The sequence below is a fragment of the Kribbella deserti genome (genome assembly GCF_042434725.1).
GTDB lineage: Bacteria > Actinomycetota > Actinomycetes > Propionibacteriales > Kribbellaceae > Kribbella > Kribbella deserti.
This window is the reverse complement of the sequence record NZ_JBHLTC010000005.1, coordinates 172,428-230,098: the sequence shown is the minus strand read 5'-3', so window position 1 is coordinate 230,098 and position 57,671 is coordinate 172,428. Positions and strand designations below refer to the sequence as shown.

44 protein-coding genes (2 of these 44 cut by a window edge) are annotated in these 57,671 nt (G+C 67.6%); 30 read left to right on the top strand and 14 right to left on the bottom strand.

Features of this window, described 5'->3' with window-relative positions; genetic code table 11:
* From ACFFGN_RS05080 to ACFFGN_RS05020, 13 genes are all read left to right on the top strand, one after another.
* Positions 1 to 1,357, top strand: the 3' end of a protein-coding gene (locus ACFFGN_RS05080; protein ID WP_380044123.1) for a non-ribosomal peptide synthetase. 4,004 nt of this gene lie to the left of the window's left edge; the window shows 1,357 of its 5,361 coding nt (coding positions 4,005-5,361); its start codon lies off the left edge, out of view; it ends in the stop codon at positions 1,355 to 1,357.
* Positions 1,354 to 2,664 (top strand): salicylate synthase, encoded by a 1,311-nt coding sequence (locus ACFFGN_RS05075; protein WP_380044122.1) that lies wholly within the window; start codon positions 1,354 to 1,356, stop codon positions 2,662 to 2,664. The genes ACFFGN_RS05080 and ACFFGN_RS05075 overlap by 4 nt, the downstream gene beginning before the upstream one ends.
* Positions 2,661 to 4,448 carry an ABC transporter ATP-binding protein gene (locus ACFFGN_RS05070; RefSeq protein ID WP_380044121.1) on the top strand — a complete coding sequence of 596 codons (1,788 nt, stop codon included), beginning with the start codon at positions 2,661 to 2,663 and terminating at the stop codon, positions 4,446 to 4,448. Before ACFFGN_RS05075 ends, ACFFGN_RS05070 begins: the two co-directional genes overlap by 4 nt.
* Positions 4,445 to 6,190, top strand: a complete 1,746-nt coding sequence (locus ACFFGN_RS05065; RefSeq protein ID WP_380044120.1) for an ABC transporter ATP-binding protein — start codon at positions 4,445 to 4,447, stop codon at positions 6,188 to 6,190. Before ACFFGN_RS05070 ends, ACFFGN_RS05065 begins: the two co-directional genes overlap by 4 nt.
* Positions 6,187 to 7,740 carry a (2,3-dihydroxybenzoyl)adenylate synthase gene (locus ACFFGN_RS05060; RefSeq protein ID WP_380044119.1) on the top strand — a complete coding sequence of 518 codons (1,554 nt, stop codon included), beginning with the start codon at positions 6,187 to 6,189 and terminating at the stop codon, positions 7,738 to 7,740. The genes ACFFGN_RS05065 and ACFFGN_RS05060 overlap by 4 nt, the downstream gene beginning before the upstream one ends.
* A gap of 126 nt (positions 7,741 to 7,866) precedes the next feature.
* Entirely contained in the window at positions 7,867 to 8,766 is a 900-nt protein-coding gene (locus tag ACFFGN_RS05055) for an aminoglycoside phosphotransferase family protein (protein WP_380044118.1), read from the top strand.
* 126 nt (positions 8,767 to 8,892) lie between these two features.
* Entirely contained in the window at positions 8,893 to 9,225 is a 333-nt protein-coding gene (locus tag ACFFGN_RS05050; protein ID WP_380044117.1) for an ArsR/SmtB family transcription factor, read from the top strand.
* Positions 9,218 to 9,649: an SRPBCC family protein gene (locus ACFFGN_RS05045; protein WP_380044116.1), complete on the top strand. Its 432-nt coding sequence runs from the start codon at positions 9,218 to 9,220 to the stop codon at positions 9,647 to 9,649. Before ACFFGN_RS05050 ends, ACFFGN_RS05045 begins: the two co-directional genes overlap by 8 nt.
* Before the next feature lie 21 nt (positions 9,650 to 9,670).
* On the top strand, positions 9,671 to 10,042 hold the full coding sequence (locus ACFFGN_RS05040; RefSeq protein WP_380044115.1) for a nuclear transport factor 2 family protein: 372 nt from the start codon (positions 9,671 to 9,673) through the stop codon (positions 10,040 to 10,042).
* On the top strand, positions 10,039 to 10,398 hold the full coding sequence (locus ACFFGN_RS05035; RefSeq protein WP_380044114.1) for a TfoX/Sxy family protein: 360 nt from the start codon (positions 10,039 to 10,041) through the stop codon (positions 10,396 to 10,398). The genes ACFFGN_RS05040 and ACFFGN_RS05035 overlap by 4 nt, the downstream gene beginning before the upstream one ends.
* 126 nt (positions 10,399 to 10,524) lie before the next feature.
* The gene (locus ACFFGN_RS05030; protein WP_380044113.1) at positions 10,525 to 11,007 is read left to right on the top strand and encodes a VOC family protein; all 483 of its coding nucleotides are present in this window, start codon (positions 10,525 to 10,527) and stop codon (positions 11,005 to 11,007) included.
* Between the two features lie 63 nt (positions 11,008 to 11,070).
* Positions 11,071 to 11,535: a MarR family winged helix-turn-helix transcriptional regulator gene (locus ACFFGN_RS05025; protein ID WP_380044112.1), complete on the top strand. Its 465-nt coding sequence runs from the start codon at positions 11,071 to 11,073 to the stop codon at positions 11,533 to 11,535.
* 88 nt (positions 11,536 to 11,623) lie between these two features.
* Positions 11,624 to 12,553 carry an LLM class flavin-dependent oxidoreductase gene (locus ACFFGN_RS05020; RefSeq protein ID WP_380044111.1) on the top strand — a complete coding sequence of 310 codons (930 nt, stop codon included), beginning with the start codon at positions 11,624 to 11,626 and terminating at the stop codon, positions 12,551 to 12,553.
* On the opposite strand, the gene pdxR is transcribed toward ACFFGN_RS05020, so the two are convergent.
* Positions 12,550 to 13,923 carry a MocR-like pyridoxine biosynthesis transcription factor PdxR gene (pdxR, locus tag ACFFGN_RS05015; RefSeq protein ID WP_380044110.1) on the bottom strand — a complete coding sequence of 458 codons (1,374 nt, stop codon included), beginning with the start codon at positions 13,921 to 13,923 and terminating at the stop codon, positions 12,550 to 12,552. The genes ACFFGN_RS05020 and pdxR overlap by 4 nt on opposite strands.
* Before the next feature lie 71 nt (positions 13,924 to 13,994).
* On the opposite strand from pdxR, the gene ACFFGN_RS05010 reads away from it, so the two are divergent.
* Positions 13,995 to 15,224 (top strand): MFS transporter, encoded by a 1,230-nt coding sequence (locus tag ACFFGN_RS05010; RefSeq protein ID WP_380044109.1) that lies wholly within the window; start codon positions 13,995 to 13,997, stop codon positions 15,222 to 15,224.
* Between the two features lie 28 nt (positions 15,225 to 15,252).
* Here ACFFGN_RS05010 and ACFFGN_RS05005 read toward each other — a convergent pair whose 3' ends face one another.
* Both ACFFGN_RS05005 and ACFFGN_RS05000 read right to left on the bottom strand, forming a co-directional pair.
* Positions 15,253 to 16,863: a DUF5722 domain-containing protein gene (locus tag ACFFGN_RS05005; RefSeq protein WP_380044108.1), complete on the bottom strand. Its 1,611-nt coding sequence runs from the start codon at positions 16,861 to 16,863 to the stop codon at positions 15,253 to 15,255.
* 242 nt (positions 16,864 to 17,105) lie between these two features.
* Positions 17,106 to 17,897, bottom strand: coding sequence for an alpha/beta fold hydrolase (locus tag ACFFGN_RS05000; RefSeq protein ID WP_380044107.1), 792 nt, complete (start codon positions 17,895 to 17,897; stop codon positions 17,106 to 17,108).
* Between the two features lie 217 nt (positions 17,898 to 18,114).
* Here ACFFGN_RS05000 and ACFFGN_RS04995 point away from each other — a divergent pair, with 217 nt between their 5' ends.
* Together ACFFGN_RS04995 and ACFFGN_RS04990 are read left to right on the top strand one after the other, a co-directional pair.
* Positions 18,115 to 18,630: an alpha/beta fold hydrolase gene (locus ACFFGN_RS04995; RefSeq protein WP_380044106.1), complete on the top strand. Its 516-nt coding sequence runs from the start codon at positions 18,115 to 18,117 to the stop codon at positions 18,628 to 18,630.
* 61 nt (positions 18,631 to 18,691) lie between these two features.
* Positions 18,692 to 19,096: a RidA family protein gene (locus ACFFGN_RS04990; protein ID WP_380044105.1), complete on the top strand. Its 405-nt coding sequence runs from the start codon at positions 18,692 to 18,694 to the stop codon at positions 19,094 to 19,096.
* 92 nt (positions 19,097 to 19,188) lie between these two features.
* On the opposite strand, the gene ACFFGN_RS04985 is transcribed toward ACFFGN_RS04990, so the two are convergent.
* Positions 19,189 to 19,650 (bottom strand): Lrp/AsnC family transcriptional regulator, encoded by a 462-nt coding sequence (locus ACFFGN_RS04985; protein ID WP_380044104.1) that lies wholly within the window; start codon positions 19,648 to 19,650, stop codon positions 19,189 to 19,191.
* A gap of 81 nt (positions 19,651 to 19,731) precedes the next feature.
* Between ACFFGN_RS04985 and ACFFGN_RS04980 the strand changes: the two genes are divergently transcribed.
* On the top strand, positions 19,732 to 20,670 hold the full coding sequence (locus ACFFGN_RS04980) for an SMP-30/gluconolactonase/LRE family protein (protein ID WP_380044103.1): 939 nt from the start codon (positions 19,732 to 19,734) through the stop codon (positions 20,668 to 20,670).
* A gap of 69 nt (positions 20,671 to 20,739) precedes the next feature.
* Here ACFFGN_RS04980 and ACFFGN_RS04975 read toward each other — a convergent pair whose 3' ends face one another.
* The 5 genes from ACFFGN_RS04975 to ACFFGN_RS04955 form a co-directional block, all read right to left on the bottom strand.
* A complete protein-coding gene (locus ACFFGN_RS04975; protein WP_380044102.1) occupies positions 20,740 to 21,315 on the bottom strand; it encodes a hypothetical protein in 576 nt (191 codons plus the stop codon).
* 90 nt (positions 21,316 to 21,405) lie between these two features.
* Positions 21,406 to 22,182, bottom strand: coding sequence for a response regulator transcription factor (locus tag ACFFGN_RS04970; RefSeq protein ID WP_380044101.1), 777 nt, complete (start codon positions 22,180 to 22,182; stop codon positions 21,406 to 21,408).
* Positions 22,175 to 22,663, bottom strand: coding sequence for an RNA polymerase sigma factor (locus tag ACFFGN_RS04965; protein ID WP_380044100.1), 489 nt, complete (start codon positions 22,661 to 22,663; stop codon positions 22,175 to 22,177). The genes ACFFGN_RS04970 and ACFFGN_RS04965 overlap by 8 nt, the downstream gene beginning before the upstream one ends.
* Positions 22,660 to 22,866, bottom strand: a complete 207-nt coding sequence (locus tag ACFFGN_RS04960) for a hypothetical protein (protein ID WP_380044099.1) — start codon at positions 22,864 to 22,866, stop codon at positions 22,660 to 22,662. The genes ACFFGN_RS04965 and ACFFGN_RS04960 overlap by 4 nt, the downstream gene beginning before the upstream one ends.
* Before the next feature lie 98 nt (positions 22,867 to 22,964).
* Positions 22,965 to 23,864 carry a phosphotransferase gene (locus ACFFGN_RS04955; RefSeq protein WP_380044098.1) on the bottom strand — a complete coding sequence of 300 codons (900 nt, stop codon included), beginning with the start codon at positions 23,862 to 23,864 and terminating at the stop codon, positions 22,965 to 22,967.
* Positions 23,865 to 23,942: 78 nt separating this feature from the next.
* Between ACFFGN_RS04955 and ACFFGN_RS04950 the strand changes: the two genes are divergently transcribed.
* Positions 23,943 to 24,632, top strand: a complete 690-nt coding sequence (locus tag ACFFGN_RS04950; RefSeq protein WP_380044097.1) for a hypothetical protein — start codon at positions 23,943 to 23,945, stop codon at positions 24,630 to 24,632.
* A gap of 25 nt (positions 24,633 to 24,657) precedes the next feature.
* Here the strand turns inward: ACFFGN_RS04950 and ACFFGN_RS04945 are convergent, their stop codons facing one another.
* Positions 24,658 to 25,797, bottom strand: coding sequence for a phosphotransferase enzyme family protein (locus ACFFGN_RS04945; RefSeq protein ID WP_380044095.1), 1,140 nt, complete (start codon positions 25,795 to 25,797; stop codon positions 24,658 to 24,660).
* A 313-nt stretch (positions 25,798 to 26,110) separates the two neighbouring features.
* Here ACFFGN_RS04945 and ACFFGN_RS04940 point away from each other — a divergent pair, with 313 nt between their 5' ends.
* The 4 genes from ACFFGN_RS04940 (at position 26,111) to ACFFGN_RS04925 (ending at position 31,591) form a co-directional block, all read left to right on the top strand.
* Positions 26,111 to 27,049, top strand: a complete 939-nt coding sequence (locus ACFFGN_RS04940) for an alpha/beta fold hydrolase (protein ID WP_380044094.1) — start codon at positions 26,111 to 26,113, stop codon at positions 27,047 to 27,049.
* A gap of 138 nt (positions 27,050 to 27,187) precedes the next feature.
* Positions 27,188 to 27,712, top strand: a complete 525-nt coding sequence (locus ACFFGN_RS04935) for a helix-turn-helix domain-containing protein (RefSeq protein ID WP_380044093.1) — start codon at positions 27,188 to 27,190, stop codon at positions 27,710 to 27,712.
* Between the two features lie 568 nt (positions 27,713 to 28,280).
* A complete protein-coding gene (locus ACFFGN_RS04930) occupies positions 28,281 to 30,329 on the top strand; it encodes a HelD family protein (RefSeq protein WP_380044092.1) in 2,049 nt (682 codons plus the stop codon).
* A gap of 152 nt (positions 30,330 to 30,481) precedes the next feature.
* Positions 30,482 to 31,591 (top strand): hypothetical protein, encoded by a 1,110-nt coding sequence (locus ACFFGN_RS04925; RefSeq protein WP_380044091.1) that lies wholly within the window; start codon positions 30,482 to 30,484, stop codon positions 31,589 to 31,591.
* A gap of 44 nt (positions 31,592 to 31,635) precedes the next feature.
* On the opposite strand, the gene ACFFGN_RS04920 is transcribed toward ACFFGN_RS04925, so the two are convergent.
* Entirely contained in the window at positions 31,636 to 34,077 is a 2,442-nt protein-coding gene (locus ACFFGN_RS04920) for an ATP-binding protein (protein ID WP_380044090.1), read from the bottom strand.
* Between the two features lie 188 nt (positions 34,078 to 34,265).
* Here ACFFGN_RS04920 and ACFFGN_RS04915 point away from each other — a divergent pair, with 188 nt between their 5' ends.
* Positions 34,266 to 36,467: a discoidin domain-containing protein gene (locus ACFFGN_RS04915; protein ID WP_380044089.1), complete on the top strand. Its 2,202-nt coding sequence runs from the start codon at positions 34,266 to 34,268 to the stop codon at positions 36,465 to 36,467.
* Here the strand turns inward: ACFFGN_RS04915 and ACFFGN_RS04910 are convergent.
* On the bottom strand, positions 36,439 to 37,356 hold the full coding sequence (locus tag ACFFGN_RS04910) for a helix-turn-helix domain-containing protein (protein WP_380044088.1): 918 nt from the start codon (positions 37,354 to 37,356) through the stop codon (positions 36,439 to 36,441). The genes ACFFGN_RS04915 and ACFFGN_RS04910 overlap by 29 nt on opposite strands.
* Before the next feature lie 75 nt (positions 37,357 to 37,431).
* Between ACFFGN_RS04910 and ACFFGN_RS04905 the strand changes: the two genes are divergently transcribed.
* From ACFFGN_RS04905 to ACFFGN_RS04885, 5 genes are read left to right on the top strand one after another with little or no spacing between them, the layout of a single operon-like run.
* Complete coding sequence (locus ACFFGN_RS04905; protein WP_380044087.1) at positions 37,432 to 38,751, top strand: glycoside hydrolase family 36 protein; 1,320 nt, start codon at positions 37,432 to 37,434, stop codon at positions 38,749 to 38,751.
* Positions 38,744 to 39,655 carry a carbohydrate ABC transporter permease gene (locus tag ACFFGN_RS04900; RefSeq protein ID WP_380044086.1) on the top strand — a complete coding sequence of 304 codons (912 nt, stop codon included), beginning with the start codon at positions 38,744 to 38,746 and terminating at the stop codon, positions 39,653 to 39,655. The genes ACFFGN_RS04905 and ACFFGN_RS04900 overlap by 8 nt, the downstream gene beginning before the upstream one ends.
* Before the next feature lie 12 nt (positions 39,656 to 39,667).
* Positions 39,668 to 40,480, top strand: a complete 813-nt coding sequence (locus ACFFGN_RS04895; RefSeq protein ID WP_380044085.1) for a carbohydrate ABC transporter permease — start codon at positions 39,668 to 39,670, stop codon at positions 40,478 to 40,480.
* Between the two features lie 10 nt (positions 40,481 to 40,490).
* On the top strand, positions 40,491 to 41,774 hold the full coding sequence (locus ACFFGN_RS04890; protein ID WP_380044084.1) for an ABC transporter substrate-binding protein: 1,284 nt from the start codon (positions 40,491 to 40,493) through the stop codon (positions 41,772 to 41,774).
* The gene (locus tag ACFFGN_RS04885; protein WP_380044083.1) at positions 41,771 to 42,682 is read left to right on the top strand and encodes a phytanoyl-CoA dioxygenase family protein; all 912 of its coding nucleotides are present in this window, start codon (positions 41,771 to 41,773) and stop codon (positions 42,680 to 42,682) included. The genes ACFFGN_RS04890 and ACFFGN_RS04885 overlap by 4 nt, the downstream gene beginning before the upstream one ends.
* A gap of 80 nt (positions 42,683 to 42,762) precedes the next feature.
* Here ACFFGN_RS04885 and ACFFGN_RS04880 read toward each other — a convergent pair whose 3' ends face one another.
* Both ACFFGN_RS04880 and ACFFGN_RS04875 read right to left on the bottom strand, forming a co-directional pair.
* Positions 42,763 to 44,964 (bottom strand): beta-galactosidase, encoded by a 2,202-nt coding sequence (locus ACFFGN_RS04880; protein ID WP_380044082.1) that lies wholly within the window; start codon positions 44,962 to 44,964, stop codon positions 42,763 to 42,765.
* A gap of 175 nt (positions 44,965 to 45,139) precedes the next feature.
* Entirely contained in the window at positions 45,140 to 46,027 is an 888-nt protein-coding gene (locus tag ACFFGN_RS04875; protein WP_380044081.1) for an alpha/beta hydrolase family protein, read from the bottom strand.
* Between the two features lie 958 nt (positions 46,028 to 46,985).
* Between ACFFGN_RS04875 and ACFFGN_RS04870 the strand changes: the two genes are divergently transcribed.
* Together ACFFGN_RS04870 and ACFFGN_RS04865 are read left to right on the top strand one after the other, a co-directional pair.
* Positions 46,986 to 53,519 (top strand): LamG domain-containing protein, encoded by a 6,534-nt coding sequence (locus tag ACFFGN_RS04870; protein ID WP_380044080.1) that lies wholly within the window; start codon positions 46,986 to 46,988, stop codon positions 53,517 to 53,519.
* Between the two features lie 23 nt (positions 53,520 to 53,542).
* On the top strand, positions 53,543 to 57,671 hold the 5' portion of the coding sequence (locus tag ACFFGN_RS04865; RefSeq protein WP_380044079.1) for an RHS repeat-associated core domain-containing protein. Its footprint extends 1,475 nt past the window's final position; only the first 4,129 of its 5,604 coding nucleotides appear in the window; its start codon is at positions 53,543 to 53,545; the stop codon falls past the right edge of the window.

Below are 57,671 nucleotides of genomic sequence, written 5' to 3'. Positions count from 1 at the left end.
GGCCCACATGATCCCGTCGCACCTGCAGGTCGTCGACGCGCTGCCGCTGACCGGCAACGGCAAGGTGGACCGCCGCAAACTGCAGACCTGGCGACCGACCGCGACCGGTATCGATCGAGCCACCGATCAGTCCGAGCCGATGACGGAGCTGGAGTCGAAGCTCGCCACGCTCTGGGCCGCCGCGCTGTCGGTCGGCCAGGTGGGCCGGACCGAGAGCTTCTTCGATCTGGGCGCTGACTCGCTGATCATGGCGCGAATGGCGGGCCGGCTCAGGGAGGAGTTGCCCGAGGCAACCAGCGTGCCGTTCGACACGCTGTTGCGGCAGCTGCTCAACGCGCCGACGATCGGCGCGTTGGCCGATTTCCTGACGCCGGGACAGCTCGCGCCGCTGCAGCCTGGAAAGAAGGCCGAGGACAGCAACGCCGTACTCATCCCGTTCGGTGGGGCGAGTGCAGGGCCGCTGCGGGTGATGTTCCACGCGGGCCTCGGCACGATGGAGTGCTACCGCCCGCTGGCCGCTGAACTGGTCGCGCAGGACCGGGGCCCGCTGATCGGCGTCGTCATCAACGACACCGACGTGTTCTGCTCGCTGGATCCGGGCGCCGTGATCGAGACCGCCGCCGACGACTACACGCGCCGGATCGTGGCCGAGGGCCACCAGCAGGTCCAGCTGATCGGCTACTGCCTCGGCGGGATGTATGCGCTGGAGGTCGCCCGGCGTCTGACCGAGCAGGGCATCGAGGTGGTCGACCTGGTGCTCGCGAGCAGCCACCCGGTCGCCTTCGACATCGGCGACGACCTGATGATCGAAACGGTATTCGCGCCCAACATCGGGCTGTCCGCCGGTCAGCTCGGGTTCGGCCCGGTGGACGGCGACGCGGCCGTGCGCGGATTCATGCAGGCGATGGAGCGCAACGGTGGCCGGATGCCGGCCGGTTCGTTGCAGGAGGTTGGGGGAGACCCGGAGCTCGATCAAGTCGGCGAGTTCTACCGGCGGATGGCGGCGGTCACGCAACCGGAGCGGTTCGCCCGGTACGCGCAGGCCGCGACGGAGATCGCGAACAAGCCGATGCCGGCCGAGATGGTGGCAGGCATGTTCCGCGTGTTCCGCCAGAGCTTCCTGTCCGCGCGGTTCACCCCGCCGCCGTACTTCGGGGACATCCGCTTCCTCCGGCCCAGCGAGGGTTCCGGATTCGCGCCCGGTATGGACGAGATCACGCTCGCCTTCTGGCGCGAGATTTGCCTGGGCGAGTTCACCGTCACCGATGTCGGCGGCAACCACTTCTCCTGTGTGATGCCGCCGCACGTCGCCCGACTGGCCGAGCTCATCGGTACGCCGCTGGAGGAGTCGCGATGACCACCTACTCCGAACAGCTGCTACCCGGTCCCGTCGAGCCACTCGAGGCCGTCGCGGCTCTGGTCGACTCCGGCCTGTTCGACCAGTACGTCGTGTACGAGCGCGACAACACCTGGTACGTGGCCGGTGATCCCCTTGGTGAGGTGATGGTTCGGCCTGGCACGGTTCAAGCGTCGTACGCCGAAACCGTCGAGTGGTCGGATACGCCCTGGCAGGCGCTCGATGCCGTGCTGGCGCAAACACCGGTTGAGGGGTGGAACGCCTTCGGCTGGGCGTGTTTCGAGCTCGCGAGCGATCCGGCCCGCGATGGTGGCGAGCCGTTGGCCCAGTTGATGATCCCGGGGACGGAGGTGCACATCTCTCCGGCCGGGATCAGGGTTCGCTACCTCGATGCCGCCCGGGCCGGTGCCGTCGAAGCCGCATTGGCGTTGGCGGCTCGTGCCCGGCAGGGCCACTCGCGGCCGGTCGACGTACGGACCAGTGACGGTACCTACGAGAAGGCCGTCGCTTTGTCGGTGGCAGATATCCGGGCCGGGCGTCTGGACAAGGTGATTTTGTCGAGGGTCGTCGAGATCCCGTTTGCGGTCGACCTCTGTGCGACGTACGTCGCCGGGCGGGCCGGAAACACCCCGGCGCGGTCCTTCCTGCTCGATCTGGGCGCGTGGCGGGCGGCCGGGTTCAGCCCGGAGACGGTGGTGGAGGTACGGCCGTGCGGGCTGGCGTCGACTCAGCCGCTAGCCGGGACTCGCGCGCTGACCGGTGATGCCGGGCTGGACGAGCAACTGCGCAACGAGCTGTGCACCGACGCCAAGGAGGTGTTCGAGCACGCCACCTCGGTCAAACTGGCGTTCGACGAACTGGCCGGGGTCGGTGGATTCGCGGCCACCAAGGTCAGCGAGTTCCTGACGGTCAAGGCCCGCGGCAGCGTGCAGCACCTGGCCTCCCGGGTCGAGACCTCGTTGCCGCCCGGCGTGAGCGGCTGGTCCGCACTGGGCGCGGTCTTTCCCGCCGTGACGGCCTCGGGTATTCCGAAGGCCGCGGCGTACCAGCTGATCAGTGAGCTGGAAGACGAACGGCGTGGGCTGTACTCGGGCACCGTGCTGATGGCCGGCTCGGACGGCAGCCTCGACGCGGCCCTGGTACTGCGATCGGTCTACCAGCAAGGCGATCGCAGCTGGTTGCGCGCCGGCGCGGGCATCGTCGGCGAGTCCCGGCCGGAGCGCGAGTTCGAGGAAACGTGCGAGAAGTTGGCGAGCGTCGCTCCCTTCCTGATTCCCATCGACAACATCTCTGGAGTAGCGGTATGAGCGGTAAAAGCGGTTTGGGGCAGGTCGCCGATCTGGTGCGGCTCGCCCCGGCGATCCGCCGCAGGCTCGGTCTGGCCCTGTGGTTGGCCGGACTGGGCAGCGTCAGCAGTGTGGTCGGCCTGGTCTGTGTCGCGTTCGCGGTCGGGTCACTCGTCACCGGCACTCCGGAGCTGTCACCGGTGCTGTGGTGGTCCGGAGGCGCGCTGCTGGGCCTGGCCGGCGGATTCGCCTTGCGGTTGACGGCCGAGCACCTCGCACACGAGGCGAGTTTCGAGATCGAGGTGGTCTGGCGGCGGATGATCGCCGAGGCGCTGGCCCGGATGCCGCTCGGCGAGGTACAGCGCCTCGGCTCCGGCCGGATCAAGAAGATCATGCAGGACGACGTTCGCGCGCTGCACAACGTGGTCGCCGACGCCCTGCCGTTTCTCGGCTCCGGCGTCGCCCAGCCGATCGCGGCGCTGATCGCGCTCGGCGTGGTGCAGTGGAAACTGCTGCTGGTTGTGCTGCTGATCGTGCCGATCGCGATGCTGTGCATGTCGCTGATGACCAAGGACTACAGCGAGCAGCGGAATCGGTACAACCAGGCCAATGAGGACGTGAACGCCGCCCTGGTCGAGTTCGTTCAGGGCATGCCGGTGGTTCGCACGTTCGATGACGGCGGAGTGTCGTTCCGCCGGTTCTCCGACCGGGTGAACGCCTTCACCGAAGCGGTCGCCGCCTGGTCGGCGACCTCGCGGCCCTCCGGCGTACTGACCAAGCTCTTCATCGTGCCGCTGCCGACGCTGCTGCTGGTCGCGGCGGCGGGCGTGCCGATGCTGACCGCGGGCTGGATCACCGTGCCCGAGTTGCTGGTCGCGCTGCTGATCGGCGCCATGCCGATCGAGGCGGTGTCACCCCTGATGCACCTGACCAACTACATCAACGACTCGAAGGCAGGGGCGGCGCGGCTGACCGAGCTGCTCGAGATGCCGGCCATGCCGGAACCGGCCGAGCCGGTCGAACCGAAGGACGCCTCGATCGTCTTCGAGAACGTCACTTTCGGCTACAACGACGACCGGGCCGTGCTCAGCAACCTCGATCTCGACATCCCGGCCGGTACGGTCTGCGCGCTCGTCGGCCCGTCCGGCGCCGGCAAGTCGACCGTCGCCAGGTTGATCCCGCGCTTCTACGACGTGACAAGTGGCTCGGTGAAACTCGGCGGGGTCGACGTGCGTGACATCGGCTCCGAGAAGCTGCTGCAGCACGTCGCGCTGGTCTTCCAGGACCCGTTCCTGGTCCAGGGCACGATCGCGGAGAACATCCGGCTGGCCAAGCCGGACGCGACCGACGAGGAGGTGTACGCCGCCGCCGAGGCCGCCGCCGCGCACGAGTTCATCAAGGCCGAACTGCCCGACGGCTACGACACCCAGGTCGGTGAGCGGGGCGGGCGGCTGTCCGGCGGCCAGCGGCAGCGCATCACGATCGCGCGCGCCATTCTGTCCGGCGCGCCGGTGGTGGTGCTGGACGAGGCCACGGCGTTCGCCGACCCGGAGAACGAGGCGCTGATCCAGAACGCGATCGCCCGGCTGACGCAGGGCCGGACCGTGCTGATCATCGCGCACCGGCTGGCCACGATCGTCGACGTGGACCAGATCGTGGTGATCGACGACGGCGGTGTGGCCGAACGCGGTACGCACGCCGACCTGGTCGCCGCCGGTGGCCGGTACGCCGCGTTGTGGGCGCGGCACGAGCAGGCTTCGCGGTGGGGTCTGTCCGGAACCCGTTCGAAGGAGACCGTTCGATGAGGCGCATCCTGCGTTTGATGTTCATTGCCGCAGGCCCCTATGCGGCCGAGTTCCGCCGTACCCTGCGCTATTCGGCGGCGGCCACCGCGACCCAGGCCGCGGCGTACGTGGTGTTCATCCCGCTGCTGGCGGAGCTGGCTCGCGACCCGATCGACACCGGCCGCGCGTGGCTGTGGGTCGCGATCCTGGCGGCGCTGGTCGCGCTGGAGGGCTTCCTGCGAGTGGGAGAGATGGCCTTCAGTTTCGACACCTGGCCGTACGTCACCAAGGACACCCGATTGCGGCTCGGCGCGAAACTGCGCTCGATGCCGCAGCAGGAGCTGGGCCGGCGCGCCGCGGGTGACCTGGCGACCGTGGTCGGGAACAACGCGACGAGCGCCGCGACGGCGATCGCGCTGCTGGCCACGTTGTTCATTCAGATCGTTGCGGTACCAGTCGTCATCGGCGTGGTGATCCTGCTTGTCGACTGGCGCCTGGGCGTCGTACTGGCCGTCGCGGTTGTAATCGCGGTCCCGCTGATCCGGCGGATCCAGCGGCTGTCGAACCTCGGTTTCCGCTCGGTCGACCAGGCCGACGCGGACGCGGCCAACCGGATCGTGGAGTACGTGCAGGGCCTGCCGGTGTTCAAGGCCACGGGCCAGGCCGGCGCCGACTCACCCCGGCTGGTGGAAGTGCTCACGCATCAGCAGCACGCTCAGTCGAAGGCCAACCGCTCGGCATCCGTACCGGTCGCGCTGACTCAACTGCTGGTGCAGCTGGCGATGGTGGGGCTGGTCGTGGTCGGTGCCGCGCTGGTCGTGGACGCCCGGCTGACCGTTCCGTTGCTGGTCGCCATCGTGGTCGCGGCGGCCCGGTTCGCGGAACCGCTCGCGCTGGCGTCGGTGATGGTGAAGCTGTTCGAGATGTCCGAGGCCGCGCTGAGCCGGGTAGGCGATCTGCTCGGCACCGAGGCCATGCCGGTCAAGCCTGGCGGTCGTACGCCGACGTCGTTCGAGATCCGCTTCGACAACGTGACGTTCGGCTACGACGGCGCCGACGAACCACTGCTGCGGGGGATCAACCTGGTCGTACCCGAACGAAGCCTGACCGCGCTGGTAGGCCCGTCGGGCGCCGGCAAGACCACCATCACGAAACTGATCAGCCGGTACGCCGATCCAGCCGAGGGCGTGATCAGCCTGGGTGGTGTCGATCTCGCGACGCTGGAGCCAGGGGAGTTGCTGCGCCATGTCGCGGTCGTCTTCCAGGACGTGTACCTGTTCGACGACACCATCCGGGCGAACATCGCGATGGGCCGTCCCGACGCGACCGACGCCGAGATCGAGGCCGCAGCCCGGTCGGCGAACGTGCACGCGTTTGTGCAACGGCTCCCGCACGGCTACGACACTCGCGTGGGTGAGATCGGCTCGGCGCTGTCCGGTGGTGAACGCCAGCGCATCTCGATCGCCCGGGCCATTTTGAAGAACGCCCCGGTGGTTCTGCTGGACGAGCCGACCGCCGCTCTCGACACCGAGTCCGAGGTGGTGGTTCAGGAGGCCATCGACCGGCTGGTCGAGGGCAAAACCGTCGTCGTGATCGCGCATCGCTTGTCGACGGTGGTGGGCGCGGACCAGATCGCCGTGATCGATGACGGCGTGGTCGCTCAACTCGGGCGGCACGAGGAGTTGCTCGCGGATGTCGACGGCCGCTACGCGCGAATGTGGTCCGCGCAGCTCGCCGCCCGTAGCTGGCACGTACCGGCATGAGCGCCTTCACGCCCTGGCCGGCGGACCTCGCGGCGCTGTATCGCTCACTCGGCTACTGGAACGGCACGCCGCTCGGCTCACTCCTGTCCGGTCGGCAGGGTCTGGCCCTTGTCGCCGGGGACACGCGCCTGACGTACGACGAACTCGAGCGCCGGGTGGATCGCCTCGCGGCGGGCCTGGTCCGGCTGGGGATCGGCGCGGGCGATCGGGTCGTCGTACAGCTCGGCAACTCGCGGGGCTTCGTCGAGCTGAGCTTCGCGTTGTTCCGCTTGGGCGCGTTGCCGGTCTACGCCTTGCCCGCGCATCGGGAACACGAGATCGCCCACTTGTGCCGGGTGACGAATGCGGCGGCCTATGCGATTCCCGACCAGGTTGCGGGTTTCGACTACCGGCAGCTGGCTCGTTCGGTTGGCCCGGGTCTGGTCTTGGTGGAAGGTGACCCGGCGGAGTTCGTATCGCTGGCGTCGGTCGATTCGGAGCCGGTGGAACTGCCGCCGGTGGACCCGTCGGGCGTGGCGCTCTACCTGCTGTCCGGCGGTACGACGGGAACGCCGAAGCTGATTCCGCGTACGCACGACGACTACGCCTACAACGCACGTGCCAGCGCGGAGGTCTGCGGACTCGGGCCGGACACCGTCTACCTGGCGGCCTTACCCGCGGGGCACAACTTCCCGTTGGCGTGTCCGGGCATTCTCGGCACCTTCACCGCGGGGGGCACGGTCGTGATGGCGGCCAGCCCGAGTCCGGACGAGGCGTTCGCGTTGATCGAACGCGAAGGCGTCACGCATACCGCCGTCGTACCAACCGTCGCGTTGCTCTGGGCCGAGGCCCGCGACTGGCAGACCGAGGACCTCAGCAGCCTGCGATGCCTGCAGGTGGGAGGCGCCAAGCTGGGCGAGACCCAGGCGAAGGGATTGCGCGCGGCACTCGGCGTACCGCTGCAGCAGGTTTTCGGTATGGCTGAGGGCTTGTTGAACTACACCCGCCTGGACGATCCGGTGGAACTGGTCGACACGAGCCAGGGGCTGCCGTTGTCGCCGCACGACGAGGTACGGATCCTCGGCCCGGATGGTCGCGAGGCCGAGATGGGGGAGTTGTACACGCGGGGGCCGTACACGATCCGCGGGTACTACGAAGCGCCGGAGCACAACGCGATCGCTTTCACCTCGGACGGGTTCTACCGTTCCGGCGATCTGGTGAGGCGGTTGCCGAGCGGTCATCTCGTGGTGGAGGGCAGGGTCAAGGAGGTGATCAACCGGGGTGGCGACAAGGTTTCGGCCGAGGAGGTCGAGAACCACCTGCGCTCGCATCCCGCCATCGCCTCGGTCGCGGTGATCGCCTTGCCGCACGCCCTGCTGGGGGAGCAGACGTGCGCTTGCGTAGTTGCCGTGCCGGGGGCCGCGGTGACGGTCAAGGAGCTTGCGTCGTACCTCCGGGAGCAGGGCGTGGCGGCGTACAAGTTCCCGGACCGGGTGGAGACCCTCGACCGCTTACCGGTGACGGCGATCGGCAAGGTCGACAAACGAGAGTTGGTACGCCGGTTCACTTAGCGTGGGGCAGGGCCGGCTATGCGGGTGGACCAGAATCTCAGTTGATCTGGGCTCGGGCGTATGAATACTGGCTGTCATATCGATTGAGCTGGTCTGCCGCCGGCGTACTAGTTGAAGGGCCGCGAAATGACCATGCACGACGACCAGGTGGACGTCACCACCGAGATCGTTGCGGCGTTGATCGAGGAACAGTTCCCGCAGTGGAGCGGCAAGGCGATCCGGCTCGTGCCATCAACCGGGACGGTCAACGCTATCTTCCGTATCGGTGACAACCTCTCCGCGCGTTTCCCCCTACGGTTGGCCGATCCCAGCGACGTATTGGCTGTTTTGGAACAGGAGGCTCAGGCGAGCGCGGAGCTGGCCCAGGTGTCGCGTTTCCCCGTTCCAGAACCCGTTGCCTTGGGCAAGCCTGGAGCGGGATACCCGATGCCTTGGTCGGTCCAGACCTGGCTGAACGGAACGATCGCGTCCGAGGCCGATCCGAGCGGGTCGCACGCTTTTGCCGAGGACGTTGCGGCGTTCATCTTGTCCCTGCGGAGCGCGGACACGCGTGGCCGGGTCTTCAACGGCGACAACCGGGGCGGCGTTCTCGCTGACCACGACGCGTGGATGGCGACGTGCTTCGAGCGGAGCGAAGGCCTGCTCGACGTACCTCGGCTGCGCCAGCTGTGGAGCCGCTTCCGGGAGTTGCCGCGGACTAGCGCGGACGTGATGAGCCACTGTGACCTGATCCCCGGCAATGTCCTGGTCACGGGGGACCGCCTCAGCGGCGTACTCGACACCGGTGGCTTCGGCCCGGCCGACCCCGCGCTGGATCTAGTCAGCGCCTGGCACCTGTTGCAGTCAGGCCCCCGGGAAGTGCTCCGGCGCACGCTGGCCAGCGACGACCTCGAGTGGGAACGCGGCAAGGCCTGGGCTTTCCAGCAAGCAATGGGTCTCGTCTGGTACTACCGCGAAACCAATCCCCCCATGAGCACCCTGGGCCACCGCACCCTGACCCGCCTCCTGGACCCAACGGCCTCCTAGCGCGTGCGGGCGGCTCGGCCTTGCGCAGGGCGGTCAACGGAGCAGCCCGGTGGCGCTTCCACGGCGATCACAGGATCTGTTTGTACAAATGGGGGTTGGTGGTACGGTGCTGGTGGAGGTGGTTGGATGGCTGAGGCTGTTGGGGCGTTGGATCGCACGTTTCATGCGCTGGCTGATGCGAATCGGCGTGCGATTTTGTCGGTTGTCCGCAACGAGCGGTGTGCGGTTGGCGAGATCGCGACCCGGCTGGGGTTGTCGCAGCAGATCGTGTCTCACCACCTGAAGGTGCTTCGTGCGGCTGGTCTGGTGACTGGTTCGCGGTCCGGGACTCGGCATCTGTTCGCCGTACGGACGGAAGGTCTTGCCGTTGGCAAGGGGTTCTTCGACGACTTCTGGCCTGAGCGGTTGAGCGCTTTGAAGCATGCGGTGGAGTCGTCTGCGGGGGACGACGGTGAGTGAGTACCGGACATCGATCGATATCAACGCGGCGCCAGAGCGCGTTTTCGAGTTCCTGGTAACAGAAAAGGGAATGACCGCCTGGATGGGGCAGTGGGCATCACTGGACCCGGTGCCCGGCGGAGAATTCGCGGTGGATATCGCCGGTTACCCCGCGCGGGGCACGTTCCTCGAGGTGGATCCACCTCGCCGGGTCTCGGTGTCCTGGGGTTTCGCCGGAAATGAGAGCCTGCCTCCCGGCGCGTCGACCGTGTCTTTCGAGCTGACGCCAATGGGTGACGGTACCCGCGTTGAAGTCGTCCACACCGACCTGCCCACGGCCGAAGTTGCCGGTCACAAAGAAGGCTGGAGCCACTTCCTGCCGCGCCTCGTACAAGCTGCTGCGGGCGAGGAAGTTCTGCCAAGCACCTGGAAACCCGTGTCCTGATCACCATTCGAAGGAGTCGCGATGCCTGCCGTTAATGACGATGCACTGTCGACCGTCGAGGCTTATCACCAGGCCTGGACCAGCGGCGATGTCGATAAGGCGCTGACCTACCTGTCCGACGACGTTCGCTGCTTTGCTCCGGATGAAAACGTCACCACCAAAGCCGAATGGCGCGAATATCTTGCCAGTTTCGTACCGATGCTGACGGCCGCGCCCGAGCACAGCCGAATGACGGCTGGGCCGCGGGTCGCGTTGTGGTATTTCCCGCAGACCGCGGAAACGACAACCACCCTGGCGAGCGAGTTGTTCACCGTGCAAGCCGGGCAGATCGTCGAGATCCGCCTCGCCTTCGACCGCCTGGGCTACATCCCCCGGGACCGGCAGCCGGCATGACACCAGTTCCTGCCGGCGAACAGGCGCGCGAGCTGATCGACCGGATAAGGGCGTCGCTGCCGGGTGAGCGAGTGCGGGAAGTGCGTATGTTCGGCGCGATCGCTTTCATGGTGGACGACGCCCTGGCAGTGGCGGTGCACAAGGACGGCGGCCTCCTTGTCCGCGTGGATCCGGCTGAAGATGCACGTCTGCTGGGGAGCCCTGATACCTCCCGGGCGGAAATGGGACCAGGACGTTCGATGGGTGCAGGGTGGATTCGAGTCGAGGCGCGGGCGCTGGGCACCGACGCGGCGCTGGCCGGCTGGCTCGAAGCCGCCACGCGCTACCTGGCCCATCGCAAACCCGCGCCTTCATGACGACGCCTGACCGCTGATCGGCCGGCAGGAAGGGCTTGCTGCCGGCGAGATCTGGTGAAGTAGTGGCCAGAAGTTGTCCTCTTCTCCTTATAGCGTGGTGCTTACCAACGATCGAAGGAGCATTCGATGTCTGTCACGCCCATCCCTGACGGCTACCACGCGGTCACGCCCTGGATCCTGGGGCAGGACACCGCCGGGTTGATGAAGTTCCTGGCGGCCGCATTCGGTGCCGAGGAACTCTTTCCCCCGGTGGTCGACGAGCACGGCCGGATCGGGCACGCGGAGATGCGGATCGGTGACTCGGTTGTGATGATGTTCGACCGGCCGGACTGGCCGCCGACGCCGGCCTTCTTGCGCCTGTACGTGCCGGACGTCGAGGAGGCGCTGAAGAACGCGATCGCGGCGGGTGGCACGGTTGTGACCGAGCCGACTCATATGTTCTGGGGTGACATGGTGGCTCGCGTACATGACCCGTACGGCAACCTCTACTGGTTGCACAGCCGGATCGAGATCGTCGACGAGGAAGAGATGAACCGCCGTTTCGGCGACCCGAAGTTTGTCGACGCGATGAACTACGTGCAGGGTTCGCTGTTCAAGCCGGCCGTCTGATCAGTCAAGCCGGGATGGTTCGTCTGGCGAACTGAACGGCTTTTAGGATGCTACTTTAGGGCAATGGGCAAAGGTGAAGACGGGCAGATCGGGGTCGTGGCGGGGCTGGTGCGGTCGGCGTTCCTGGTGAACGCGGTGTATGCGGAGTCGGCCCGCGAGTGGGGTTTGAGTTCGCAGCAGGGGCAATTGCTCTGCGTCCTGATGAGGCGTCCGTATGGCATGGGCGACCTTGGCGCGACCTTGGGCCTCGCCAAGTCGAGTGTCACCGGCCTGGTGGATCGAACCGTTCGGAACGGCCTGGTGCAGCGCGAATCCGATCCCACGGACACTCGAGCCACGCAGGTGGTGCTAACGCCGAAAGGCCGCAAGCTGGCCGAGGAGTTCTACGCCGAGACGTGCCGGCGGATCGAGAAGTTGCCGGCCGGGTTGAGCGCCTCTGAGCGAGACGCGCTCGCCGGCCTGCTCAGCCGCGTCGTGCGCGACAACGAGGTTCCGGTGGTCTTCATGGCGCTGTCCGAAGGAGCTTGATCGGTTCTCCACAGAGATTGCAGTTCGTGTTACGAACTATTATGGTTCGTAACACGAACTGGCGATCATCGATGTGGAGCGTGAAATTATGAGCAGCGTTTTGACCGGGCGGGACGTGGTCTTCGGGTTCGGTGCCGGCAGTGAGATCGCCACCACGCCGGAGTTGCTGCAACTGGTGCAGCAGGCCGATCGCGACGGGCTGGACCACTTTTCGCTTTCCGACCACCCCTACAGCGGTGGTCGGCTTGACGCGTACGCCGCCGTTGCCTTCCTGCTCGGCCAGACCCGGCAGATCACCGGTTTTGTCAACGTCACCAACCTGCCGACGAGACCGGCGCCCATGCTTGCCCGGATGATCACCTCGCTCTCGGCGCTGTCCAGCGGCCGGGTCGTGCTCGGCATGGGGGCGGGCGGGCTCTGGGACCGGATCGCCGACATGGGCGTACCGCGGCTTTCTCCGGGTGAAGCCGTGGACGCCTTCGAGGAAGCGATCACCCTGATCAGGTCGCTCTCCGGTGGCGGCCGGCCGGTGACGCACCAAGGCCGGCACTACCAGGTGAACCAGATCGAGCCCGCGCCAGTGGACGCACCGCCAGTGTGGACGGGATCGGTCGGCCCGAAGTCCCTCGCCGCCACGGGCCGCGTGGCCGACGGCTGGATTCCCGGCCATGCGGCGGATTGGCTCAGCGAGCGGTACCAGAAGTCGCGTCTGATCATCGACGAAGCGGCAACCCTCGCGGGCCGCGATCCCCGCGACATCCGCACCATCTACAACCTGCCGGGCCAGATCACCGACCGCCCCCTCGCGACCACCCGCGACAGGGACAACCGGTGGCTGGGTGGCTCCGTGGACCAGTGGATCGAAGAACTCATCTCCGCCGTGCTGGACCACAACGCAGCCGGCTTCACGCTCTTCGCGGCCAACCACTCGCCCGTCGACTCGCGAACCCTTGGCCGCTGGGCCCAGGAAATCGCCCCCGCCGTCCGTCAAGCAGCCGCAGCCGACTCAGGACACTAGCTCCGAGCCATCAGCTTGACCGCGGTCCGGATGCGGCTCGGGGTCAGACCGGCGTACCCGATCACCAGGCCAGGCGGGAGTTCGATGGAGCGGGCGTAGCTCGACAAGGCCGCGACGTGGATGTGCTGGGTCGCGAGCCGTTCAACCACCTGGCGATCGTCGAGCCCGCTAGGCAGTTCGACTACCAGATGAAGGCCACCCGCGATCCCGATCGGCGTCCAGTCCGGTAGGTATTCGGCCAGGGCGGTGAGGAGGGCGTCGCGCCGTTCGCGATAGAGCAGGCGAGTACGGCGCAGGTGCCGGTCGTAGCCGCCGCTGCGCAGGAAGTACGTGAGAGCGGCCTGGTCCAACGCGGAACCACCACGATCATGCAGGCGCTTGTGCCGTACGACGTCCTCAAGCAGGGCCGCAGGTGGAACCAGCCAGCCGAGCCGCAAGGCCGGGGCCATCGTTTTGCTCAGCGTGCCGACGTACGCGACGCAGTCGGGATAGATCGCCTGCAACGCGCCCACCGGCGCTCGGTCGTACCGGTATTCGGCGTCGTAGTCGTCCTCGATCACCAGCCCGCCGGTGGATCGGGCCCACGTGAGCAGCGCGCGCCGACGGCCCGGGCTCATCGAAACACCCAGTGGGTATTGGTGGGCCGAGGTCACGATCACGGCCCGGCAATCCGTACGGGCCAAGGCCTCAACGCAGAGGCCTTCGGCATCGACGGGAATCGGCCGCCCGCGTAGTCCCCGGGCCGCGAGCAACTCGTACTGCTCCTGGTTGCCGGGATCCTCAACCGCGATCTCCAGCTGCCCCGCGGAGTGAAGTACGGCGCACAGGAGGTTGAGCGCCTCGAATGTGCCGTGTGTGATGACGACACCGGCCGGCTCGGTTACGACGCCTCGAACCCGGCCGAGGTATCCCGCCAGTTCGGTCCGCGTCGACATCAGGCCTGCCGGATCGGGATAGCCGAGCTCCCGATCGGTCAGTTCAGACGTGCCCTGACGCAAGGCGGTCAGCCAGGCTGCGCGCGGAAAGGCGCCGAGCGACGGCATGCCCGGGCCGAGGCGGTAGCGGTCGGGCGCCGGTCTGGCCGGTCGGGTTTCCGGCTGCGGGGCGACATCCGCGATCCAAGTTCCGGAACCGTGCCGGGCCTCGAGATAGCCCTCCGCGAGGAGTTGGCGATAGACGCCAGTGACAGTGCCGCGCGCAATGCCGAGCTGTGCGGCGAGATCCCGGCTGGACGGCATTCGCTCGCCGGTTCGCAGGCGGCCCGTCCGGATCGCCGTACGCAACGCGCTCTCCAGGCCGCGCCCAGGCTGAGCGCCTAGCTGGCCCCGGGCCAGTAGCAGCTCACGCAGAGTGGTCCAACTTTCCGCCATAGATGTGGATCTTACGACTGTTCCACTTCCTGCGCAGACTCTGTGCTGTCACAACTGAGAGAGGGCAGCACATGCGTCGTCGTTGGAGTGCGGTAGCGGGCGGGCTACCGCGGGTCTTCTGGTACCTGTGGTCGATCACCCTGATCGGCAATATCGCCTCGTTCGTCCTGATATTCATCACGTTCTACCTGCACAGCGAGCGCGGGTTCGCCCCGGCCCAGATCGGTCTGGCGCTCGCCTTGGCAGGTGGCGGCTGCGTGGTCGGCAGCTTCGGCGGTGGGGTGCTCGCCGACCGATGGGGCCGGCGTCGTACGGCGGTCGCCGGGTACCTGGTCAGCTCGGCCGCACTCGCCGGCGCGGGCCTGAGCACCAGCCTCGTATCGATCATGACGTTCCTGGTCGTCATGGGCGCGGGCACTGTCGCATCGGGCATCGCGGGCAGTGCCATCCTGAGCGATGTGGTGGCGGTGGAGGACCGACCGCGCGCGTACAGCATCAACTACTGGGCGATCAACGTCGGTACGTCGATCGCGGCCCTGCTCGCACCGGTGGCGATGAAGGCCGGGTTCGCGGTGATCTTCGTGGTGGACGCGATCGGGTTTCTCGTCCTGGCCGCGTTCATGTGGTTCCTGGTGCCGGACACGCGGGCCGATTCGCCGGTGGAACAGGTTGCCCCGGCCGGTGCCGTCCGGTTCATCCTGCGGGATCGGCAGTTCCTGCTCTTTGTCGCCTTGTTCTTCGGTTTCCAGCTGATCTTCAAGCAGAGCAACGCGGGCCTGCCGCTCGCCGTACAGCGCGATGGTCTCGATGCACAGGCCTACGGCTGGATCTACGCGATCAACACCTTGCTGATCGTGGTGGGGCAGTTGTTCCTGCCGCGTCTCATTCAGGGGCACACGTATTCGCGCGTGCTGGCCTTGGGCTCGCTGCTGGTCGGTATCGGGTTCGGGCTGACGGGCGTGGCCGACGTGATCTGGTTCTACGCCTTGACTGTCGCCATCTGGACGTTGGGAGAGATGGCGTACTTCGCGGTGCTGGACAGCTCGCTGGCCGGGATGGCTCCGGGCAGCCTGCGCGGGCGGTACTTCGGCTTCTTCACGGCAGCCAGCCAAACGTCCCGGCTCGTAGCTCCTTTGCTCAGCGGCTACCTCCTGCAGTACCACGGCCAGGCTCTGTGGATCGGCTGCTTCGTTCTCGGCGTCCTGCTCGCCGCGTCGTACCTGCTCAGTGCTCCCGCCCGAGAACACCGCATCACGCACGCTGCGGCGACCGCCCAGAAAGAGGTGCAGCCCTCGGCCTGACCGCCAGGCCGCCTGCTCGTCGCGAAGGTCAGGCCGAGTAGCCGAGCAGACCCTCCTGGCGGATGCCCGCGGCTTCGCAGTTCTCCTGGGTACTGACGAAGTGGTCGCCGCTCGCGAGCACCAGGCAGCGGTAGATCGGGCGTGAGCCGGCGACAGGCGTCGTACGGACGTGACCGACCGGACCGAGTGGGCGAAGGCCTTCGCAATCGGCCCGCCTGGTCAGGAGGTTATGCCCGCCGACCTGGCACTCGTACAACGGCACAGTCCCGGCGACCTGGTCGCGGAACAAGCGCCAACTGCCTTCGGGACGGAAGCCGGTCGGCAAGAGGCGCGACGAGGCCCAATGGCCGCGTGACGGGTGGTAGCCGCGGACGAGGTTCGTGTATGGCAGCTTCTCGAAGCCGCAGCTCAACTGTGGTTGCGGTAGGTCGTTGCGATTGGCAAGCGCCCAGACCGTCCAGGACGGTTTCGCTCGACCGTCCTGGTACCGCAGCCCGAGTTGCAGATCGCCTTCGGCCGGGTGGTCCTTCATCCGGTGGTAGACCCAATTGGTGATGCCAGGCGTGCCGAGCACGTTCCGGAACACGTTGCAGATCGCCGCCGCCTGCCGGTCCGGTGACGAGTGCGGGGCTGACGAGTTCACACCGCTCTCGGTCAGCTGAACCTCCCAGCCGGCCGGATGATCGGGAAAGGTCGCCCGCAACCAGCCGACCAGGAATCCGAGGTTTCCATGGGTCACCAGCGGAAAGTCGTCCGGTCCGGAGACATCGGAACGCAGCCCCGCGGCGTACGGATGGAAGGCGACCCGCCAACTGCGACCGCCCGCCCGGGCCGCGACGCCCCGGATGACGGACATGCCGGAGAGCACCGGATTCGCGGCGGCCAGGTTCTCCAGCTGGTCGTCGAACTGGTGGTCCAGTGAAATGAGCACCTTCGCCTCGGACTGCGCGGCGACGATCCGGTCATAGGCCGCGTTGTAGTTGGCGGCGATCGCGTCGAGCCAGCGCGTCTTGTCGCAGGTCTGCTTGGTCGGGCAGCCGTAGTCGAACCAGACGTGGGTGTTCACCTCGTTCAGAATCACGAAGTCGGCGATCCGGCCGTGGCCGCTTTGGCCGTCGTACCGCTTGGCGAGCATGCCGGCGAAACGCCCGAAGTCGGCCGGGTTGTTCGGCGTGCAGAAGACCGGGCCGGCTTCGGCGTTGCACGGCTTTCCGGCGCGTGCCCAGGCAGGCGTGGCATAAACGATCGCGGTGACTACAAGCCCTCGGGCCGACCAGTCGGCCAGTTCCTCGTCGACGCTCTGGTCGATCTTGAAGCAGCGACCGTCGTACTCCTGGTATCCACCGGCGCACGGGGCCGCGATCGGTGTCTCCTCCCAGGTCGACCAGAGCACGTTCATCGCCACACCGCCGGTGTTGTTACCGGAGATCTCATCACGCGGTTTCCACTGATCGGCCTGCAGCGACTTGATCCGGTACGCGTCCCGCACCGGATACGGCAGTCCCGCCGTGGGCGCGGATCCGGAGGCGGCGTTGCTCGTCGCGCCCGGGGACAGGCCGATGGACGTGACGAGCAAGGCGAGCATCAGCAGGCCGGACCTTCGCAGCCGCCGGGCCCACACCGGATAGGAAGGAGTCATACCGAGGATGCTGCCGGGTTCAGCGATCGCGGTCGAACCATTCAGCCCCGCTCGAATTCACGTCGCACTCGACCTGAACGACGACCGGACCGCTGGCCTAGGTGACCTCGACCTCCACTCGGTGGCGGAGCTTCAGCCATAACCAGACGTAAGAGAGATTCAACCCCGCCAACCGTGCAAGAGGTGGCCACCACCCCGATGGCCAGCCACCCGCAGGGCAGTCTGGTGAATCGACCAGGTGCTTAGCGGTGGTGGTTGAGGAAGGTGGTGAGTTCGGCGAGGTACTGCGGGCGGTTGTCGCGGCGGACCGAGTGGCCGGCGCCGGCGATGTGTACGGCGCGGAACTCGCCCGCCGCTGCTTGGGCGCAGCGCTGCGCGTACTCGGTGGAGATCAGCGAGCCGCGTTCGGCATCGCCGTGGATCAGCAGTACCGGGCACGTGATCGCGGCCAGTAGATCGGTCAGCGGGTCCGCTTGCTGGTAGGGCAGATCGAACAGCCGCGGATTGAGTTGCGCCTTCGATACGGCCCAGGACTCGAACTCGTCGTCGGCCCAAGCAGGCTCATCGGCGCGGCCGCGCGCGATCCGCGACGGCAGGTCGAGCGCACGCAGGTCCGCGAGCCAAGGCGGTGCGGACCACGCTATGTCTGGCTGGCCGGCAGTTGGCGCTCCGGTCGGCGGGTCCTCCAAGACGATCGCGCGGACCAGGTCCGGCCTCGACGCGGCCAGGTAGGCGGTCGACAGCGCGCCCATCGAGTGGCCGACCACGACGACCCCGCCGTCACGCGCTTGGTCCGAGAGTACGAGCGCCGCGTCGTCGCTGTGTGCGGTATGGCGGACAGGCTCGTCCGGAAGGCCGGACTCGCCGTGCCCGCGCGCGTCGATCGCGAGCGCCCGAATCCCGGGCATCGCGCCGAGCAGCGGTTCCCAGCACTGCGCCGAGTCGGAGAACCCATGCAGGAAGGCGACCTCGGCCGCCGCCTCATCGGTTCGGTACCACGCCAGATGGGCCGTCCTGCCTCGCACTCCGAACATGGGTGTGGACCCTAACGTAAACGGGGGAGGCGGCCTAGGCGATCAGCAGGATGTGGCAGGCTTCGGACAGTGGATGCGGACCGATCGCAAGACGAGCTCGGAACAGTTCATACGTGGGGGATCGGTCCGGAGGTGGTCTTCCTGAGCAATCCGCTGGCGGACCCGGTGAGTTGGTCTGCGCCCCGTTCGCGATGAACTGCTCAAGCTGAGCTATCGCGTGACCACGTTCGAACATCGGCCAGCGGGGCTGGACTGGCGCAGCGCGGTTGGGGCGGTGGTCGAGTTTCTGCTCGACAAGACGCTTCAGCAGTCCTGGGACCACCTCGCGTACGGGGGTGATGAGCTGGACAGCCTCCGGCTCGCCATGGCCCTGCTGACGGGATTCCCGCCTGAACGGTTGGCCGACGACAACTTCGTCGCGCACATGGGCGCGCGACAGGGCGAATGGGCGGGCCGGCCGGAGCTGCCGAGAAGGCAGCGAGCCGGCACCTTCATTGCCACCTACCAGGAACGATTGCCGGCCCTTGCCGCGGTGACGATGCCGTGCCTGGTGATGGGATTCGAGCTGGATACCGATACGTTCGCCGCTCGTGCCCGCGAGGTCGCCGCGGCGATTCCCGGCGCGCAGTACATCGAGCTGGAGGGCCTCGCACACGGCGTGCCCTGCACTGACGCACAGGCCGTATGGCCGCCAGTGATCGACTTCCTGGCACGTCATCACCGAGTCCAGTGATGCTCGACGCGCGGCCGGAAATGGTTTCCGCTGGGGGTTCGGGTCATGCGAGAGTGACGCAATGACGAGTGTGCAGCTGATCCGGGCCTCGGGTCTGAGCGATGTGGTGCAGTACGCGTATGCGGCGACGGCACCGAAGGACTCGCGGCTGATCTTCCTGGCGGGCGCGTGCCCGCTCAATGACGACGGGTCCACCGCGGCCGTGGGCGACTACGCGGGCCAGGCGGCGAAGTGCATCGAGACGATGACCGCGGCCTTGGCTGCCGCTGGCGCAGGCATCGAAGACGTGATCAGCACGCGCGTCCTCGTCGCCTCGTCGCAACAGGCCGACCTTGGAACCGCGTGGGCGGTCGTCCGGGAGGCGTTCGGCAAGCACGACGTACCGAGCACACTTCTCGGCGTGACCGTTCTCGGCTATCAAGATCAACTGGTCGAGATCGAAGCGGTCGCCGCCGTCGTCGACTGACCCCGCAAACCGGAAGATGTGCGCACACCCCGGATAGCTGCCGACGCTCCCAGCCCGTACGGCGCGGAGCATCGCCGGTTGGAGCAGACGAGCTACGCGTCGAGTTGCTTCACGGTTGGTGGTCGTTCGAAGAATGATTCGAGCACCACGATGGTCTGCGTGCCGGTGACGCCGTCCACCTCGTGCAGCGCACGAAGGGTCGCCTGCAGGGCTTCGGTGCTGGTCGTCCGCACCTTCACCAGGACAGAGGCGGGCCCGGCGATGATGTGCGCTTCCTCGATTGCCGGGATTTCCCGCAGCTCCCGCGCAGTCGGTTCATCCCCCATCCAGCTGTCCGTTTCCAGCAGGACATAGGCCAGTACGCCGCTGCCGAGTGCCGCATGGTCCACCTCGATCGTGGTCCGGCGGATCACGCCGGAGGCCTTCAGCTTGCGAACCCGCTCGTGCGCGGCGCCAGCGGAGAGACCGACGGCCTGGCCGAGCGCGGCGTACGACTGGGTTGCGTCCTGCTGCACTTGTTCGAGCAGCGCGCGGTCCATCTCGTCGATACTCATTCGGTAGATCCTCGGTTAGGCTGAACCACATCTGGTAATCAGTCAATCTAGCAGTACGGAGTTCAGAGTGAGGCTCGTGGCATGACTATCACCCTGGGGGAGCGGACCGCGCGGTCCAAGGCAGCGCTCGTCACGCTCGACGAGAGGTTCGGGCTGGTTGCCCGCGGCGACGAGTATGTCGAGCGCCTGTACGACGGCGGCCGGTGGCTCGAGGGACCCGTCTATTCGCCGGCTTGGCGGTGCCTGCTGTTCAGTGACATCCCGAACGACCGGGTTTTGCGCTGGGACGAGGTCTCCGGCCAGGTCTCGGTCTTCCGGCAACCGGCCGGATACGCGAACGGGCACACGCTGGATGGGCAAGGCCGGCTGATCAGCTGCGAGCAGGGCAACCGGCGAGTCACCCGGACGGAGTTCGACGGATCCATCACCGTGCTGGCGTCGCGGCTGAACGGGCGCCGGCTGAACAGCCCGAACGACGTGGTGGTCGGCCGGGACGGTTCGATCTGGTTCACCGACCCGCCGTACGGCATCACCTCGAACTACGAGGGGCACGCGGCGGAGCAGGAGATCGACGGCTGCCACGTGTACCGGCTGGCCCCCGATGGCTCGCTGACCGTGGTGGCCGACGACTTCAATCGGCCGAACGGGCTCGCCTTGTCTCTGGACGAGACCGAGTTGTACGTCGTGGACACGCCCGAGCGGCACATCCGACGGTTCTCGGTGAAGGACGACGGTCAACTCGTGGGTGGCGAGGTGTTCGCGCCCTGCGAGGCGGGGATGTTCGACGGCATCCGCCTGGACGCGAGTGGGCGAGTGTGGGCGGCGACCCACGAAGGCGTGCACTGCTTCGACCCCGACGGCACCTTGCTCGGCAAACTGCTGTTCCCGGACGTCGTCTCGAACCTCTGCTTCGGCGGCCCGAAACGCAACCGCCTTTTCGTCACCGCAACCACCTCGGTCTACTCCTGGCTGCTGACCACCGACGGCGCCCCACCGCCCTACCAAACCCACACGAAATAACGCTGTTACGCCGTACCCCCACGATCCGCGCGGGGGTACGGCGCCCGCTGCATAGGTTGTTCGAGTTGCCTAGGCGACGGTGATCTCGGCGGTTTTGGTGGTGGTGAATTGGCCGGTTGGGCCACCGCAGAAGGAGATGTTGTAGGTGAAGGTGTAGGTGCCGGGCTTGGCGAAGGTGTGCGGGTCGGCCGGCTCGTACGTTTGGCTGCCGGTCTTCGGCTTGGTCGCGCCTTCACAGACGACGCCACCGCCGTCGGCGCCGCCAGGCTCGGAGCCGTCGCCGAAGGTGTAGTCCGAGCCGAGGCTGAGGTCGACAAAGCTTGTGTCGTCAGGCAGCGGCTTGCGGTCTTCGGCTCCGACTGGGACCAGAACGGTGCCCGCGACGGTGACCTTCATGGTCAGGACCCGCCCTTTGAGGACCGGCGTGAGCGTGACCTCCGCACCGGCCTTCGCTGCCACGGGAGTGGTCGCTGAGGCTGATGCGCTAGGGCTGCCGGATGCCTGCGGACTCGGCGTGCCCTCGTCGTTGTTGCATCCGGCAACAACCGCTGACGCCGCCAGAGCGGTGATGAGCAGGCCCGCACCCGCCGCGCGGCGGCGCCGTACCGGTGATGTCGTCTTGAGAATCGAGTGTCGTTTCGCCACCCGGTGATCGTATCGCCAGGTTGGATAAAAGGGGCCTAACGCAACTATCGGCGCGTCTCGCCAGGAGACCGCACGTCGGCCAGGACCGGCTCAGCGCTGCTCGAGGGCGTTGCGCAGGTTGATCTTTTCGACGATCAGCGCCTGGACCTCAACAATCTCCTCCGGCGTCAGTGCCGTCTGAGCCGCGATCTGCGCGATGGTGAGATCGTCGGCCAGGCCCCGAAGCACAGTTTTCTCCAGCGGAGTGAACAGGTGGTCGAGCCGGACAGGTGGCTGCTCGTGTCCGGTTCGCGGCATGGTGGCGGCGATGATCGCCGCCGCGATCGGAAAGCCGCCGCGCGCTGCCTCCTCGACGGTGGCCAGTAGCTCGTCCCGGCTGAAGGGCTTGGTCAGGAAGCCGACCGCTCCGGCGGCGAGTCCTCTCAGGAGGTCCCGCTGACCACCTCTTGCGGTTGCCATCACCACGCGGGACGAGGGGTGCTCCTTGGTGATGATCTGCGTGATCAGATTGCCGTCCGTGTCCGGCAGACCGAGGTCCATCGTGATCACATCCGGTGGGTTCTCGCGAACCATTCGAAGCGCCTCCTCGCCGCTGTAGGCGATCCCCAGCACCTCGAACTTCGACCGGAGGGCGAGGGCGAGCGCCTCGGCGACGCCGGGGTCGTCCTCGACCACGAGTACGGTCGGCTTGTTCCCACCGCTCGTCGGCAATGGCGCGGTCGAGGACTGCCCGGTGACCTCGCGCGCTCCGGCGTCGAGATCCATGCTCTTGGCGATGGCGTCGCGCGCCCGCTGCTGGGACTTCGCCAGCAGAGCGTCCAGCGCGGCATCGCTCAAGGGCGGCTGCTGCTCGCCGTGGTCAGGCATCGTCGTCTCCTCCCAGACAGGCCAACGACCGCTTGAGCGCCGTCCGGGCGTGATACAGATTCACTCGCACGGTACCAGCGGATCTACCCAGCAAGGAGGCGATCTCGGCCGGCTTGAAGCCGTCGACGGTCCACGCCATCACCTCGCGCTGCTGGGCCGGGAGCCGCCGGATCGCCGCCATGATCACCACCTCCTGGTCCTGGAACTCGACCTGCCGCATTCCGCCGTCCACGGGGACCTCCCAGACATCGAGTCCGCCGAGCAGCTGCCGGCGGGCTTCACGCTGCTGCGCGAAGTATCCGTTCCTGATCGCCACGCGCAGATAGGCTCGTGGTTCGTCGATCGCCGCCCATCGCGGGTAGGCCTTGGCGACGGCCTCTTGCGCCAGATCGAAGGACTCCTGCGAGGAAGCGCCGATCCGGCGCGCGAACAGCAGCAGACCTGGGAACTCGCAGCGGTACCAATCCTCGAACCCCGTCACTCGTCGGTCGGCTCCCGTTCGATCGGCGGCTGCCCGGGGCCGATCTGTGCCCGGACTCCGGCGACGTTGTCGTCGACGAACACGCTACCCGGCGGCAGCCGCGGCACGATGGACAGGATCCGGCGCTGCCGGTGTCGCTCCCGCACCCACAACGCGAGCAGATTGATCAGTCCCGCTGCACAGATCGCGATCACGACACTCATCGGCATCTCCGCCCACTCGAACCGCCCTGGCGGCGGTCTCTCAATGGGTATGAGTCCTGGCAACGCGAAGCGTTAAATGCCGCTGTCCGGAGGCTGGTTCAGGAAGGCTGCCACCAGTGACCGGCGACGACGTCGTCCAACGCGGCCAGCCGGTCGGCGAGCAGACCGGGACGTACGTCGGATCGGGTGAGCGCCAGCAAGACGTCAGAGGCCAAGTAGCTGGCTGACCGGGCTTCGCACGCGGCTCTGAGGTCGTCCGACGGGATCCCGGTCTCGAGCGCGACAACGTCCAGGACTGTCAGGTCGTGCTCGCCGCTGAGCGCGATCAGGAAGAAGTAGTCATCAACGGGTTCGCCGTACCGGGCCCATTCGAAGTCGAGCAGCGCTGTTATCTCGCCGCCATCGACCAGCCAGTTGTCCCAGAAGCAATCGGCGTGAACGGGAACGTCGGTCGATGTGCCGATCGGCGCGCCGGCAGCGATACGGCGCAAGCCGTCGAGCAATGGACGGCGTACGACGTCATCACGGTCAACCGAAGCCAGCCGCTCGACCAGGTCGACCAGGTCTGTCCGGCCGGTGAAGCCGCCGTGGTCGAGCGGCTGGCGAAGGACCTGATCCGCTTCCTTCGCAGGCGTCCAGCCGTGTAGTAGGTCGAGTCGTCGTAGCGCTTGCGCCGTCAGCAAACGTGCCGTTTCGGCGTCAACTCCGGGCAGGCCTGCTCCAGGTGCTACGCCCGGCGCTCGCTGGTAGCACGCGTAGCGGAATTCGCGACCGTCGTACAGCTCGGTTCCGCTGCCCAGCAGGGGTGGTGTCAGTCCGGCGGGAAGGTTGGCAGCCAAGGCGATCTCGCGGTCCAGGCGCGCGTGGTCGGCAAGCTTCACGACGACGTGTGCGCCTACGAACACTTGACTTGAAAGGCTCTCGGTGACGGTCAGGAGCCCGGGGTCGCGTCCGAGCACCGTCTCGCCGATCTTGCGTGCTGTCTGCGCCAAGGTCACTCGGTCAGTGTCTTGAGAGGCGACCGCGCAGGCAACTTGGCGAGCCGTTGGTCTTCGGTCGTGGGACAGTTGCCATCGATGACGATCTTCACGTTCCACCTCGCAGAGCTCCGTCCGGCGATGACGGCAGGTGCCCTTTGCAAGGCGCCGGCCGCGCCCGGGATGCGGCATGCCGAGTGCCTGGCGTTGATGCGGCTCGGCGCCCCGACCGTGTCGCCGGATCGGATGCAGTTGCGTCGGATGGCGATGTTCGCGCGGTGGGAGGACGAGGCGGCGGTCGAGGCGTTCCTCGCGGCCGCCCCCTTGGGCAGGCAGTTGGCGGCAGGCTGGCACGTACGTATGCAGTTTCTCCGCCGTTGGTCCCGGCTTGCGGCGTTGCCCGATCTGCCGGTGCGAGCGGGGGAATGGGAGCCCGATGAACCGGTCGTGGCGGTCACGCTGGCCCGGATGCGGCTTCTCGAAGTGCCGAGGTTCCTGAAGTGGGGCAAGCCCGTGGAACGACTGGTTCGCGACCATCCCGGGACCACGCTGGCGTTGGCCGCGATGCGACCGCCGCGGACGATCTCGACGTTCTCGGTCTGGCGATCCGTGCGGGAGATGGAAGAGATGGTGCACGGCCACAGCACGGTCCCGGCGCCCGACCGTCACGCAGCCGCAATGGTCGAACGACGACGCCGGGACTTCCACCACGAATTCGCCACCCTGCGATTCCGCCCGCTCTCCGAGCACGGTTCATGGCAAGGCCGAACCGGAATCGTCCCCCGCTAGTGTCCTGACGCCCGCGGTCGTCGGCCTAGCTGCGCAAGAAGGTTATTGCCTGCGCGGCCAGCTGGTTGGCGTGGTCGGGACGAAAGAAGCCGTAGCCGGGCCGGGCGTCGTTCATGGTGGGGGTGATTCCGCTGCGTACGGATTCGCGGTAGTCGAGACAGGCCAGCCATAGCGCTCGCATGTTCAGTACGCCGGGGAGCCGGGTGAGTTCGTCATCGGTGAGCTGGACGTGTTCGCCGTACCCGCGCATCACGGCGTCGACGTAGGCGGGCCCGGCTTCGGCCGCGGTCGTCAGCAGCCACGCCAGGGCGGGCAGTCGTGGTCCGCGGCCCGATCCGGCCCAGCCCACGATGGCGAGGTTTCCGGGCGTTCCCACGGCCGACCAGGCGTGGTAGTTGCCGTGCGTGAACGCCTCGGGCAGCCCTTCCGCGTCGTCTGCCTTCTCGAGATGGTCGCGGAGGTACTCGAATAGCTCCCGACCCTCGGGAGCGACGGCGTCTTCAACGCTCACGAGGAAACTCATCGCCGCAACGAGATCCTGTTTCGGCTTACCCGCAAAGAATCCGCCGTCATGTTCCTCTGATCCACCAGGCCTGGCGAGTGCGCCGCCGGCCGGTGGGAGGGTGTGGAGCCGTCCGAGAAGGCTCGCCAGCTCGTACTGCACGTCCGGTGACCGGAGGCGGCCATCGGCATCAGTCGGCCGTCCGCCTTCGATGAACTCGGTCACGATCACTCCGTCACCGTTGAGTACCGACACCGGCTCGTCATGGGCGATCCGTTCGGTGGGAAAGTGGTGCGAGGCAAGGAACCGCAGAACGTCCGCGTCTCCCGCCACGCGGCCGACGTCGTCCGCCGGCGAGGAGAAGATTCGGGCGACCCAAGGAAGGCCGTCCTCGTGCTTCACGATCAGCGTCCAGGGGTAGTGACCTGGCCAGGACCCGCGCGGCCGGAATTCCGGGTCGTCATCGATCGGCACGACGGAGGTGACGCGGATCCCGTACTGCGCCTCCAGATGCGCGTTGAGCGTGGCGTGTTCGAAGGGACGCGTGCGGGCGAACGGCGACTCGCCCGCCTTCTCCAGCACGGCGCGTGCCTCGGTGTACCGCTGTCCGGTCTCGCGCGCCAGTCGACGTACCGCGCGCTTGAAGCTGCCCTGCTTGGTCATCACAAGCCTCCTCGACGTGTCCTCGTCCCCCAGCGACGCGGCACTCGAAACAGGCCTGAACTGGCAGCGACCCTGAGGGCGGATTCCCCTTCGCCGTCTCGAGGTCCCGGCTGGGGGAGGCCCTCAGAGGCTCGGCGTCGGTCCACGCCGTAGCCGATCCTGCTGCAGCCGGCACACCGTGTCAACAAGTGCCGTGCGCTCGCCGCCTGCGCGTACGATGTTGCCTGCGAGTACCGCTGGTAAAGGCGGAGGGAGCTCCGTGTGATACGACGACTGGGGTGCCCGGGCGCAGCAGTGGGCAGGGTTGCGCAGCGTGTCGACGACCGTGTGCGGCGTGCCAGTGCACTATGTCAGCGCGGAGTCCTCCCCGGCTGCTGATCGCAACGCACCGGTTCAGCTGCTAGTGCCGCCGATGACCGGTAGCGCGAGCATGTGGCTCGATCTCGTTCCTTGTCTGAGGCAGCTCGGACCGGTGATCGCCGTTGACCTGCCGGGTTCGATTGCCGGCCACACCGGTGCTCCGTATCGGCACGGGCCGCGGGCGGATCTCGACGCTCGGTTCGTGCTGGCCTTCGTCCGCCAGTTGCGCCTAGAACGACAGGCCGTGCTGCACGGTTGGTCGACGGGTGGACTCGTGGCAGCACTGGCCGCGGGCATGATGCCCGACAAAGTCCTTGGGGCCGCCCTGTTCGCCCCAGCGCTGCCGTGGCGCCTGAGCTCACCCGCCGAGGCACTCGCATGGCAGACACTGGGACGCCTTGTCATCGCAGCCGGCCCGCCCGTCGCGCGCACCATGTTGCGATTCGCGGGCCGGCGCATCTTGGACGCCAAACGCAACATGATCACGGATACCGGCGCCATTCCAGCCGGCCGCACCAACCTCATCGGCGGCGACCCGGGCCGCGTCTCACCAGCGCAGGTCGACCTGTGGCGTGACGACCTCGCCGCGATCTACGAGCACCCGCAACGACTGGGCGGCACGGCCACGGCGTTCGCGTCGATCATCGAATCGATGTTCATCAAACAGCGGCAAACGAACGAGGCGCTGGATTCCGTGCGGGTACCGGTGCTCGTGCTGTGGGGAAGCGATGACGCGCTGGTCGATCCCGCGTCGCTTCGCCAGCACGCCCGACGGCCGACCTGGACGCCCCGAATCATCGACGGCGTTGGCCACCTCCTACCTATCGAGGCGCCCGACCTTTGCGCACAGGCAGTCAGCGAGTGGCTCGGCGATATCCGGGAAGTGCCATGAGAGTTCGCGAGTTGGGTGTCGAACCGGGCGTTCTGCCGATCGGGCCCCTGAATGCCATCACCGACGTACCGGGCGTAGCGAGCGTCTGAGGCCGTTGGCGCCTTTCGCTTCAGCTGGGCGGCACGGGACCACTTGCCTGTGGCAACGACCGCGAGGGCCCTCTCGCTGACAGAGCTGAGCCGGTTGACCGGCATCTCCAAGAGCACCCTGTCGCGACTCGAATCAGGTCAGCGCAAACCGAGCCTCGAGCTACTGTTACCGGTGGCGGTCGCCCTCGCCGTACCGGTCGACGACATCGTCACCGCGCCACGCGTCGTCGATCCGCGAGTGCCACCGGAGTCGTCGCGTACCAACGGCCGCGTGATCGTGCCGCTCTCGCGGAACCAGGGTGAGCCGCAGGCCTTCAAGCTCACGATCCCCGCCACGGAAGCCGGATCAGTCCTGCGGACGCATACGGGCCATGAGTGGCTCTACGTGTTGAGCGGGAGTTTGCGCCTGGTGCTGGGGGACCGCGATCTGGTCCTTGGGCCGGGGGAGGTGGCTGAGTTCAACACGCAGCACCCGCACTGGTTCGGTTCGACCGGCCGCGGCAGCGTCGAACTGCTCAGCCTGTTCGGCAAACAAGGCGAACGCCTCCACCTCCGCACCCGCGCTGACATATGACGGCATGAGAGTGTGAGCTGGTGGCTTGCGTGCTGGAAAAGGCTGAGGTTGCTCGGTGACCTCGGGGTCGAGTTGGGTTGACGGCGGTGGCGATGCAGTGGGCGCCAGACTGAGCGGAGGGGCGGGTACGGTCTCGGTGCCGCTTCCGGTGCTGGGGTGCTGCGTCGCAGGGTCGGCCGAGGCGATCGGGCTGCCCGCAACCTCGAGGCCGCCGCGATGCTCGTCCACGAGGGCGTAGCACCGAAGGACTTCGACACACCACCCACGCGGTTCGGCTCGCCGCCAGGCTGAGGCAAGACGCCGCAACCCTGCGCACCTACGCCGACCGGCCACCCACCGGCTAACGCATCGAACGGTCCGCAGTGAGTGGCGACTAGGTAAGACGTTGCCGGCGGAGTTAATGAGTGGAAGGTGGTAGGGCCGGCTGGTAGCGTCGCGGGTCTGTCTTTTCGGGTGGCTTGCAGCACTGCGTGAAGGATCGAATCGAACCGGATGGCTCCGGGGCGGGACCCTTGGTGGTCGCCCGCTGATCCGTCCGTTCTCCTTCACGAAACGAGGCCATTCCGCGATGCCCGAAGCTCCAACCGGTCCGGTCGAACTCGACTCCGAGCGTGCGTTCCTGGGCGAGGCCCAGGCCGCGCTGGCCCGGATGTACGCCGATGTCCTGGTCCGCGATATTCCCGTCATCGGCGGTGAGGACAACGACGAGCGGTTCACCAACGAGGCGAACCAGCGTGCCCACGAGCAGCGGACGCTGGCGTTGGTCGATCTGCCCGACGTACCGCTCTTTTTCGGCCGGCTCGACTATGAGCACGGCACGATCGATGGCATGGACCGGATCTACATCGGTCGCCGGCACGTGCACGACGGCCGCGGTGAGCCCCTGGTGATCGACTGGCGAGCGCCGGTCTCGGTCCCGTTCTACCGCGCGACGCACGCCGACAGGCAGCGAGTGTTGCTGCGCCGGCGGTATGGGTTCTCCGACAGCGCGGAGCTGACCGGCTTCGAGGACGAGCCGATGACCGGGCCGGACTCGCATGGCCAGGGCGACACGTTCCTGCGCGCCGAGATCGAGCGGCCGCGTACCGGTCCGATGCGTGACATCGTCGCGACCATCCAGCCGGAACAGGACGACCTGGTTCGGGCGCCGTTGCACCCATCGATCTGCATTCAAGGCGCGCCCGGCACCGGCAAGACCGCGGTCGGGCTGCACCGCGTCGCGTACCTGCTCTACACCGAGCGCGAGCGGCTGCGGCGCGGCGGCGTCGTGATCGTCGGCCCGAACCGTTCGTTCCTGGCCTACATTCGCAAAGTGCTGCCCGCGCTGGGCGAGGTCGACGTCCGGCAGATCACCATCGAGGAGCTGTTCACCCGTCCGGCCGAGGCGATCGACAGCCCGGAAACGGCGCGGGTGAAGGGCGACGGGCGGATGTCCGCCGTACTGGTCCGGGCCTTGTGGTCATTCCTCGGTACGCCGACCGAGGGCGTGCTGTACAGCAAGGGTGCACAGCGGTTCCGGGTGCACGACTACCAGGCGCAGGAGATCGTCGCCGCGCTGCGCGGGTCCACCGGGTACGCCGCCGGCCGTAAGGCGCTGGCCCAGCGGCTCGCCCACGCCGTACTGGTGATGATGGAACAGCGTGGGGAATCGCCGGATGACCGTGTGCAGAACGCGGTGGCACGGTCCAAGCCGGTCAAGACGCTGGTGGATTCGGTGTGGCCGAAGCTTGTGGCCGAGCAGGTCCTGCACCGGATCCTGTCCGACGCCGAGTTCCTGGCCCAGGTCGCCGGTGACGACCTGACCGCGGCTGAGCAGGCCGCGCTGCTCTGGGCAAAGCCGGCGCGTGGATGGAAGTCAGCCAAGTGGTCGCCGGCCGATGCGTTCCTGTTGGACGAGCTCGACGATCTGATCGAGCGGCGGGCAGGTTCGCTCGGGCATCTGGTGCTGGACGAGGCGCAGGACCTGTCGGCGATGCAGCTGCGCGCACTTGGCCGGCGCTGCCGGACGGGATCGGCGACCGTGCTGGGTGATGTGGCGCAGGCGACCAGCCCGTGGGCCGCGGGCGCGTGGGACCGCGTGCTCGGTCACCTGGACAAGGCGGACGGCCAGGTCGTTGAACTGAACCGGGGGTTCCGGGTGCCGGAGCAGATCATCAAGTTCGCGGCTCGCCTGCTGCCCCAGATCGCTCCGGCGCTCGGCGTACCGACGGGGGTGCGGACGGTCGCTGACGCGCTCGCCGTCGTACGAACCGACGCGGACGACCTTGCGGCCGCGGTGGTCGAGGCGTGCCGGACCGCGCTGGCCCGCGAGGGATCGGTGGCGCTGATCGCGGCCGACGACCAGATCGGGGCGCTGCAGGCGGAACTGGTCGGCGCCGGACTGCAGGCCGGTTTGGTGGGGGACTCCGACGACGCGATGGAGGCCACGCGACTGGTCTGCGTACCGGCCACGCTGGCGAAAGGGCTGGAGTTCGACACGGTCGTGGTGGCGGAGCCGGCGCGGATCGTGGCTGCGGAAGCGCGTGGCCTGCAACGGCTGTACGTCGTACTGACGCGGGCGGTGAGCCGGCTGTACCTCGTGCACTCGGCGCCACTTCCGGAGGCGTTACAGCTCTGACGGTTCCCGCCGCCTTCCCGCCGGTATTCCGCCTCGCTAATCACGCCTGTTGAAGACAGGGTGATTGAGGCGGCGGACCAGCGGAATATCGCCCTGCCGCCTTCCACCCGGTTCTGTACCCGACAATGAGGAAAACCGAGGCGATGTCACGCATGGTGTTACGAAGGTTCAAGGCCCGCAAAGCAATCACGGCAACGGCTGTAGTGGCGGCGCTCACGACCACTGCCCTTACCGCCCCGTTGACCTCGGCTGCGCAGGACACCCCCGAAGCGGCCCGAACCTGCGCGCTGAAGACCCTGCCGATCCCCACGGGTCTGCTGCACACGAAGGTCACCGGCATGAGCCGCGACGGCTCGGTCGTCGCCTACTACGCCGTGCCGTTCGACCACAACGAACCCCCGCGCTACCCGTACCTGTATGCCAACGGCAAAGCCACCAAGGTGCCGATGCCCGGCGAGGGTCAGGTGCTCGCCGACGTCACCTCCAAGGGAGTCGCCGTCGGGTACGCGAAGGTCAATGACGCCTGGCTGCCCTATGTCTGGCGCGACGGCAAACTCACCCGGCTGCTCGGAGGCCGAGGCTTCGCGTACGGGATCAACGAGAAGGGCGACATCGTCGGCGAGCTCTGGGGTCCGGCCGGCGACCCCGGCAACAACGAGACGGGGGCGACGGTCTGGCGGGCCGGCACGACGAATCCGGTCCGGCTGCCGTTGCCGAAGAATGCTGTCCGGGGCTCGGCCACCGCGGTCGCCAACGACGGCAGGATCGTTGGCCACGTCACCATGGGCGGCGACCTGAGCGGCGATACCTTGCCGTACATCTGGAACGTCAACGGCACCGGCAGGTTCCTGCCGATGCCGGCAGGCGTGCAGCTCGCCGACGCCAACGCCCATCCCATGGAGATCAACGGCGACTGGGTCGGTGGCTACCTCCACGCGCCTGGTATCACAGCCCCTGGTATCCGTTGGAACCTGGCCAAAGGCACCGCCGAGATGACCAAGCTCGGCCGGGATTACGAGAAAGTCGGGATCGGTCCTGACGGGACCACCGTCGGTGTTCTCTACAACACCCCGACCGCGGCGTACCAGACCGGCGACACGGTCTTCAAGCTGCCGGGCGCGCTCGATCCGGCCGCCAGCAGCAACTGGGACAACGCCGAGGCCATCAGCGCCGACGGCTCGATCATCGCCGGGTCCGTGCACGTAGGTTTAGGTGCCAACGGCTACAACAACTGGAACGCGGTCATCTGGACCTGCTCGTAGTTCCAGCAGCCAGCTAGGCCCGCCCGGCCCGCATCGGGCGGGCCTTACGCCCGCGCGATGCGGCTCAATTGTTCGGTGACCACGGCCGCCTCGGGCACGTCGCAGGCCATGTATCCCCGGACGGCGTTCTGCAGGTGCAGCCGTTCGGCTGCCGTGTCGCCTCGTCGCCGCTGGACGTCGGCGAGACCGTGGTGAGCGCGGGCGAGTTCGTAGGCGTCCGCGTGAGTCCCGGCGATGGCCGCCGCGCGTTCGAATTCACCGATCGCCGCCTCGGTATCGCCCGAGGCCGCGAGTGCGCGACCGAGGCAGTTGCGAGCCGAGCGCTCGAGCGACGGGTCGACCAGTTTCAGCGCGTACTCGATGGCCTGATTCAACTGAGCGGCGGCCTCGGTATTCCGGCCGAGCCGCAGCAGGTCTTCGCCGAGTTCGATCAGTGTCGCGGTCACGTCGGCGGTGACGCCTTCCCCGCGATAGGCCCGAAGGCACGCGGCGTGCATGGTCACGGCTTCGGCCGGATCACCGTGTTCCCGGACCAGCACACCGCGGAAGACCTTGATTCTGATCCGGTTGTGGTCGTCGCCAACGTCCAGTCGACGTTCCGCCGCCGCCAGGCAGCGCCCGGTTTCCGCGAAGCGTCCCAGCCGCAGCAGCGGGACCACCATGTTCGTTCTGATCAGCGCTGCCGCCGCCGAGTCCGCGGCCGCTTCCGCCTGAGCGAGCGCCGTTTTGTGTACTTCCACCGCTTCGGCGAACCGCCCGGACCGCCGGTGCAGAACGCCGATGTTGGCCAGCGTCAACGCCGCGTCACCGAACTCGCCGAGCTCGCGCTTGAGGGCGACGGACCGGTCGAGATAGTCGATCGCCTCCTGGTGCCTGCCCGCTGCCAGGAGTTGGCGGCCTGCGTCCCCGAGGCTGAAGGCCTCCTTTCGGCCGTCCCCAGTACGGCGGGCGATGTCCAGCGCTATCTGGTTGACGCTGGCTTGCGGGCCGACGTCGGGATCGTGGACGAAGAACGCGTTGAACGCCGTGGCCAGCTGCCACGCGTGTTCGACCTGCCCTGCGTCTGCCGCAGCGACCACCGCAGACTCCAGATTGCCGCGCTCGGTGTGGAACCACGCCAAGGCGCTGGGCTGGTTCCTGAAGCCGGGAAGGCCGGCATCGTGTGCGGCCGCGCCTTCAGCGAATCGGCGCTTGTTCGGATGCAACCGCGCGGCCGCGTGGTACGTGAAGTGCAGGTAGACGCCGACCAGCCGGAGGAAGGCCTCGTCCAGGTCGGCTTGGCTCTCTTCCAGTCCAGCGAGCCGGGACCCGAACAGCCGCACGAGATCGTGCAGCCGGTACCGCCCGGGCGATCGGGTCTCCGCGAGATGCACGTCCACAAGAGACTCCAGCATCGCCGCCGCCCGCTCCTCGCCGACATCGCACAACGCGGCCGCCGCGTGGACGTCCACGTCATGGCCGGGCACGAGGCTGAGCCGCCGCAACAGGCGCTGGTGGTCGGAGTCCAGTTCGAGGTACGACGCGCGCAGCGCCGCGGCGACGCCTCGGTGTCCCATGTCGAGTTCGTCGAGCAACCGGTCTTCGTCGGAGAGGCGCTCGAGCAGGTCCGCGACTCGCCACCGGGGACGACTGCGCAAGCGGGCCGCAGCCAGTCCCATCGCCAGCGGCAGACGTCCGCAGCGCTCCGCGATCGCCACGGCCTCCGCTTCGGTGATCTGGCCGGGCACGGCGGCACTGAGCATCGCCACGGCTTCGCGCATCGGCGGCGGTTCGAGTGGCACCGAGTACGCGCCCGCCAGGGGAGACAGGTCACGCCGGCTCGTCGCCAGGATGAGGCTGCCCGGCGTGCCAGGTAGTAGCGCTTCCACCTGGTCCGCGCTCGCGGCATTGTCGAGTACCAGGAGGATTCGGCGGTCGGCGATGGCACTGCGATACCGGGCAGTGAGCTCGTCGCAGTCCGCGGGCAGGGCCCGATCGCTCGGGTCGAGGCTGCGCAGCACCCGGGTCAGCACCGACGACAGTTCCGGCCGAGTGCCGCCCGGATGAGTGAACCCGTGCAGGTCCACGAACAGTTGCCCGTCGGGATACTGGGAGGCGAGGGTGTGCGCGACCCACACTGCCAGGGAGGTCTTCCCGACGCCGGCCATGCCGTGCACCGCGACGACGGGCGCACCGTTGTCGACGGCGGCCAGAAGTGCGTCCAGATGACTTCCTCGCCCAGTGAACGCAGCGAGCGCCCTCGGCAGCTCACGGGGCGTTGCCGCTACTCGTTCCGGCGATCCGGTCAGTAGTGCCCAGCCGTCGGATTCCAGGCCGAGCGCCTCGGCAAGCAATCGCAAGGTCTTCGGCTGCGGCCGCACCTTTCCCGACTCGATGTCCCGGATCGTGCGTATCCCGAGGCCGGCCTTGGAGGCGAGTTCCACCTGCGACATCATCGCCCGCAACCGCAGAGGCCGGAGATTGCTGAGGGACGCTCTGCCAGGCATGCCGCAAATGATAAGGCTGCGCCGGTAGCAGAACGGGCTCTCGGCGGTGCCCTCTGTGCTGGAAGTGTGGCGGTACGACGGCGTCGGTGCAGCCGGATCGTGTACGAAGTCAGCAATGCCGTGGATGTTCGTGGACCGGTGGTGCTGGCTACGGTGCTTTTCGGTTCCGCCGACGACAGGAGCAGCCGATGCCCAGGAGATCCCGGATCGCCGCCGTCATTGCCGTGCTGGGTGCCGCACTGCTGGGGCTGCCCACCACGACGACCGCGGCACCAGCACCGATTCCGGTGCAGATCCTCAGCCTGACCGATCTGCACGGCTATCTGTCCGAGACCGAGAACCTGACGATCGCCGGTCCGGGCGGGTCCCTGGCCGTTGGCGGCGCAGGATATCTGAAGGCGCATCTGGACCGCCTCCGGGCCGGGCAGCCGAACAGCTTCCTGATCGGGTCGGGCGATCAGTTCAGCGGTTGGCCGGACTACACCCAGGCGTTCGCGAACGAGCCGACGATCGAGGTGCTGAACGCCTTCGGGATGGACTTCGACGTGGCCGGCAACCACGAGTTCGACCGGGAGTTCCCGTTCCTGCGGCGGATGACGACCGGCGCCTGTTACGGCAAACCCGGGTTCGACAGTTGCTTCCAGGACTCCACCGGACGCCCCTTCCGTGGCACCGACTACCAGTACCACGCGGCGAACGTGGTGGATCCCCGGACCAAACGGCCGGTGCTTCCGCCGTACTGGATCGCCCAAGCCGGGTCGGCGCGGATCGGCTTCATCGGGCTCGGCTTCCCGGGAACGCCGACCGAGTCGCTGTCGATCGGGGGATCGGGGTTCGAGTTCCAGGCGCTGGTCGAGGCAGGCAACCGGGCCGCCGCCGAACTCAAGGCGCAGGGTGTGAACGCGATCGTGGTCAGCATGCACGAGGGCGGCCAGCAGGGTGGGCTGTTCAACGAGTGCAAGAACCCGACCGGCCCGATCTTCGACGCGGCGCGGGCGTTGTCGCCGGATATCGACGTGATCCTCGGCGGTCATTGGCATACCGCGTTCAACTGCCACATCCCGGACCCCAACGGCGTACCGCGACCGGTGCTGGAGGCATCGAACCACGGCCGCCTGCTCGGTGAGGTGAAGCTGGCGCTGGATCCGGCCAGCGGCGAGGTGATCCGGTCCGCGACGACGTCGGCCAATCATGCGATGACCAAGGACGTCACCCCGGACGCCGGCGTGCAGAAGATCGTCAAGTACTGGATGGACAAGTGGATCGCGCGCCGGGCACAGCCGCTGGCCACGATCGATCGGGACCTGGACTTCTCGCGGACGGCGGAGAGCCGGGCCGGCAACCTCGTGACCGACCTGTACCTGAAGGAGGCGGCCGGCCACGGCAGCGGCGACGCGGACTTCGCGCTGGTGCCCGCCGACCTCGGCGGTGACGTGATCGCGGGAGGACTCGCGTACGCCTCGAGCGGCGCCGCCGGTGATCGGCCGGGCCGGGTTCTGTTCGGCGAAGCGTGGCCTGTCGCCGGTATCTCGCCGATCACCACGCTGGCCTTGAAAGGCTCGGCCGTCGAGGCGATTCTCGAGCAGCAGTGGATTCCGCCGGCGTACGGCTGTCAGCGGTTGTCGTCGCTCGCGACCTCGAGCAACTTCCGCTACACCTACGACCTGGGCGCGCCGGCCGGCAGCCGGGTCGATCCGGCGAAGGTCCTCATCGGCGGCGAACGCCTCGAGCTCGACCGGACCTACCGAGTCGCCACGACCGCGGTGATGCCGTTGCACGGCCGGCGGTACGGATATCCCGGGTTCGAGCAGTACACCGATCTGGTCCGGGCACCGCGGATGGGCCAGGAGGTCTTTCTGAACCATCTGCGCACGCAATCGTCGATCAAGGTCCCAGCGCTCGGCCGGGTGACCGCGATCCCCGGTACGCCGCCGCCGGTGGACGGGCCGTTCGGTCCGCTGAATCTCCTGCCGCAGAAGGAGATGACGGCGACGGCCACGAGCCAGGGCAACGCCGCGCACGGTCCGGCGGGCGCGCTCGACGGCAACTGCGCGACCATGTGGCACTCCAACTGGAGCCCGCACGCGCCACTGCCGCAGTACCTCACGCTCGATCTCAAGACGCCTCGCGCGATCGAGGCCCTCGTCTACACGCCCCGCCAAGACACCTCGCCGAACGGACGCATCTCGAGCTACGACGTCCAGGTGAGCACGGACGGCGTCACCTTCCAGTCAGCGACCACGGGCACCTGGGACGGTACGACCGAAGCCAAGATCGCCAGACTCCCTACCGGTACGACGGCCCGCTACGTCCGTCTTATCGGTCTGGAAGGCGGCGCGAACTACGCGGCGGCGACCGAGGTCAATATAGCTCTAGCTCCGGGTTCCTGACGGTACTGCGGTAGCGGGTGGGAGACATGCCGAAGCGCTGGCCGAACTGCCGGCTGAAGTAGTGCGGGGATTCGAACCCAACCGCGCGGGCGATCTGGCCGATGGACATGTCGGTTGCCCCCAGCAACTCCGACGCCCGCTGCAGCCGAAGACCGACGACGACGTTCATGATGGAGTCGCCCACCTGCTCCTTGAAGAGGTGGGCGAGCCGGGAGACCGACACCTGTGCCAGACCGGCCAGTGAGGTGAGCGTGTGCGGCCGGGCCGGGTCCGAGGTGACAGCGTCCAGGACGAGTTGCACCCGAGCGTCGAGGTGCTGGGTGGCCTTGCGCAAACTGCTGGCGGCGACCAGTAGGACCTCCTCGATGCCGTTCATCGTCAGCTGCACGGCGAGGCTCTGCTCCAGCAGGTGCAGCTCCGTGTCCCCGGTAGGTGACAACCCGGCCCGCTGAGCATCGCGGTGCAAGCGGGCGAAGGCAGTGACGAGCCTGTCCGTCTCGGACGGTCTGGTCAGCCGCACATAGGCCAGCCCGGGCATTGCCTGGGGGAGCGACCACCAGGCATGCCACTCGCGCCGGGGCTGAAAGTGCGCCCACCAGGTCTCCCAGTAGGTGCCGACGGTCCCGTAGTCGTGCTCGGTGCCGGGGCTGACCAGCACGAGGTCGCCGTGGCGCAGCGTCAGCTTGTCGGCACCGATCTGGAACTGACCTGTGCCGCCGGCCGTGTACAGCAGGTACCAGCTGCCCACGCCGTCCGGCCGGATCACCCGGTAGTCGCCGCCACTGTGGAAGTGGCCGGTCACCAACTTGCTCGGCGGCGGGATCTCACTGTAGAGCTCAATCAGCACCTGAGTAGCAAGATCGTGCTCATAATCAGCAGGCTCTGTCATGGTGCACCCTTCATGCAGGTCCCAAGATTACCCACACAACAGCAAGATCCTGCACCCCAGCGAATCGAGGAACCCGTGGGTTTCAGCACCGTCGCCGAGCTTGAGTACGACGCCGCCGCGCTAGTGTTCGAACACGGTTGGCAGTCCTGGAGCCCGAGTGGCTGGTACCGGCTCAGCGCCGGACCACCACGGCCGACGGCGCCGAACCACCACGTGATGGCGTACCGCCCTGGCGTCGAGGCCGGCCGCTTCCAGGGCGAAGGTCTGCTCGCGGTCGCCGTCGGGGACGAGGTGCTGGTGGTCGCCGCGCGCACGCCGGACGTCGTACCGTCCATCCGCTGCGAGGTGGTCGGCGATCGGCTGGTGGTCTCGGCCGACGGTGAGGTGGACCTGATCCGTACCGCGACCGCCCCGAACGCCGCGCTCGCGGACTGGTCGGACACCTTCGCGGCGCGGAACCATGGCGGCGCGGTTCGGGTGTTCGGGCCGTCGTGGTGCAGCTGGTACGCGTACTGGGGCAAGGTCACCGAGCGGGACGTCATGGCTGAGGTCCGGCAGTTCGACCAGCACGACCTGAGCGTGGACCTGGTGCTGCTCGACGAGGGCTACCAGGCCGAGATCGGGGACTGGCTCACGCCGCGCGGTGACTTCGGCTCGACCGTCCGGCTGGCCGCCGACATCCGCTCGGGCGGCCGGCGGGCCGGGATCTGGGTGGCCCCGTTTCTGGTCGGCAGCAAGAGCGAGACGGCCCGGCGGCATCCGGACTGGCTGGTGCCCGGGATCACTGCCGGCACGAATTGGGGCCAGGAGCAACTAATCCTCGACGTGACGCATCCGGGCGCCGCACAGCACCTGCAGGACGTGTTCACCGAGTTGTGCCGACAGGGGTACGACCACTTCAAACTGGACTTCGTCTACGCGGGCGCGATCGAGGGCCGGCGGCACGAACCGATCGACGGCATCGCCGCCTACCGGCACGGGATGCGGCTGTTGCGCGAGGTGGTCGGGCCGAACCGGATCCTGCACGGCTGCGGCGCCCCGATCCTGCCGAGTATCGGGCTGGTCGACTGCATGCGGATCTCGCCCGACACCGACCCGCTGGTCGATCCGCCATCGGGTGACATCAGCCAGCCGGGCCAGCGGGGTGCGCGGTCGACCTCGGTGGCCCGGGAGTTCCTGCATGGCCGCTGGTGGGCGAACGACCCGGACTGCCTGATCGTGCAGCCGGAGGTCCAGGATCGCGAGAGGTGGGCCGAGCACGTCGAGAACGCTCCAGGGCTGCGGATGTCCAGTGATCCGATCGGCGCGCTGGACCAGTGGGGACTCGACCGGACCCGGGAGCTGCTCACGCCGAGCTCAAACCGGCCGCATCCGCTGAAGGAGCCCGATGCTTAAAGCCGCGCCTCGCCCCACTCGCCGCCGGCAAAGCCGTCAACAGGCGCTGGCCGGCTACGCGCTGCTCGCGCCGAGCATGATCGGTGTCCTGGGCTTCTTGCTGGCGCCAGTGTTGATCGTGATCGTGCTCAGCTTGTTCGACTGGAAGCTGCTCGCCACGCCTGAGTTCATCGGTCTGGCGAACTATCGTGAGCTGTTCCAGGACGGCGATGTCTGGCACTCGTTTGTTGTCACGGGCTACTACGTGCTGATCTGCGTGCCTGGGACAACGGTCTTGTCGTTGCTGCTGGCCCTCTTGGTGAACCGCAAGCTGCGCGGCATGAAGTACTTCCGCGCCCTGCTGGTGATTCCGTGGATGGCGACGCCGGTCGCGTTGGGCCTGGTGTGGGCGTGGATCTTCGATCCCGGCCGCGGTGCGATCAACCAGTTCCTCGGCCTGTTCGGCGTCGACGGTCCGGCCTGGCTGTCGTCCTCGCTGCTCGCGATGCCGAGTGTCGCGGCCGTGCACATCTGGCAGTTCGCCGGCTATAACATGCTGTTCTTCCTGGCCGGGTTGCAGAACATCCCGGCCAGTCTGCGGGAGGCGTCCGCGCTGGACGGCGCGTCACCGGTCGCGCACTTCTTCAGGATCACCTTCCCGCTGCTGCGGCCGACGTTGCTGTTCGTATTGATCACCAACGTGATCGGCTCGTTCCAGGCCTTCGACACGATCTTCGTGATGACCGAAGGCGGTCCCGGGAACAGCACCGAGGTCGCCACCTACCTGATCTACGACGAGGCGTTCCGCAAGTTCGACTTCGGTTATGCCTCGACCATCTCGGTGGTGCTGTTCGTGGTGATCCTGATCGCGACGATCTCCCAGTTCGCCTACTTCGAGCGTCGCACGACGTACGACTTCTCCTGATCGGTGGTGACGATGACCAAATCCCGGCTGTTCGCGTACGGCGTCCTGGTGATCGGCTGCGTGTTCGCGATCTTCCCGTACCTGTTGACCGTGCTGACCGCGTTCAAGGGCCCTGGGCAACTGTCGGAGACGCTGCCGTGGGAACCGGGCCTGCCGCCGAGCGTCGCCGCGTTCGATCGGTTGTTCGCCTCAGGCTTCGGCAGCTATCTGGCCAACACCGTGTTCGTCACCGCCGGGATCACGGTCGGCCAGTTGGTGTTCGCGGTACTGGCGGCCTACGCCTTCGCGCGGTTGTCGTTCCCCGGCCGGGACGCCTTGTTCTGGGTGTATCTGTCGACGCTGATGGTCCCGCCGGTGGTGACGATGATCCCGCTCTACCTGATGATGCAAAAGCTGGGGCTGGTCGATACCTGGGCCGGCCTGATGCTGCCGACCATGCTCGGTACGCCGTACGCGATCTTCTTGCTGCGGCAGTTCTTCCGGACCATTCCGGCCGATCTCGAGGACGCGGCCCGGATCGACGGAGCCGGCCGGATCCGGACCCTGCTGCTGGTGGTGCTGCCGCTGTCCAAGCCGATCCTGGTCACCGTCACCACCCTCGCCGTGGTGGCCAACTGGAACAGCTTCCTGTGGCCGCTCATCATCACCAGCAGCGAGGACAGGCGGCTGCTGTCGGTCGGTATCGCGTTGTTCAAGAGCGAGATCGGCGTCGACTACAACGCCGTGATGGCCGGCAGCCTGATCGCGCTGGCGCCGCTGCTCGTGCTGTTCATCTTCTTCCAGCGCTTCATCGTTCGCTCGGTCGCCGTCACCGGGCTCAAGTAGGAGGTTCCTGATGTCCTCTGCCCTGTCCCGGCGGACCTTGTTGCTGGGTACCGCCGGCCTGCTCGGCGGCCTCACCGCCTGCGGCTCATCCACCGACCAGCCGGGTTCCGGCGGCGGTAAGACCGAACTGGTCTACCGGCTCTGGGACGAGCAGCAAGAGGTCGGCTACAAAAAGGTGTTCGCCGCCTTCACCGCCGAGAACCCGGACATCACGGTCCGGATGGAGGTGCTGCCCTGGGACCAGTACTGGACCAAGCTCACCACCGAACTGGCCAGCGGCAAGGCGCCGGACGTCTTCTGGCTCACGGTCGAGAACTTCCCGGACCTCGCCGACAAGGGCGTGCTTGCTCCACTCGACGACCTGATCGCCAAGGCCGGGCTCAAGCTCGACTCGTACCACCCGAACGTCGTGCAGTCGTACAAGTTCGAGGACAGGCAACTCGGCCTGCCCAAGGACCTGGGCGTGGTCGGCCTGCTCTACAACAAGAACCTGGTCGCCAAGGCTGGGATCACGATGCCTGACAAGCTGACCTGGGCGCCGGACGGCTCGGGCAGCTTCCTGGAGATCGCCCGCAAGCTGACGGTCGGCTCCAAGCAATGGGGGTTCTGTTCCTGGAACCACAGTCAGACCCAGTGGCTGAACTGGATCGCCTCCAACGGCGGCCGCGCGATGGACAAGCCGTACGGCAGCTTCGAATTCGCGGGGGAGAAGTCGGTGGAGGCGCTGCAGTTCGCCCGGGACCTGGTGTTCAAGTGGCGTGTCTCGCCCGACGGGACCCGGACCAACCCGCCGACCGGGCAGGCGACCGAGATGTTCTACCGCGGCGAGGTCGCGATGTTCCCGGCCAACAACGCGCTGCTGCCGTACGCCTTGCCGGAGGTGAAGTTCCCGATCGGAGTCACCTCGATGCCGGCCGGACCGGTGGACCGCACGGTGGTGATCAACGGGCTGGCCGAGGTGATGTTCGCGAAGACCAAGCACCCGGAAGCGGCCGGGAAGCTGATCGCCTTCCTGGGCTCGGAGAAGGCGCAGAAGCTGATGGGCGACGCGGGCTACGTCATTCCCGCGCTGAACGGCGCGGGCGCGGGCTATGCGGCGTACTGGCAGAAGAAGGGCATCGATGTGCAGCCGTTCCTCGACTCGGCCGCCGGCAGCACGGTGAACATGCCGATCGCGACCGGCTGGACCGCGAAGGTTGCCGAGATCAACAAGGCCGTGAACGGGCTGTACCTGGAAAAGGCGGACGTCGCCGCGATCGCGGCGACGATGGACAAGATCGGAAACGAGCAATGAAGGAACTCACCGACTCGTCGGCTGTGCTGCACGACACCGCGGTACTACGCACGCGGCTGTCCGAGGACGGGTACCTCTTCTTCCGCGAGTTACTGCCGTCCGGCGTCGTCGACGACGTGCGCGCGCAGATCGCGCGGATCCTGTCCGACAGCAACTGGCTGGCTCCCGGCACCAGCGCCGACAAGCTGATCGCCTCCGAGCGCGCGGTCGAGGAGGGATCACCCGGATTCTTCGGCGCCTATACGGCGATCCAGAGCACCGAGGCGTTCCATCAACTGGCCGTGCGGCCGGAGCTGCTGGGCCTGACCTCGCGGTTGCTGGGGGAGGAGTCGTTCGCGCATCCGGCGCACATCTGCCGAATCGCGCCGCCGTCTCCAGGGGCCAGTCCGACGCCGATCCACCAGGACTACCGGTTCATCCAGGGCTGTATCGACACGCTGACCACCTGGCTCCCGTTGAGCGCGGCTCCGCCCGAGATCGGCGGGCTCCGGGTGTTCGCGGGATCGCCTCGGCTCGGCGTACTGCCGGTGCGTGCTGCCGACGGTCCCGGCATGATGCGGGCCGAGGCGGACGAGGAGCACCCGGAATGGCGCACGGCGTCGTACCGGCCTGGTGACGTGCTGCTCTTCGGCAGCCTGACCGTGCATGGAGCGATGCCGAACCGGACCCGGCAACTACGGGTATCGGCGGACTTCCGCTACCAGGCGGTGAGTGCGCCGATGGCACGCGATGTGCTCGGAACCGGCAAGCCGCACTACCACCCAGACGTTCCGGACTTCCCGACCCTCACTCGTGGCTGGGCCTCGACGACGAGCGTCGAGATCCCGCCCGGAGTCCACTTCGTCGACCGCTTCGATCCCCGCCTGGACGAGGTCCCCACCCCGGCTTCCCGCTTCTTCGCCAGCTGAGGCCGGGACGGTCGGCTGGTCGAGGCCGTGGCTGCAGGTGGAACTCGCCCGGCAGTAGGCGGTGTGATGGTGCCGGAGAGTTAATCGCGACTGCTCCGGAGCCGCCGAGTCTGGTAGTCGATCACGGTGGCCGAGAGGACGTGTGCGCTTAGTCCCGCCACCTTGTTCCTCGCGTTCTCGGGCAGCCAAACCGGGGTCGTTTCGTCGAGCGGGTAGATCGCGAGCTGGACCTCGACCGTCGGGGCGCCGTGGGGTGGGGTGATGTCGATATCCCACGGCGCGCCGTCCCAGAAGAGGTCTTCGGTACGGCCGCCGACCGTCGCGGTGGCTACGTCACCGACCAACTCAAGCCGCAGCAAGACCCGCTCGCCAGCCAACCCCGCCGTGGGCACCGTGATGGTGAAACGGGCCGCGTGGGCGGCGAACGTGTCCGGCTCAGGCGCGGAGGCACGGCCGGGCACGATGACCGGGCACGCCGAGGGCGGTTTGGCTTCGGCGGTTTGCACGATCTCCACCGGCACGGCTGTACGGCGTGCGCCGAGGTGGTGCCGCTCGAAGGTATCGCCGCAGAGCACGTCGACCGTGACGGGCCCGGTGCTGATCGAGGCAAGGTCTCCATCCGGCAGCAAGACGATGTCGGCCTCGGAGATCACGAGCCGGCCGCCGCCGGGCAACCAGGCGTACCGCGCGGTGGCAGCGTCGATTACCAGCAACCTCAGCCGCGCGCCGTACGGCGTCTCGACCGTCAGCAGCTCGCGTGAGCTAGGGAGGTCCTCGAGAATGACCTCGCCATCCCGCTCCAGAACTGGGTGTCCGATCACTCGGGTGCCAGCGGGTAGAGACAGATGACCGGGTACGCCGTCGGCCTTCGTCAGCACCAGCAGCGGATCGTCGCCCTCTGGTAGGACGGTCAACAGCCCGAGCGTGGCCCAGTTGATCGTGACGCCATGCACGGCGAGGTGGACCGGCCAGCACACGGACGTTCCACTCGGAATATCGATCGGGCGATGCGGGAAGGCGACGCGGATTTTGTCGAGTTCGACGTCGAAGTGCACTCCGTGGTGGTCGGGTAGCGGCTCGTACGGCTGGTGCGTGTTGATGAAGACGAAACCCTCGTGCCCGTCGGAACGCAGCGACCAGCGCAGGGCTGTCTGGTCGGGCAGGGCCGGGATCGTGGCGTTCATGCCTGCCAGCCGGTCGCCGAACGCGGCCAGGAACGCGTGCTGGTTGCGCAGCAGATGGAAGGTGTCGCGGGTCTGCAGGTGGGCGCCGACGGGTGCGTGGAAGTCGTAGTTGTGCACCGGCAGGTCGTTGGGATAGCCGGTGGCATGCGATTCCTGCAGGCCGGGCCTGGGGTTGGTGCCGCCGATGTACATGTAGTAGCCCTGCCAGGCCGATCCGCTGCCGAGTTTGCAATGAGCCACCGCCGCGATGTCCGCCGCGGTCGGCCACGGGCGGCGATGGTAGGCCGTAGCCATGCCGCCGCCCAGCTCGCAGGTCGCTGCAGGGAAGTCGGGATGCTTGGCGCCTGGCACGCCCGTGGTCTTGTCGCCTGCGAGGTCACTTCCGATGCCCGGGTCGTCCCACTGGTGGGAGAAGTGGAAGTGGGCGCGGAAGGAGTCGTGCCAGCCGTCCGCGGTGTCGACCCAGAAGCCGTCGGCGTAACCGCCGTACAGGGGGAAGACCTCACCGACCGGGATGTCGGCGCTACCCCAGGCAGTGGCCGTCCACAGTGGCGCGTGCAGGCCGCAGGCGCGGGCGAGGCCTTTGAGCGTGACGAGGTGGCCGGGCTGGTCGTACAGCTCGTTCTCCAGCTGGAAGCCGACGATCGGGCCGTCTGGCCCGCACAGCCGGGCGAGTTGCCGGCCGAGATGACCGAACCAGCGCCGTACCTGATCCAGGTACGCGGGATCGTCGCTGCGGGCCGGAGGTACCCAGTCGGGCAGCCCGCCGTTGCGTACCTCGCCGTGGCACCACGGCCCGATCCGGATGATCACCTCCAGGCCGGTGTCGCGGCAGAGCTCGACGAACGCGGCCAAGTCCAGATCGCCGTCGAACAGTGGCTCTGCGCCCTTGTCCTCCTGATGGTGGATCCAGAACACGTAGGTGGATACCACACTGATCCCGCCGGCCTTCATGAGCCGCAGTGCGTCCCGCCAGCGCTGCCGGGGGAGTCGGCTGTAGTGCAGTTCGCCCGTCACCGGAATCCAGCGGCGGCCATCGCGCCACAGGGATCGGTTTGTGAGCTCGAGCCCGGGCCGGACGTCCTCGGTCGACGCCATGGCGGTGCGAGTTTCGGGGCGATCCCAGGGAGCGTGCTTCACGGCGTGCGCGGGCCGGTACGTCATGTGAACCTTTCGAGCTGGCTGTGTTCCGGTAGACCCTGTCACCCGGCGAGGCAAGCTGGCAGCGATCTTCCCTCGGACGCCGTACGCAGCCGTCCGAGGGAAGGTGGCCTCAGCGCAGGAACTCCCAGGTGGTGGTGCTCGAGCTGGCGTCGGCGGAAAGCCGGTCGCGGGCGGTGGTGTCGTCGTACAGGCCCCAGCGCATCCAGTCCACGAACGTGTTGCGGGCGCGGGAGTCGCTGAAGAAGCTGGTGTGGGTCCCGCCGTGGAAGGTGAGGAACGCCTTGGGCGCCGGCAGTTCGCGGTAGGCCTGGCGGGCCGACGAATACGGGCAGGTCGAGTCGCGGTCGCCGTGGATGAACAGCACCTTGGCCCTGACCGTGCCGCCTGGGTTGCCCACGTCGACGCAGGCCCAGGGCGCGGCGGCGACGATGCGTGAGTCGGGCCAGGCGGTGAGCAGTCCGTGTGTGGTCATGCCGCCCATCGAATAGCCGGACACGCCGACCCCGGTCGCGGTGTTGATGTGGCCGCGCAGCGGGTCGTTGGCGGAGTTCAGCGCGAGGGTGCCGGTGATGGCGGTGGAGACGTCCTTGGACAGGTTGCCGTTGTAGGCGTCACCGATGGAGGCGGTGGTGAAGACCGGCGCGGGCACGATGAATCCGGCCGCGGCCAAGGGGCGGATGTGCCCGAGGGCCTTTTGTGGGCTGCCGCCGGATCCGTGCGTGTACTGGCAGATGGGAAATACGCCGTCGGCAACGGGAGCGTTGGTGGTCGGACCCGAGCCGGGCGTGCCCTTGGCGGGGTAGTACACGTAGGTGGTCACCCGTCGGCTGCCGCGCCACCAGGTGTACTGGCGGACGCCGACCGCGAACGGTGTCGTCGGCGCAGCGGCCAGTGCACCGACACTGCCGAGTGCCTGTCCGAAGCCCTGCAAGGACAGGCCCGCGCCGGCCACACCGGCCGCACCGATACCAAGAAATGCACGACGATGCATGGTCATGAGCACCCCAAGTGTTCGAAGGAATAACCGGAAACAGGGGAGGGATCCAGCTGGACGATCAGCCGATGGCCAAGCTTGAGCGCGGCTGGTTGCCGCCGGTTTTCTGTCGATCGCGGCGCTGGACGACCGGGTTTCACCGCGAAGATTCGTTCGGCCGTCGCTGTGCCGAGATGGTGCGGAGAAGCCGGAACGGCTAGTGTCCTGCGCCGGAGATGTGCACGAACTTCCGACTCAGGACACTAGTTGCCGAGGGCACCGCTGGCGAGGTCGAGCGGGTCCTGAGCTCCATCGGCGGTCATGCGATGCTCCTTCGTCCCAGCGTGGCGGATCACTTGTCTGCAAGGAATGTTGGGCGGATTCGTTCTCGGCAGAAGGTGACTGCCAAGATGAAAACCTAAGTTGATCGCGATGGCAAGCTTTCAGGGAGATTTTGTGTGAACGTGCACACCCGGAGCACAGTTTTTGTTCCCTGGGCGCCAGGGAAAGCCATGATCGACGGCCAGATCGTCGAATGAGATCGATCGCCGGACAATTGTCGAACGTGATCGATGACCACCAATCGCATTCGGCCGATTCACGGAAACTGCCGAATGCGTTCGAGTCGACGGGCGTGTTGCTGTGCACCGCGAACCGCCGCGCGCCGATGAGCGACCGGGTCCGTCAGGCCAACCTGCCGAGCGCTCCCACGAGAGCGCCTAGCAGGGCGTCCGCCGCGTTGTAAGCGAAATGACAGCGGCCTCTGGAATTGTCCGGGCTCGCCGGCGTGAGGACACCGGCTCGGACGCGGAGGTGGGCTGTGGGACGACTGGGGTGGGCGCGCGGAGTGGCGTGGTTGACGGCGCTGGTGGTGATAACAGGCACGGCCGGGCCGGCGGTGACGGGGGCCGCCGGCCCGGCGACAGCGACGGCCGGCACGGCAGCGGGGACGCCGGCTGCGCCGGTTGGTGATCGGGAGGCCGTGACGGAGGCGCCCGACACTGAGTCGGCCTTGGCCGCGGCCCGACGCCAAGACAAGCCGGTGCTGGTGGCGGACCTGACGACTCAGACGCGGCTCGTGCGGGCCAAGCCCGACGGAGCCATGGTCGCGGAGCTGACGACCGTGCCGACGCGGGTGAACCGTGGTGGTACCTGGATGAACGTCGACACCAAGTTGGTGAAGCGTCCCGACGGAATGGTGGCGCCACGCACGGCCGTGACGGAGCTGGCGTTCTCCGGCGGCGGATCGCAGCCGCTGGTGCGGTACCAGGTTGGCTCTGCACGAATGGTGTTGTCGTGGCCGGCGCGCCTGCCGAAGCCGGTGCTCGCGGGCGCTACCGCCACCTATCCCGAGGTGTACCCGGGCGTGGATCTCGTCATGAAGGCCGAGAACGGGGGCTACACCCAGCAGGTCGTGGTGAAGACCCGGCAGGCGGCGGCCCATCCCGGTGTACGGCGGATCAGGTTGGCGATGGCTGCTCAGGGCGCCAAGCTCAAGGTCGGCCGCGATGGCTCGATCGAAGGCGCTGACAAGGCGGGCAAACCGGTGTTCCGATCGCCGCCGTCGCTGATGTGGGACTCGGCGCAGGTGCGCAAGGAGGCCGTCGCCGCCGTCACGGTCGAGGCCAAGGCGCTCGTACTACGGCCGGACGCGAAGTTGCTCGACGCGCCGGGTACGACGTACCCCGTGGTGATCGATCCGGCGCCGACCCAGTTGGGCAAGACCGCGTGGGGTGGCGTGTACTCGGGCAATCCGAGTCGCACGTACTACAACGCGACGGCTGATCCTGACGGTCGGGCCCAGGTCGGCCGGTGCAACTGGTCCAACTGTGGCGCGATCGTCGGTATCGCCCGGACCTACTTCCAGTTCGACACCCGCTGGCTCGGCGGCAAGGTGTGGATCAAGTCGTTCCTCAACACGGTCGCCGTCCACCGGCCCGACTGTACCGCCCAGAACCACCGGCTCTACTGGGTGCAGGGGCAGTACGGTCCGACCATTGCCTTCGGCAACCAGCCTGGCCATGTCGCGGTCAATACCCAAGCGGTCAAGGGCGCGCGGGCGGGATGCGCCGAGCCGGGTGATCACCACGTCGGGTTCGACACCGCCGGGCACATCACGTTCGGCGGTTACTCGAGCTACTTCCTCGCGGCAGCCGACGAGAACAACCAGGCGGCCTGGCGCAAGTACGACCAGAACCGCACGGTGCTCTACATCGAGTACAACACCAAGCCGAACACGCCGACGGAACTGTCGGTCACGCCGTGGCGCGCGCCTTGTAAGCACTGCGGGGGCAAGACCTACCTGGGCGACGACTTCATCACGATCCGCGCGCGCGTGATCGATGCCGACGGCGATCAGATGCGCCCGTACTGGACCGTCAACGGCGGCGCGTACTACGGCGACGTGGTCGGAACGAACACGCTGGCGACGAGCAAGCTGGACGTGCGTGGCAAACCGGACCACACCACGTACACCTGGTCCGTGGCCGCGGTCGACGCGCATGCGGGACCGACGGCTGCCGGTCCGTCGTTCGTGATCGATCGGCAGGCGCCTCGCAAGGCGGTGACGGTGGGCAGCGACCTCTACCCGGCGGACAACCGCTGGCACGGTGGAGTGGGCGCGCCCGGCCGGTTCACGTTCACGCCGAACTACGAGGCCGGCGAGGTTCGCGACGTTGACCACTACCGTTACGGCTGGGACGACGCGGCGCCGAACAAGGTCGACGCCACCGCACTAGGTGCCGGGGCGTCGGTGCTGCTGACGCCGCCAGGCGACGGGCCGCGCGACCTCTACGTGTACGCCGTCGACCGCGCAGGCCGGCTCGGCCCGGTGACGCGGCATCACTTCTACGTTCGTGCGGGCAATGGCCCGCTGGCCCAATGGTCGTTCGAGGGCAACGCGAAGGACAGCGCGTTCCTGGGGGACCGCCACGGCACGCTCGAAGGCGGTACGGCGTACTCGCCCGGCGCTGTTGGCACCGCGATCACGGTCGACCCGGCAACGCAGGGACACGTGAAAGCGCCGCACGCGGTCGATACCAAAGCCAGCTTCAGCGTTTCGGCGTGGGTGAAGCTCGCTCCCGGCACGGGCGTGGGCTCGGTTGTGAGCCAGGACGGCACGCGCTTCTCCGGTTTCAACCTCTGGCACCGCCTCGATTCGGCGGGCGTCAGCCGGTGGATCTTCGGTATGTCGAAAAGCGACACCACCTACGCGGGCATCGACTGGGTCTGGTCGGCCGAACCAGCCGTACCGAACGTGTGGACTCATCTGACCGGTGTCTACGACGCCGAGGAGAAGAAGCTCAGGCTGTACGTCGATGGCGTGCGCTCGGGCGAGGCGAGCCATACAGCGACACCGTGGACGGCAGTCGGCGGAGTCCAGATCGGCCGGACCATGTGGGACGGCAGCGCCGGCGTGGACCACTTCCGCGGCTCGATCGACGAGGTCGCCCTGTGGGATCGGGAGTTGTCCGACACCGAGGTCCGTACCGCGGTGAGCCGCGACAACGTCCAGATCGGGCACTGGCGATTCGACGAGTCGGACGGACAGACGGCGAGCAACGCCGTTGCCGGTGGATCGGCGGGCGTGCTGACCGGTGAGGCCGCATTCGTGACGCCGGGCATCATCGACGGCGCCGTGCGTCTCAACGGCACGACGAGCACGGTCACGACAGCTGTACCGCAAATCCGCACCGACCGCGGCTTCACCGTGACAGCGTGGGTAGAGCTCAGCCGTCAGGTCACGGGTACGGCGGCGAGCGTGGTGTCGCAGGATGGCGTCCACCGCAGCGGGTTCGCCCTGCAGTACCGGCCGACAGCCAACAGCACGGACAGTGGTCGTTGGGCCGTGCACCTGCCCGGGACCGACGAGGCGGCCGCCGGTCAGGCCACGACGCTGATCGGCACGGTGACGGGCAAGGTCGGGCAACGCGCTCACCTGACCGCCGTGTACGACGCGGCCACCCGCAAGGTCCGGTTGTACGTCGACGGGCTGTTCGCCGGCGAAGCGGATCGAGTCGGCGGCTTCAACGCCACGGGTGCGTTCGCGGTCGGCCGCGGTCAGGCCGACAGCCAGCCGGTCGAGCATTTCCCGGGCCTGGTCGACGAGGTGCGCGCCTATAGCCGCCCACTGGAGCCGGCCGAGATTCAGGGCCTGGTGAGCCAGAACAACGTGCCCGAAGGACAGTGGAAGCTCGACGGCGGCCTGACCGACACCTCCGGCAAGGGTCGTGACGGGGTCAGGGCGGACACGATCGGATTCACCGGCGGTCAGGTGAGCAGCCCGGATCCGACCGACCTTGCGCTGGCCGTCGAAGGCGCGGGCTACGTGTCGGCGCCCAAGGCGATCGACACCAGCCGCAGCTTCTCCGCATCGGCCTGGGCACGACTCGACAAAACCGGCGGTACGGCGGCGGTGGTGTCGCAGGACGGCGCCTTCGTGAGTGCCTTCCAACTGCAGGCGGCGTCCACGGGGCAATGGACGTTTCTCCTCTTCAGCCATGACCGCGCCGATGGCGGCGACGTGCATCACCGCGTGACCGGTCCCGCTGCCCAGGTAGGCGTCTGGACCCACCTCGCCGGCGTGTACGACGCCGGAGCCAAGCGGATGGACCTCTACGTGAACGGCGTTCTCGCCGGTACGAGCGCGGGTCCCGCGATGTGGAACCACGCGAGCGGTGGCCTCCAGATCGGCGCGGCGAAGTGGAACGGCCAGCGCATCAACCGATTCACCGGCGCCATCGACGACGTGGCCGTCTACAACCGGGCCCTGTTCGCCGACGAGATCCGCACCCAGGCGGGCCGCGATCTCAGCCTGATCCACAACTGGTCGCTCGACGAGCCGGGCGGCGGCATCGCCGGGGACGCGGTCGGCAGTCGTACGGCGACGTTGTCCGGCGGGTATCAGCGCGAGGTCGGCCGGTCCGGCAACGCGCTGCGGTTCAACGGCAGCACGGGCACGGCCACGACGCCCAAGGTGGACCTGCGGACCGACCAGAGCTTCACGGTATCGGCGTGGGTGCAGCTGGGTGAGGTGGACTGTGCCGATCCGTACATCGGTTGCCGTCGCGACGCGGTCACCGTCGACGGCGATCAGACGAGCAAGTTCCGCCTCGGACATCTCATCGATGACGGCGACAACCTGGCCGGGTCATGGGTGTTCGAGATGCCCGAGAGCGACACGAGCCCGGCCGTGGCCCGCGCGGCGATCTCGGTCGCACCTGGCGAGCTGAAGGAATGGGTCCACCTCGTCGGCGTGTACGACGCGCCTTCGAAGACGATCTGGCTGTACGTCGACGCGGTGCGGCAGAAGGACGGCGCACTGGACAAGTCGTGGCAGGCGACCGGTGGCGTGGCCATCGGCCGGGGCAAGACGGCGGGCCAGCCGGCCAACCACTTCTCCGGCGCCGTTGACGACGTGCGGCTCTATGCCGGTGTGCTCGACAAGACGCGGGTGGCGGCGCTGCGCAACTCGTACCCGACGGAGGCCGCGATCGCGCCGGTGCCCACCGACCCGATCGCGTACTGGAAGCTCGACGAGAACACCGGTACGAGCGCAGCGGACTCGAGCAACAACGACCACACGATGACGATGACGGGAGCGACCGGCTGGGTCGGTGGCCGCAAGGGACCTGCGATGAAGCTCGACGGCACGACGACGTCGGCGCAGACGGCGGGCCAGGTCGTGGATACGAAGGGCAGCTTCTCGGTCGCGGCCTGGACCTATCTGCAAGGCACCACCGCCACTCGCACGCTGGTCGCCCAGGACGGGAACAGGGTCAGCGCGTTCGCCCTGCAGTACCACCAGCCGACAGCGAAGTGGGCGGTACTCGTGCCGACGGCGGACGTCGACAATCCGGCCGTCGTACTGCTCACGTCCAACGAGGCAGCCGCGTACAGCGACTGGACCCATCTCGCGGTGACCTACGACGCGATCAGCAGACAGCTCAAGTTGTACGTCAACGGAGTGTTGTCGGCGATGCGTGCGGACGTACCGACGTTCGGCTCGACGGGGCCGCTCACGCTGGGCCGCGGCAAGTGGAACGGCGCCGCCGCGAACCACTACTGGTACGGCATCGACGACGTGCGCGTCTTCGGCCGCGTGATCGGCGCGGGCGAAGTACGGGCGCTGCACGACGACGTGAACGCGGCCGTGTTCGGGCGCTTCACGTTCGACGACAACACGTCGAACGACTTGTCGTGGCGCGGCAACCACGCGACGCCGCACACCAGCGGGATCTCGTACGGCGCTGGGCTGTCCGGGCGGGCGATCACCTTCGACGGCGCCTCCGGCCGGGTCGCCACCGAGCGACTCGGCGTATCAACCCGGGACAGCTTCACCGTCACCGCGTGGGCGAACCTCGCGCGCAAGGACCAGATCGCCACGGTCTTCGGCCAGGACGGCACGCGCGCATCGTCGTTCTTCCTGCAGTACCGGCCAGGGCCGGACCGCTGGGTGTTCGGTACGCATCAGCAGGACGCCGATGCTTCGTCGACGGTCTACGCGCAGTCGGTGCACGCGCCCGTGGCCGGCCGCTGGACGCATCTGGCCGGCGTGTACGACTACGCCGGGCGGCAGTTGCGGATCTACGTCGACGGGCAGCTGGCCGGTACCAAGGAGAACGTCGCCCTGTGGGTGGGCAACGGCAAGTTCAGCATCGGCCGGGCGAAGGCGAACGGTCTGCCGGTCGACTTCTTCCCGGGTTCGGTGGACGAGGTCACGCTGTACCAAGGCGTGCAGACCGCCGCCGACCTGGCACGGATGGGCTGGCCCGCAACACCTCCGGGGCAGCTCGGTCGTTTCACCAATACGGCGGGGGATCGCTACGCCGGTTCGGCGTCGGCGAATCCTCGCGCCGGCTACCACTTCGAAAGCACGCTCGGCAGCCTGGTCGACGGTGAACAGCCGGACACGCACTCGCTGTACGCCTGCGTCGACGGCACCGACGGATTCACCTCGCTCGACGCGAACTGCGAAGGCGGCACGGCGGGTGCGGAGATCGGCAAGGTCTACACGCGACAGCCTGCCAACGTTGCAACGACGGCGGTCTACCGATGTGTGGCCGGCGGCGACCGGTTCGAGTCGTTGCAGCAGGGATGCGAGGGCGCGACCCTGCTCGGCTACACGCTCGCCTACGCGCCCTTGAGCCGGTACACCGTTCACGGCGACCACTGGCAGGGCGTTGCCGGAGCGCCGCACGGCTATCGCTACGAAGGACCGCTCGGTTACGTGCCACTGGTCAGCCAACCCGGCACGGTGCCGTTGGTCGCGTGCCGCGACGGGCTGGACCAGTTTCTGTCGACCGACTCGACCTGTGGCGGTGCGACTGTCGCCGGGACGATCGCCCAGATCTGGCCGGAGGCGCCAGAGGGCCTGCGCAGCAAGGCGTTGTACGCCTGCCGGGCCGGTGGGCAACGGTTCGCCGACTTCAGCCCGACCTGTCTCGGAAACACCGTCGACGGTCTCCTTGGCTACACCCTGTTCGCCGCGCCGGACCCGGCACCCCAGTTCTCCTGACCTCCTGCAAGGAAAGGCATACCGTGAAACTGTCACGAATCGGCCGCCGCTTCGTTGCGGCGAGCTTGAGCGGCCTGCTGGTCACGACCTTGCTGGTGGTACCGGCTCCGGAGCCCGCGGCGGCACTCGCCAACGGCGGCCCCTCGCAGCCGTTGCCCGACACTCCGCAGACCAACGTCACCAATCCGGCCTCGAAGCCGCCGCGACCCGCCGACCAGGCATCGGCATCCGCCCTGAGCGGTAACCAGCCCGACAACGCTCCACCGGCACCGGCCGGCAGTGGCAGCCTGACCGCGACGTCGCTGTCGCCATCAGCGACCTGGCAAGTGTCTCCACACACCGGCGACTTCACCTGGTCCTACCCGCTGCGGGTACCACCGGCGCCGGGCGGCCTGGAGCCCGAGCTGGGCTTGTCGTACGCGTCTTCCGCAGTGGACGGCCGCACCTCCGCAACGAACAACCAGGCGTCCTGGGTGGGTGACGGCTGGAGTTTGGAGGTGGGCTTCATCGAGCGCACGTACGGCGGTTGCTCGGACGACGACATGGGCGGCACGATCCCACCGAAAACCGGCGATCTGTGCTGGCGCAACGACAACGCGATGGCGTCGAGCAACGGCATCCTGATCAACGAGTCGGGCAACCGGTGGCGCGCCAAGTCCGACGACGGCGCACGGATCGAGCGGCTCACCGGCGCGGCGAATGGCGATGCCGATGGCGAGCACTGGAAGATCACCTCGGTCGACGGCACGCAGTACTTCTACGGTTCGCGACCGGAGGCGAAGTCGACCTGGACGGTACCGGTCTACGGCGACGACGTGAACGAGCCCTGCCACGGCTCGACCTTCGCGACCTCCCGTTGCACCCAGGCCTGGCGATGGAACCTCGACAAGGTCATCGATCCGCACGGCAACATGATGGTCTACAGCTACGACGTCGAGACCAACAGCTACGGCGCGAACCTGCAGGACGCGGCCGTGCCGTACGTGCGTGGCGGCGCGTTGCGCAAGATCGAGTACGGGTTGCGGTCCGACAACTCGGTGGCGGCGACGGGCCAGGTCGAGTTCCTCACCGACAACCGGTGCGTGAAGGGCAGCGAATGCACGGCGGCGAAGAAGAACAACTGGCCCGACGTGCCGTGGGACTCCAACTGCGCTGCGGCAACTTGCTTCGGCAACTACTCGCCGAGCTTCTGGACCACGAAGCGGCTGGCGAAGATCGTGACCCGCGTGCGCGGCGCGGCCGGCTTCACCGACGTGGACTCGTGGACGCTGAACCACGAGTTCCCGAATCCGGGGGACCAGGAGAAGGCCGCGCTCTGGTTGAAGTCGATCGTGCACACCGGTCACGTCGGTGGCACCATCGCGCTGCCGGCGGTGACCTTCGAGGGAACCGCGAAACCCAACCGGGTGTTCTACAGCACCGGGATCGGCCCGCTGAACCGGTACCGGATCACGGCCGTCGTCTCGGAGAGCGGCGGCGTCATCACGGTCGTCTACGCCGCGCCGAACTGCGTCGAAGGTACGTCGATGCCGGCCAGTCCCGAGCACAACACCTTGCGCTGTTACCCGGCGCGCTGGTCTCCGCCGGGCGGTAACGAACGCATCGACTACTTCCACAAGTACGTCGTGGCCGAGGTCGTCGAGTCCGACCGGTACGACGGCACGAGCGAGCAGCGCACGTCGTACCACTATCTCGACGGTGCCGCCTGGCACTTCGACACCTCGGAATTCGCCAAGGACGACAAGAAGACATGGAACGAGTTCCGGGGCTTTGGTCGGGTGCGGACGCGGACCGGGAACACGGACGATCCGGCCGGCCCGGTGAGCGAGCAGGAGCAACGCTTCTACCGGGGCATGGACCAGGATCGCCTGCCCAGCAACGGCCGACGATCGGTGACCGTGACCGACTCGCGCGGCGGTTCGCGGACCGACTCGGACTGGTTCGCCGGGACCGAGTTCGAGAACGCGACGTTCAACGGTGTGAACGGGCCCGTCGTCGAAACCGACATCTCGACGCCGGTGGCGCAGGGTCCCAACGCGACCCGTGGTGAGCTCAAGTCGTACCTGGTCCGTACCGGGACGGAGACGACGGCGACCGCGCTCGCCGATGACAAGTGGCGGATCACCCGCACCGACAGCAAGTACGACGACCGCGGCCAGGTGATCGAGGTCGACGACCAGGGCGACGTGAACACTTCCGCCGACGACGAGTGCAACCGCAAGAGCTACGCCCGGAACACCGACCGCTGGATCCTCGCGCTGCCGTACCGGGACTGGACGGTCAGTGTTCGCTGCGGCGCGACGGGCGGTGAAACCCTCAGCGACACCCGCACGGGGTACGACGGCCTGGCCATCGGCACCGCGCCGACGGCCGGTTCGGTCACGCGGAGGGAGGAACTGGCCGAGTCGGGCTACGTCATGACGTCCACTTCGACGTACGACGTGCACGGGCGGGTCACCGGCGGTGCCGATGCCCTTGGCAACAAAACCAGCACCGAGTACACACCGGCGGTTGGCGGGCCGTTGACGAAAACGATCGAGACCAACGCCAAGGGGCATGTGACCACGACTACCGTGGCACCCGCGTGGGGTGTGCCGATGATGGTGGTCGATCCCAATTTGCGCCGCACCGAGACGGCGTACGACGCGCTGGGCCGGTCGGTCGCGATCTGGCAGCCCAACCGGAAGCGGCCGCTGGGAGATTCCGCCAGCGCCACGTTCACGTACCTGATCCGCAACGACGGTCCGACCGTGGTCACGAGTTCGCGGCTCAACGCGCGTGGTGACTACACGGTCTCCAAGGAGATCTATGACCCGTTGATGCGGCTACGGCAGGTCCAGACGCCCGCGTCCGGCGGCGGCCGGCTGCTCACGGACACCCGGTACGACTCGCACGGCCGGGCGTACTTCAAGAGCGCGCCGTACTTCCACAACACCGCGATCGACGACTCGCTCTGGGTCGCGGTCGAGGCCGAGAAGCTGGGCACCACGCTGACGTCGTACGACGGGGCGGGCCGCACGGTGGCGACCGCCTTCCGCGGTGGCGGGGACGAGAAGTGGCGTACCACGCAGGAGCACGAGGGCGACCGGGTGCACACCACACCACCCTTGGGTGGAACGGCCAGCACCGTCGTCATCGACGCGCGTGGCCAGACCACCGAGCTGCACCAGTACCGTGGTGGGGTGGTGGGAGGGACTCCCGACATCACGCGCTACACGTACCACAAGGGCGGTGAACTCGCCTCGATCATCGATGCCATGGGCAACACCTGGCGCTACACCTACGACCAGCGCGGCAGCCTGATCCAGTCCGACGACCCGGACAAGGGCAGGTCGCAGATGGCGTACGACGCGGCTCAGCGTCTGACCGCAGTCACGGACGCGCGAGGCGCCACGATCAACTACGCGTACGACGTTCTCGGTCGTAAGACCAGTGCCACCAAGGACGGAAAGGCGATGGCGAGTTGGGTCTACGACACCGCTGAGGCCGGTAAGGGTCTGCTCGCCACCTCGACCAGGCACGTAGGTGCTGCCGCTTACACGACGTCGATCGGCTCGTACAACCAGCTGAGCCAGCCACTGTCCACCACGGTCACGATTCCCGAGCAGGAGCAGACGCTCGCTGGTACGTACAAAACCGAGTTCCGGTACGACTACGACGGTGGTCTGGCCTCGACCCACCTGCCCGCCATCGGAAGCCTGCCGGCCGAAGGCATCGTGCACGAGCGTGACGAACTCGGGCTGCCGAAGGTCACCCGCGGCGGCTTCGACGGGCAGACCATGCACTACATCAGCGACACCACGTACACCCGGCAGGGCGAACTCGCGCGGCTGCAGTACGGCGAAGGCACCAAGCGGGCGTGGCAGTCGTACTACTACGACACACATACGCGACGACTCGACCAGACCATCGTCGACGCCGAACTGCCCGCACCGATGCAGGCAGACCTGCGGTACACGTACGACCCGGCGGGCAACATCACGTCGATCGCGGACACCCTGCGGGGTGGCAGCGTGGACAGGCAGTGCTTCCGGTACGACCACTTGCGCCGCCTCACCAACGCGTGGACTCCGGCCGGTGACTGCGCCACGGACCCGCGGACCGAACCACTGGCCGGCCCCGCGCCGTACCGCCACGCCTACAGCTACGACA

Coding starts and splice junctions, on each gene's coding strand:
- ACFFGN_RS05075 (WP_380044122.1), top strand. CDS start 1,354: ATGACCACCTACTCCGAACAGCTGCTACCCGGTCCCGTCGAGCCACTC.
- ACFFGN_RS05070 (WP_380044121.1), top strand. CDS start 2,661: ATGAGCGGTAAAAGCGGTTTGGGGCAGGTCGCCGATCTGGTGCGGCTC.
- ACFFGN_RS05065 (WP_380044120.1), top strand. CDS start 4,445: ATGAGGCGCATCCTGCGTTTGATGTTCATTGCCGCAGGCCCCTATGCG.
- ACFFGN_RS05060 (WP_380044119.1), top strand. CDS start 6,187: ATGAGCGCCTTCACGCCCTGGCCGGCGGACCTCGCGGCGCTGTATCGC.
- ACFFGN_RS05055 (WP_380044118.1), top strand. CDS start 7,867: ATGACCATGCACGACGACCAGGTGGACGTCACCACCGAGATCGTTGCG.
- ACFFGN_RS05050 (WP_380044117.1), top strand. CDS start 8,893: ATGGCTGAGGCTGTTGGGGCGTTGGATCGCACGTTTCATGCGCTGGCT.
- ACFFGN_RS05040 (WP_380044115.1), top strand. CDS start 9,671: ATGCCTGCCGTTAATGACGATGCACTGTCGACCGTCGAGGCTTATCAC.
- ACFFGN_RS05035 (WP_380044114.1), top strand. CDS start 10,039: ATGACACCAGTTCCTGCCGGCGAACAGGCGCGCGAGCTGATCGACCGG.
- ACFFGN_RS05030 (WP_380044113.1), top strand. CDS start 10,525: ATGTCTGTCACGCCCATCCCTGACGGCTACCACGCGGTCACGCCCTGG.
- ACFFGN_RS05025 (WP_380044112.1), top strand. CDS start 11,071: ATGGGCAAAGGTGAAGACGGGCAGATCGGGGTCGTGGCGGGGCTGGTG.
- ACFFGN_RS05020 (WP_380044111.1), top strand. CDS start 11,624: ATGAGCAGCGTTTTGACCGGGCGGGACGTGGTCTTCGGGTTCGGTGCC.
- pdxR (WP_380044110.1), bottom strand. CDS start 13,923: ATGGCGGAAAGTTGGACCACTCTGCGTGAGCTGCTACTGGCCCGGGGC.
- ACFFGN_RS05010 (WP_380044109.1), top strand. CDS start 13,995: ATGCGTCGTCGTTGGAGTGCGGTAGCGGGCGGGCTACCGCGGGTCTTC.
- ACFFGN_RS05005 (WP_380044108.1), bottom strand. CDS start 16,863: ATGACTCCTTCCTATCCGGTGTGGGCCCGGCGGCTGCGAAGGTCCGGC.
- ACFFGN_RS05000 (WP_380044107.1), bottom strand. CDS start 17,897: ATGTTCGGAGTGCGAGGCAGGACGGCCCATCTGGCGTGGTACCGAACC.
- ACFFGN_RS04990 (WP_380044105.1), top strand. CDS start 18,692: ATGACGAGTGTGCAGCTGATCCGGGCCTCGGGTCTGAGCGATGTGGTG.
- ACFFGN_RS04985 (WP_380044104.1), bottom strand. CDS start 19,650: ATGAGTATCGACGAGATGGACCGCGCGCTGCTCGAACAAGTGCAGCAG.
- ACFFGN_RS04980 (WP_380044103.1), top strand. CDS start 19,732: ATGACTATCACCCTGGGGGAGCGGACCGCGCGGTCCAAGGCAGCGCTC.
- ACFFGN_RS04970 (WP_380044101.1), bottom strand. CDS start 22,182: ATGCCTGACCACGGCGAGCAGCAGCCGCCCTTGAGCGATGCCGCGCTG.
- ACFFGN_RS04960 (WP_380044099.1), bottom strand. CDS start 22,866: ATGAGTGTCGTGATCGCGATCTGTGCAGCGGGACTGATCAATCTGCTC.
- ACFFGN_RS04950 (WP_380044097.1), top strand. CDS start 23,943: ATGACGATCTTCACGTTCCACCTCGCAGAGCTCCGTCCGGCGATGACG.
- ACFFGN_RS04945 (WP_380044095.1), bottom strand. CDS start 25,797: ATGACCAAGCAGGGCAGCTTCAAGCGCGCGGTACGTCGACTGGCGCGC.
- ACFFGN_RS04930 (WP_380044092.1), top strand. CDS start 28,281: ATGCCCGAAGCTCCAACCGGTCCGGTCGAACTCGACTCCGAGCGTGCG.
- ACFFGN_RS04925 (WP_380044091.1), top strand. CDS start 30,482: ATGGTGTTACGAAGGTTCAAGGCCCGCAAAGCAATCACGGCAACGGCT.
- ACFFGN_RS04920 (WP_380044090.1), bottom strand. CDS start 34,077: ATGCCTGGCAGAGCGTCCCTCAGCAATCTCCGGCCTCTGCGGTTGCGG.
- ACFFGN_RS04915 (WP_380044089.1), top strand. CDS start 34,266: ATGCCCAGGAGATCCCGGATCGCCGCCGTCATTGCCGTGCTGGGTGCC.
- ACFFGN_RS04910 (WP_380044088.1), bottom strand. CDS start 37,356: ATGACAGAGCCTGCTGATTATGAGCACGATCTTGCTACTCAGGTGCTG.
- ACFFGN_RS04900 (WP_380044086.1), top strand. CDS start 38,744: ATGCTTAAAGCCGCGCCTCGCCCCACTCGCCGCCGGCAAAGCCGTCAA.
- ACFFGN_RS04895 (WP_380044085.1), top strand. CDS start 39,668: ATGACCAAATCCCGGCTGTTCGCGTACGGCGTCCTGGTGATCGGCTGC.
- ACFFGN_RS04890 (WP_380044084.1), top strand. CDS start 40,491: ATGTCCTCTGCCCTGTCCCGGCGGACCTTGTTGCTGGGTACCGCCGGC.
- ACFFGN_RS04885 (WP_380044083.1), top strand. CDS start 41,771: ATGAAGGAACTCACCGACTCGTCGGCTGTGCTGCACGACACCGCGGTA.
- ACFFGN_RS04880 (WP_380044082.1), bottom strand. CDS start 44,964: ATGGCGTCGACCGAGGACGTCCGGCCCGGGCTCGAGCTCACAAACCGA.
- ACFFGN_RS04875 (WP_380044081.1), bottom strand. CDS start 46,027: ATGACCATGCATCGTCGTGCATTTCTTGGTATCGGTGCGGCCGGTGTG.